The 57,671-nt window shown below is 43.0% G+C and carries 33 protein-coding genes; 12 read left to right on the top strand and 21 right to left on the bottom strand.

The window, feature by feature from the left end:
- Window positions 1-258 precede the first annotated feature (258 nt).
- The 8 genes from AC20OE_RS16035 to AC20OE_RS16000 form a co-directional block, all read right to left on the bottom strand.
- Window positions 259-1,593: an MmgE/PrpD family protein gene (locus AC20OE_RS16035; RefSeq protein WP_487269006.1), complete on the bottom strand. Its 1,335-nt coding sequence runs from the start codon at window positions 1,591-1,593 to the stop codon at window positions 259-261.
- Window positions 1,584-2,741 (bottom strand): amidohydrolase, encoded by a 1,158-nt coding sequence (locus tag AC20OE_RS16030; RefSeq protein WP_059374440.1) that lies wholly within the window; start codon window positions 2,739-2,741, stop codon window positions 1,584-1,586. The genes AC20OE_RS16035 and AC20OE_RS16030 overlap by 10 nt, the downstream gene beginning before the upstream one ends.
- Window positions 2,742-2,774: 33 nt before the next feature.
- Window positions 2,775-3,521: an amino acid ABC transporter ATP-binding protein gene (locus AC20OE_RS16025; RefSeq protein WP_039176505.1), complete on the bottom strand. Its 747-nt coding sequence runs from the start codon at window positions 3,519-3,521 to the stop codon at window positions 2,775-2,777.
- Window positions 3,522-3,533: 12 nt separating this feature from the next.
- On the bottom strand, window positions 3,534-4,208 hold the full coding sequence (locus tag AC20OE_RS16020) for an amino acid ABC transporter permease (RefSeq protein WP_041089072.1): 675 nt from the start codon (window positions 4,206-4,208) through the stop codon (window positions 3,534-3,536).
- Window positions 4,209-4,232: 24 nt separating this feature from the next.
- Window positions 4,233-5,027: an amino acid ABC transporter substrate-binding protein gene (locus AC20OE_RS16015; protein ID WP_024427304.1), complete on the bottom strand. Its 795-nt coding sequence runs from the start codon at window positions 5,025-5,027 to the stop codon at window positions 4,233-4,235.
- A 22-nt stretch (window positions 5,028-5,049) separates the two neighbouring features.
- Entirely contained in the window at window positions 5,050-5,553 is a 504-nt protein-coding gene (locus AC20OE_RS16010) for a GNAT family N-acetyltransferase (RefSeq protein ID WP_059374438.1), read from the bottom strand.
- A gap of 16 nt (window positions 5,554-5,569) precedes the next feature.
- On the bottom strand, window positions 5,570-6,895 hold the full coding sequence (locus AC20OE_RS16005; RefSeq protein WP_059374437.1) for an LLM class flavin-dependent oxidoreductase: 1,326 nt from the start codon (window positions 6,893-6,895) through the stop codon (window positions 5,570-5,572).
- 198 nt (window positions 6,896-7,093) lie between these two features.
- On the bottom strand, window positions 7,094-8,881 hold the full coding sequence (locus tag AC20OE_RS16000; protein WP_099662903.1) for a right-handed parallel beta-helix repeat-containing protein: 1,788 nt from the start codon (window positions 8,879-8,881) through the stop codon (window positions 7,094-7,096).
- Window positions 8,882-9,144: 263 nt separating this feature from the next.
- Between AC20OE_RS16000 and AC20OE_RS15995 the strand changes: the two genes are divergently transcribed.
- Window positions 9,145-10,638 (top strand): peptide MFS transporter, encoded by a 1,494-nt coding sequence (locus AC20OE_RS15995; protein WP_024425520.1) that lies wholly within the window; start codon window positions 9,145-9,147, stop codon window positions 10,636-10,638.
- Window positions 10,639-10,709: 71 nt separating this feature from the next.
- On the opposite strand, the gene uxaC is transcribed toward AC20OE_RS15995, so the two are convergent.
- The 3 genes from uxaC to AC20OE_RS15980 all read right to left on the bottom strand — a co-directional run bounded on the left by uxaC (window position 10,710) and on the right by AC20OE_RS15980 (window position 14,566).
- Window positions 10,710-12,161 carry a glucuronate isomerase gene (gene uxaC, locus AC20OE_RS15990; RefSeq protein ID WP_058837318.1) on the bottom strand — a complete coding sequence of 484 codons (1,452 nt, stop codon included), beginning with the start codon at window positions 12,159-12,161 and terminating at the stop codon, window positions 10,710-10,712.
- Between the two features lie 82 nt (window positions 12,162-12,243).
- Window positions 12,244-13,341 carry a Gfo/Idh/MocA family protein gene (locus tag AC20OE_RS15985; RefSeq protein ID WP_487269005.1) on the bottom strand — a complete coding sequence of 366 codons (1,098 nt, stop codon included), beginning with the start codon at window positions 13,339-13,341 and terminating at the stop codon, window positions 12,244-12,246.
- Between the two features lie 58 nt (window positions 13,342-13,399).
- Window positions 13,400-14,566 (bottom strand): Gfo/Idh/MocA family protein, encoded by a 1,167-nt coding sequence (locus AC20OE_RS15980; protein WP_342503076.1) that lies wholly within the window; start codon window positions 14,564-14,566, stop codon window positions 13,400-13,402.
- A 355-nt stretch (window positions 14,567-14,921) separates the two neighbouring features.
- Here AC20OE_RS15980 and AC20OE_RS15975 point away from each other — a divergent pair, with 355 nt between their 5' ends.
- The 4 genes from AC20OE_RS15975 to AC20OE_RS15960 all read left to right on the top strand — a co-directional run bounded on the left by AC20OE_RS15975 (window position 14,922) and on the right by AC20OE_RS15960 (window position 19,220).
- Complete coding sequence (locus AC20OE_RS15975) at window positions 14,922-15,599, top strand: GntR family transcriptional regulator (protein WP_059374431.1); 678 nt, start codon at window positions 14,922-14,924, stop codon at window positions 15,597-15,599.
- Window positions 15,600-15,636: 37 nt separating this feature from the next.
- Complete coding sequence (uxuA, locus tag AC20OE_RS15970) at window positions 15,637-16,704, top strand: mannonate dehydratase (RefSeq protein ID WP_039176484.1); 1,068 nt, start codon at window positions 15,637-15,639, stop codon at window positions 16,702-16,704.
- Window positions 16,705-16,727: 23 nt separating this feature from the next.
- Window positions 16,728-17,582, top strand: coding sequence for an SDR family oxidoreductase (locus AC20OE_RS15965; protein WP_156417725.1), 855 nt, complete (start codon window positions 16,728-16,730; stop codon window positions 17,580-17,582).
- Between the two features lie 84 nt (window positions 17,583-17,666).
- On the top strand, window positions 17,667-19,220 hold the full coding sequence (locus AC20OE_RS15960) for an MFS transporter (RefSeq protein ID WP_487269004.1): 1,554 nt from the start codon (window positions 17,667-17,669) through the stop codon (window positions 19,218-19,220).
- 104 nt (window positions 19,221-19,324) lie between these two features.
- On the opposite strand, the gene AC20OE_RS15955 is transcribed toward AC20OE_RS15960, so the two are convergent.
- Entirely contained in the window at window positions 19,325-20,758 is a 1,434-nt protein-coding gene (locus tag AC20OE_RS15955) for an amino acid permease (protein WP_432803536.1), read from the bottom strand.
- 314 nt (window positions 20,759-21,072) lie between these two features.
- On the opposite strand from AC20OE_RS15955, the gene tcyA reads away from it, so the two are divergent.
- Genes tcyA through AC20OE_RS15940 form a run of 3 tightly spaced genes read left to right on the top strand, consistent with a single transcriptional unit; the run spans window position 21,073 to window position 23,323 of the window.
- The gene (gene tcyA, locus AC20OE_RS15950; RefSeq protein ID WP_487269003.1) at window positions 21,073-21,888 is read left to right on the top strand and encodes a cystine ABC transporter substrate-binding lipoprotein TcyA; all 816 of its coding nucleotides are present in this window, start codon (window positions 21,073-21,075) and stop codon (window positions 21,886-21,888) included.
- Window positions 21,875-22,567, top strand: coding sequence for an amino acid ABC transporter permease (locus AC20OE_RS15945; protein WP_024424286.1), 693 nt, complete (start codon window positions 21,875-21,877; stop codon window positions 22,565-22,567). The genes tcyA and AC20OE_RS15945 overlap by 14 nt, the downstream gene beginning before the upstream one ends.
- Window positions 22,568-22,579: 12 nt before the next feature.
- Entirely contained in the window at window positions 22,580-23,323 is a 744-nt protein-coding gene (locus tag AC20OE_RS15940) for an amino acid ABC transporter ATP-binding protein (RefSeq protein WP_041089051.1), read from the top strand.
- Between the two features lie 40 nt (window positions 23,324-23,363).
- Here AC20OE_RS15940 and AC20OE_RS15935 read toward each other — a convergent pair whose 3' ends face one another.
- The 3 genes from AC20OE_RS15935 to AC20OE_RS15925 form a co-directional block, all read right to left on the bottom strand.
- A complete protein-coding gene (locus AC20OE_RS15935) occupies window positions 23,364-23,648 on the bottom strand; it encodes an AbrB/MazE/SpoVT family DNA-binding domain-containing protein (RefSeq protein ID WP_039176465.1) in 285 nt (94 codons plus the stop codon).
- Window positions 23,649-23,746: 98 nt separating this feature from the next.
- Window positions 23,747-24,307 (bottom strand): class D sortase, encoded by a 561-nt coding sequence (locus AC20OE_RS15930; protein WP_058837314.1) that lies wholly within the window; start codon window positions 24,305-24,307, stop codon window positions 23,747-23,749.
- A gap of 6 nt (window positions 24,308-24,313) precedes the next feature.
- Window positions 24,314-27,919 carry an isopeptide-forming domain-containing fimbrial protein gene (locus AC20OE_RS15925; RefSeq protein WP_487269002.1) on the bottom strand — a complete coding sequence of 1,202 codons (3,606 nt, stop codon included), beginning with the start codon at window positions 27,917-27,919 and terminating at the stop codon, window positions 24,314-24,316.
- 534 nt (window positions 27,920-28,453) lie between these two features.
- On the opposite strand from AC20OE_RS15925, the gene AC20OE_RS15920 reads away from it, so the two are divergent.
- From AC20OE_RS15920 to AC20OE_RS15910, 3 genes are all read left to right on the top strand, one after another.
- Window positions 28,454-29,098 (top strand): YczE/YyaS/YitT family protein, encoded by a 645-nt coding sequence (locus AC20OE_RS15920; protein WP_099662957.1) that lies wholly within the window; start codon window positions 28,454-28,456, stop codon window positions 29,096-29,098.
- A gap of 84 nt (window positions 29,099-29,182) precedes the next feature.
- On the top strand, window positions 29,183-29,773 hold the full coding sequence (locus AC20OE_RS15915; RefSeq protein WP_099662894.1) for a hypothetical protein: 591 nt from the start codon (window positions 29,183-29,185) through the stop codon (window positions 29,771-29,773).
- A gap of 94 nt (window positions 29,774-29,867) precedes the next feature.
- On the top strand, window positions 29,868-30,560 hold the full coding sequence (locus AC20OE_RS15910; RefSeq protein ID WP_059374422.1) for a 4'-phosphopantetheinyl transferase family protein: 693 nt from the start codon (window positions 29,868-29,870) through the stop codon (window positions 30,558-30,560).
- On the opposite strand, the gene AC20OE_RS15905 is transcribed toward AC20OE_RS15910, so the two are convergent.
- Complete coding sequence (locus tag AC20OE_RS15905; RefSeq protein ID WP_059374420.1) at window positions 30,557-31,894, bottom strand: aminotransferase-like domain-containing protein; 1,338 nt, start codon at window positions 31,892-31,894, stop codon at window positions 30,557-30,559. The two genes, AC20OE_RS15910 and AC20OE_RS15905, sit on opposite strands and share 4 nt — an antisense overlap.
- Window positions 31,895-32,024: 130 nt before the next feature.
- On the opposite strand from AC20OE_RS15905, the gene AC20OE_RS15900 reads away from it, so the two are divergent.
- Window positions 32,025-32,939, top strand: coding sequence for a DMT family transporter (locus tag AC20OE_RS15900; RefSeq protein WP_099662893.1), 915 nt, complete (start codon window positions 32,025-32,027; stop codon window positions 32,937-32,939).
- 37 nt (window positions 32,940-32,976) lie between these two features.
- Here the strand turns inward: AC20OE_RS15900 and AC20OE_RS15895 are convergent, their stop codons facing one another.
- The 5 genes from AC20OE_RS15895 to AC20OE_RS15875 form a co-directional block, all read right to left on the bottom strand.
- Window positions 32,977-33,717, bottom strand: a complete 741-nt coding sequence (locus tag AC20OE_RS15895; RefSeq protein WP_099662892.1) for a thioesterase II family protein — start codon at window positions 33,715-33,717, stop codon at window positions 32,977-32,979.
- Between the two features lie 6 nt (window positions 33,718-33,723).
- Complete coding sequence (locus tag AC20OE_RS15890) at window positions 33,724-41,919, bottom strand: amino acid adenylation domain-containing protein (RefSeq protein ID WP_487269001.1); 8,196 nt, start codon at window positions 41,917-41,919, stop codon at window positions 33,724-33,726.
- Window positions 41,920-41,932: 13 nt separating this feature from the next.
- Entirely contained in the window at window positions 41,933-52,066 is a 10,134-nt protein-coding gene (locus AC20OE_RS15885) for a non-ribosomal peptide synthetase (RefSeq protein ID WP_487269000.1), read from the bottom strand.
- 63 nt (window positions 52,067-52,129) lie between these two features.
- Complete coding sequence (locus AC20OE_RS15880; protein ID WP_487268999.1) at window positions 52,130-55,963, bottom strand: non-ribosomal peptide synthetase; 3,834 nt, start codon at window positions 55,961-55,963, stop codon at window positions 52,130-52,132.
- 46 nt (window positions 55,964-56,009) lie between these two features.
- A partial coding sequence (locus tag AC20OE_RS15875) for a condensation domain-containing protein (protein WP_487268998.1) occupies window positions 56,010-57,671 on the bottom strand: 1,662 nt, incomplete at its 5' end.

The following is a 57,671-nucleotide window of genomic DNA, read 5'->3' as shown; positions in this document are numbered from 1 at the left end:
ATCTTTTATTCATACTTTTTGAAAGAACTAATACTGCGGTGAATCACATGAGTTTTTTTATGATGGAATTGCAGAAGATGGTCAAGATGTTAGTTGAAGTTATAATTCAACATTACTTTACAACATATCAAGATGAGGACAGTGTCATTTATGGTTCTTTAACTCATGAGGAAGTCTCATATATTTAGATAAAGAACTTCCTGACAGTTTATGATAGATCTATTTAAAAAAGCTCATCTCTATTGATGAGCTTTTTTATCATGCCAGCAACTTCAAATACGCAGCGTCGTTTCCCTCTTCAACAGCCTGTAAAATCTGCTGTGCTTGTGATGCGCTTGTGATGCTGCTTAACTTTTGTATGATATCTTCTTTCGATAACGCACAGCCTGGTGCTCCCTGAGGTACATCAACTCGCTTACTGATGTTGGTGCCGTCAAGTAAAGTGAGCTTTACAATCGTAAAGCGTCCTTTTGGAACAGCATCGGGATGAGGCTCTATCATTTGATCATATCCTCTACTCACCCGTTTCATCCATATCCGCATGTCTGATGGAATGCTTTTTTTCGTAAAGGCATCCAGCGTAAGCGTCTGTCCAAACACTGCAAGTGCGATGACATATTCGACACTGAATCGTCCTTCTTCTCCAGTCGAAGGTGTCTGCTCAATAAGCGCTGCATCTCCGCCTGGCGGGAATATGACCTCGACCTGTCTTACCTGCTCCGGCAAAAAAGCCCGCTCTTTCATTAAAGATTGGATCGCATCTGCCGCATGGTGGGCTGCTGAGCAGAATGGATATACTTTGAACCACAGCCCAGGTGAAACGATACGCCATGTAGAACCATAGCCTTCTAGCAAACGGCTTTCCGCACGCTCCTGATCCCCATAGAGTGAAAAGAAACCAAGTGCACCATCAAGAACCGAGTCACTCCCGCCAAAACCTGAACAAGCTAAATCCATAGACCAAACGGCTGTTTTAGCAGCTAAGCCGGCTTGTAATGGTTTCATATCAGAGCCAAATTGCTTTCGCATTCCAGCTGATTGCGCCCCGGCAAAGCCGATTGCTTTCGTCAGTTCTTCTCGTGTGACCTGCTTCAAATAGCCAATCGCACACACTGCCGCAATGGCACCGAGTGTTCCCGTATTATGCCAGCCCCGCTCATAATGCGCCTTGCCGATGGATTCGCCAAGTCTTGCCATCACTTCAACGCCTGTGATGTAGGCTGCTAAAAACCGCTCGCCATACCCTTTGCCGTCTGTCAGCTGTGATAGCAGCGCCGGAATGATGACCGCACTTGGATGTCCTCTCACATCTGAGTGCACATCATCATAATCAAGGGCATGGATGAGGTAGCCGTTCAGCATCGCTGCGGATTGGCGGCTCACCTTCCTCCCTTGTCCCATGACAGGAATCTGAGCGGCTCCGCCTTCCTGTTCAACAAGCGCCATCAGCTTCTGAATCCCTTCATCCTCTTTCGCAGCAAGCGCTGATGCCGCAGCATCTAACAGGCCATTTCTAGCCATTTGAATGGCCCGTTCATCTTGCATCGGATCAGCAGAAAGCACTGCCTCTGCCAGTTGTTTTGTTAATTCCATGATCGAGACTCCAATGCCCGAACGGCAAGCTCAGCAAAGAAAGCAGCAGCAACCGGAAGTGCGTCTTCATTTAAAGTAAACGCAGGGTGATGCCACTCCTTCGTACCACTGGTCCCCATCCATACAAAAAAGCCTGGAATGCGTTCTTGATAAAGGGCAAAATCTTCTCCGCCCGGTGACTGCTCTGCCTGCACAACATGTAAGTCAAGCGAGCCCGCCGTTTCTTCTACTACCTTTGTCAGACCCTCATCATTCATGACAGAAGGCAAATACGGATGCCATCTCACTTCAGCCTCTGCTCCAAATCCCTCTGCAATCCCGCTGACGATTTGTTTCATAAGCTCTGGAATCATCGCTCTTACCTCAGGCTCAAACGTCCGCACCGTTCCTTCCATCTCGACACGGTCGGGTATGACATTCCATGATGTACCGCCCTGAATGCGTGTGATGCTGACAACCGCATGATGCAAGGAGCTGATGCGGCGGCTGACGATTTGCTGAAGGGCACTTGTGATCTGCCCGCTGATGGCAATGGGGTCCACCGTGTGATTTGGAATTCCGGCATGACCTCCCGTTCCTTTAATATCGATTTCAAACCGATCCACACTCGCCATCAATGCTTTTTCTCTAATGCCAATCGTGCCAACTGGCAGGTCAGGTTTGTTGTGCATGCCGAAAATCGCATCGACTCCATCTAAAACGCCTGCCTCTATGACGTGTTTCGCTCCTTGAGCAACTTCCTCAGCCGGTTGGAACAAAATACGGACCGTTCCTTTGATTTCGTGTTTCCGCTCCTTTAATAAAAGTGCCGCCCCAAAAATAGAAGCTGTATGGAAATCATGACCGCATGCATGCATTTTGCCCGGTACCTTTGAAGAAAATGGTTCGCCAGATGCTTCTTCAATCGGAAGTGCGTCAATATCGGCTCTCAGAGCAATCACCGGTCCTTCTTGTTCTCCTTTGATTTCACAGACAACGCCTGTTTGCAGGGCTGGGATATCAAGTACAGTGATCCCTTCCTCTTCTAACCAGCGGCGCAGTTTCTTTGTCGTTTCATATTCTTCAAACGCCAGCTCTGGATGCTCATGAAGCGCTCGGCGAATGTTGATTAAACGTTTGTTTAAAGCTTCATTTCCTATTGATTTCACTATCAATCACCCCTCTAAAGAATAAAAAGCAGCTTATGCTTCTTCAGCCGCTGCTTCTTTTTGGATAAATCGTTTCGTCCGTTCATTCTTCGTTTCATCAAATAACTCAGTTGGCGTCCCCTGCTCAATAATATGACCATCTGCCATGAATATCACATGGTCTGCCACTTCTCTTGCAAACGCCATTTCATGTGTAACGATGATCATCGTTGTTTCTTGAATCGCAATGGATTTAATGACTTGAAGCACACCTGAGACAAGCTCTGGATCAAGCGCTGATGTTGGTTCATCCAGCAAAATCGCATGTGGATCAACCGCTAACGCGCGGGCAATCCCAATCCGCTGCTGCTGCCCGCCAGATAATGTGACTGGATAGCTGTCAGCCTTTTGCTCTAGCCCTACCTGCTTCAGCAGTTTCATACCGATTTCATTCGCCTGCTGCTTTGTCATTTTTTTCGTCACAAGCAATGATTCTGTAATGTTTTGCAGTGCTGTCTTGTTTTTAAATAAATTATAGTTTTGAAACACCATGGCCGTTTGTTGACGCAGGTGATGGGCTTCTTTACGTGAATATTTAGACGCATCGAGCTTCGCATCGCCAATTTCAATCGTGCCTTCATCTGGTGTTTCTAATAAATTTAAGCAGCGCAGCAAGGTGGATTTACCGGAGCCAGAAGGTCCGATAATGGCCACAACCTGCCCTTTTTGCACGTCGAGATTGATTCCGTCTAAGACGACAAGGTCGCCGAATGATTTCTTCAAATTGGTGAGCTTGATCATGTCCACACCTCCTTAATTCCGGTAAGGTTTGCTGATTTTTCGTTCAAACAGGTCTTGCAGGAAGCTATAAATAATCGTCAGCACCCAATATACAATCCCTACAGCTAAATAGGTTTCAAAGTATTTATAGTTCGCCGATGCAATCATCTTCCCTTGTGCAAACATTTCTGCCACACCAATGGTAAAGGCAAGAGATGTTTCTTTTAAAAGACCGATAAAGGTATTTCCCGTCGCTGGAATCGCATTTCTAATGGCCTGCGGGAAAATAATTCTGACGTAAGACTGCCATCTTGTCATGCCGACAGATAAGCATGCCTCAAGCTGCCCTTCATCCACTGAGTTGAGAGCTGCTCTGAAAATTTCTGCTAAGTATGCTGAGTTTTTAATACTTAATCCGATAATGACCGCTGTTAAAGCATCCATTGAGGTCATCGCAGGGAATAGCTGCGGGAGACCAAAATAAATGAGAAAGAGCTGAACCAAGGTTGGAACCGCTCTGAAGAAAGAAATATACAGCTTGGCAAATTGGTATAAAACAGGTATCCGGTTTTTCGTAATAAGAGCGAATACCACACCAATGATAATGGCAAATACCATGGAGACAATCGCCATGAAGATCGTTATCGGCAAGTATTGAAGCAGTGTCGGAAAAACCGTCACCATATACTGCCAATCAATTTTGTTCATGTCTGCTCTTCACCGCCGCTGTTGTTATTTTTTAATTGGCACTGTGACATCGTCTTTGAAATATTTCTCAGACAATTTCTTAAGTGTACCGTCTTCTCTTAATTCTTTGATGGCTTTGTTAAATTCTTCTCTTAGTTTGTCATGCTTTTTATCTTTCGCAAATGGGTAGCCTACTTCTTCATACACAATTGGGTTGCCTACGATTTTCAGCGGCAGACCTGTTTTTTCAATTTGAGCAAGTAATACACTGCGTCCGTTGACATAAGCATCTACGCGGCCATTTGCCACTTCATTTAATACGCCGTCTTGCGTTTCATATGTTTTAATCTTAATTTTCTTATCTGGGTCTTTGCTCTCTAAGTTTTTAGCGTGGTTAGAGCCAAGAACCGCCGCCACTGTTTTTCCTTTTAAATCATCAAGACCTTTGATGTCGTTGTTGTCTTTTTTTACGATGATTTGTGTTCCTGCGTATGCGTACGTATCTGTAAAGTTAAATGTTTGTTTACGCTCGTCTGTAATGGCAACTTGGTTTGACACCGTATCGAGCTTACCAGATGTCAGCTGTCCCATTAGTCCGCTGAATTCGCTCAGCTGCCAGTCTAGTTTGTAACCAAGCTTTTTCGCAATGGCTTCTGTTACTTCAACATCGAATCCGACGAGCTTGCCATTGTCTTTATAAGCAAAAGGATAGCTTTGTCCAGTAGCACCTACTTTTAATACTTTTTCGTCTTTGCCTTCACTCTGATTATTGCCGCCGCAAGCTGCTAAAACTGCTAGCATTGCTGCAAAAAGAACGACTAGCCACTTTTTGTTTTTCATGTTCGAAAACCCTTCTTTCGTCTTATGGTTGTGTGATATCTGATCTTAATTGTTTTTTAAAATAAACCGTGATATGACCTTTGCCTAAATCCTTTTCTCCTGCTCTGACATAGCCTTTGCGCTCATACATTTCTACGAGCCACGGGTGCTTATCAGCTGTACCGAGTGACACGTACGGTACCTTTAGTGTATCCCTTAGTACTTCGGTTTCAACCCATTCCAGCAAGGCAGAGCCTGTCCCTTTTTTGGCGGCTGGTTCTGAGGCAAACCACCAGATGTGAGGGACGCCGAACGGTCCTGGCTGCTCTCCCCAAGGCATACGGAGTGATAAGGTGGATAGAAGCTTTCCGTTCTCTTCCATCACATAGCAAAGATTCTTTTGTACATTATTCTGAACGAGAGCGAAATCGGCATGTGCTGCTTGGAACTGGATGCCGAGCTCACGAATTGGCTCATAGGCTCTTGTTGTTAGTTCAAGCAGCGCCTCTATATCTGCCTCTGTTGCCAGACGAAACGTGTATCCCAACGTTAGTCACCTCACCTTATGTCGTGTAGCGATTTTTTGGCTCTGTTAGTCCGAGATTTTCTCGTAAGGTTTGTCCTGTGTAATCGGTTTTGAATAAGCCTCGTTCCTGAAGGATTGGGACGACGCGGTCTACAAACACATCCAGTCCTTCTGGCAAGAGCGGCGGCATCACATTAAAGCCGTCTGCTGCTTCTTCATTCAGCCATGTTTCCATCACGTCTGCCAGCTGCTTCGGCGTTCCAATGAAAATATTATGACCGCGTGAGCCGGCAACTGATTGATAGAGCTGGCGAATGGTCAGGTTATCCTTTCTCGCCATATTCATCACGAGATCAAAACGGCTTTTCACCGCATTTGACGTGCTCGGATCAATCTCTGGAAGCGGTCCGTCTAACGGATACTGAGACAGATCAATCCCGCCTAAGTAATTTTGCAGAATGCTCAGTCCAATCTCAGGAACAATCAACTCCTGTAATTCTTCATATTTTGCTCGGGCTTCTTCCTCTGTCTCAGCAATGATCGGGAAGATACCCGGCATGATGCTGACGTCCTCTCTAGCACGGCCAGCAGCCTCTACTTTCCCCTTCAAGCTTTGATAAAATTCCTTCGCTTTTTCGAGATCGTTTTGTGCAGTGAAAATGAGCTCTGCTGTTTTTGCTGCAAGCTTTTTACCATCTTCGGAAGATCCTGCTTGAATGATCACGGGCTGCCCTTGCGGCGTGCGTGATACGTTGAGAGGCCCCCTGACTGAGAAGAACTCACCTTTATGCTGGAGCTCATGAAGCTTACTAGATTCGAAGAATTCTCCTGTTTCCTTGTTTCTGATAAGGGCGTCTTCCTCCCAAGAATCCCAGAGACCTTTAACGACTTCAACGAACTCTTCTGCCCGTTCATAACGTTTATGGTGTGCTAAATGCTCTTCTCCGCTAAAATTTTTCGCTGTTTCTTCAATAGAAGAAGTGACCACATTCCATGCCGCTCTTCCGCCTGATAAATGATCAAGGGAGGCAAACTGTCTTGCAATATGGAAAGGCTCACTGTATGTAGTGGAAGCTGTTGCTGCTAAACCAATCGTTGAAGTAGACTCAGCAATCGATGAAAGCAGCGTGAGCGGTTCAAATCTCGTTAATACGTTCGGATGAGAGGTTTGATTAATGGATAAACTGTCAGCTAAAAAGAGCAAATCCAGCTTTCCTTCCTCTGCCTTTTTCGCTAATTGTTTAAAATAATCTAGGTTCATGGCTGCGTCTGGTACTGCATTCGGATGTCTCCAAGAGGCAACGTGATGTCCAGTTCCTGCGATGAATACGCCTAGCTTGAGCTTCCTTTTCGGCTGTGACACTTGTTCTTCATCCTTTCTATATCCTACATGTATCAAACTGAAGTCCTTAGAAGATACATTTTTCTGATTGAATTAATCGGTTTTATTAATAAAAAAAGGGCAAATGTTGCGAAAAATGAAAAATAATTATTACTATATGCCCTTTTTACAGGATTGTCAACCGCCTTCTGAACCTCCAAAATAAGGGATTTCAAACGCTCATGATGGCGTATCAATCTCAATATTTCCGATGAGCCGGTCTGTGGTATGTGTCAACAATTGACTGCGTTCCAGCATGTTGTGAGCGATGACAGAATGAGTGGAATTTGCGGTGCGGACGGCAATCGCTTTTTGAGGAGATAGATTGATGATGTTATTGCGCAGCACACGAGCTGAGGAAGCCTGGTCAATAAAGATCGCTGTCGGCTGTCCGATCGATCGATTTAAATAGAAGCGGTTATCTCCAATTTGTGGTGAACCATTTTTAATATACATCACCACATATAAGGATGTTTCTTCAAAGGAATTGTCTTTAATTTCTAATGCCCCTGTCGTGCTACTGTATACAGCGTAGTTTTGATAGTTTTTAAAGCGATTCTGCCAGATGAAAGCCTTTGCATTTTCGGTGACACTGATCGTATAGGAAGAATCTAGCTCCGGGTGTCCTTCTTGAATAAAGTGGTTGCCGTTGATCCCTGTTTCCCCTTCCTGCACCCAGATTCCTCTGCTGAATTCTTTGAATTGATTGTGCTGAATAAGGATATTCGTTCCTCTCACCACGGCCGCATCGATAACAGAATAGACCGTATTGTTTGAAAAGACGACACTATCCGATTGATAGATACGCAGGGAGGCGCTCCTTTTTCCGGTACTCGTTCCTGATTCAATATGGTTTCCTTCTATTAGAATACGATTCGCCATATAAACGGACACAGCCGCATCTTCAAAAAGACTAATTTTATTACCTGTAATGTGAACACTGTCTCCCCTCACATCAATCCCTTTTTCAAACCCCTCAATCATATTGCCAATAATAATCACATTGTTTTCCGTTTGACCAAGTGAGACGCCTAAGCTCGTAATCCCTGCTTTTGTAACACCTCCTCCCACTGCACGAATCATATTGTTGGCAATGATCGTTTCGGTGGAGAAGCCATAGGAGATACTGCTATCTGTATGGTTGCCTTCAATGATCACACCATAGCCATTAAAGTTATAGATGGAGCTTGCAGCACCTCCTCTGACGATGTTGTTTCGAATCTGAATATTCAGCGGTTCTTCCATATTAACGGCATTTTCTCCATAGCCTTCAATATCAATGCCCATTCTCGGCTCGACCCCATTTACTCCTGCTCTTTCCAAGAGACAGTCCTCCACAATGACCCCATCACAGCCTGTAATCGAAATATTGTTGCGTCTCGAATCGGTGATGGTGCAGCCGGAAATATCAATAGATGCAGCAGGCGAGTACGGTTCCCCCTCTGTCAATAAACCATGGGGACTGACAATAATGCCGTCTCCCGTACAATTTTTTATTTGGACATGATTCACCTCGACATGGGAGGCACCTTCAATGCACACCCCAAAGCCCCATTCATGGGTTTTTCGTTCAGAGGGTAGCGGCTTGTATACATGCTCATGACGATCCCCTTCAATACGTCCGCCTCGGATGGTCACATTCTGAACCTTTCCTATATAAAAGGCTGCATACCCCCATGAATCATTTGGTTTTACCTTTATCACAGCGTCTGAAGCCATCTCAATGCATATATGACTTGGCACCCGTATACCTGCACCTCGGAAAGGAAAAAATGAATCACCTCTGTACACCGCATCTATTAAATATGTGCCGCTCGGCAGCCAGACATGGGAATACCCTTGTGCTTTTGTCCATTCTAAACATTCATTGAGCTTGGCTGTGCAATCCGTTTTCCCGTCAGCAATCACGCCAAAATCTAGTACATTGACAACAGGTTTTTTTAGATCAGCTTCATTCAATTCCCCCAACCTAAATCACTCCTTTTCACACATGTTCTCTCGTCATTCTATGCATGTGGTAAAGGTTTGCTTGTACATTGATTCAAATTTTAAATAAATTCTTCCGGAATAACTTTCCGATAATTTTTACTTCAATGAATTTTTCAATTTTTTGAGTCTTTAAGCCTATTGAACTAACATTTTCCTGTTTTAGAATAGTTTTATATTGACACAAGAACTATACAAGAATATCATTTTTCTCATATCTCTTTTTTTAAGAAAGGATCTATGCCATGTCTACAATTGACCACGATAAAATTGTTAAAAGTGTTCCTCAAAAAGGGTTTTTTGGACATCCTAAAGGACTTTACACACTGTTTTTCACTGAATTTTGGGAGCGTTTCTCCTATTATGGCATGCGTGCACTGCTTATTTATTATATGTACACAGAGGTGACAAAAGGCGGTCTAGGCTTTGACCAGACGACAGCCAATTCGATCATGTCGGTCTACGGTGCGCTTGTCTATATGTCAGGAGTTATTGGCGGATGGCTCGCCGACCGGGTATTTGGTTCGTCCAGTACGGTGTTTTATGGCGGAGTTTTCATTATGCTTGGCCACGTGATTTTGGCTTTGCCAAGCGGAGCAACAGCGCTCTTTATTAGTATGGGACTGATTATTATTGGGACAGGTCTTCTTAAGCCAAACGTTTCAAACATTGTTGGCGACCTGTATACAAAAACAGACCCGCGCAGGGACTCTGGATTTAGTATTTTCTACATGGGGATCAACATGGGTGGCTTTATCTCCCCATTAATTGTCGGAACACTCGGTCAAAAAGTGAATTTCCACCTCGGGTTCTCACTCGCTGCCGTTGGGATGCTTGTTGGACTCATTACATTTGTGGTCACAAAAAAACCGAACCTTGGTCTTGCCGGCACTTATGTGACAAATCCATTATCAGCTGCCGAGCGTAAGAACTTCAAAATTTACGGATCATTGGTTGTGATTTTGCTCGCAGTTTTTGCTGTCATTGGCATTCAAACAGGCGCACTCACAATTAATCTATTCACTTGGTTTGTCAGTGCCCTTGGTGTACTCATTCCGATTGTTTATTTCATTGTCATGTATTTCAGTAAAAAGACGAGTGCAGTGGAGCAATCCAGGGTTCTCGCTTATATTCCATTGTTCCTTGCTGCCGTGATGTTCTGGGCGATTCAAGAACAAGGCTCAAACATTTTAGCGACATATGCAGATCAACGAACAAACTTGAATTTTCTTGGGATGACACTAGCGTCTTCATGGTTCCAATCATTGAACCCAATCTTTATTGTGCTGCTGTCTCCAGTGTTTGCTTGGTTATGGGTCAGACTTGGGAAGAAACAGCCGTCTACCCCGATTAAATTCTCACTCGGCCTTCTGTTTGCGGGGTTATCCTTCATCATCATGATCATTCCTGCATACATGTCCGGTCCGAACACACTTGTGAGCCCATTATGGCTCGTTCTGAGCTTCTTCCTCGTTGTGATCGGAGAGCTCTGCTTATCACCAGTTGGACTGTCAGCGACAACAAAGCTGGCACCTGCTGCCTTCTCAGCGCAAACGATGAGCCTTTGGTTCCTTTCAAATGCGATGGCACAGGCGATCAATGCGCAAGTAGTCAAACTGTTTGATAAAGTGCCAGAAACCGTCTATTTCGGTATCATCGGATTGCTGGCCATCGTTTTATGCGTTGTAATGCTATTACTGACACCAGTGATTAAGAAAGCGATGAAAGGCGTTCATTAATAAAAAACTGGACATGAGTACATCATGTCCAGTTTTTCACTTTATTGATGATCAGTCTTCATATAGAAATTTTATATCTTACTGCATGATTCATTCGTTTTCATTGGTACTGTCTCATTTATTTCGATGTTAAAATAATTCACGGCATTGTGATAACAAATATCTTTGACTATTTTTCCTATAAATTCGTAATCCCTTGGAAGCTCACCATTTTCTATCCAAGTCCCAAATAAATTACATAAAATTCTTCTGAAATATTCATGGCGAGGGAACGATAAAAAGCTTCTGGAGTCTGTAAGCATACCTACGAAAGTGCTAAGCAAACCTATATTAGATAATGTTTTCATTTGATCTAGCATGCCGTCTTTTTGATCATTAAACCACCACCCAGATCCAAATTGAATTTTTGCTCTGGCATCAGAAGATTGAAAATTCCCTATAGTAGAGGCCACAATCGCATTATGAACGGGATTTAAATTATAGATAATGGTTTTAGGTAAAAGGTTATCTTTGTCTAATTCATTCAAAAAACCATTTAAATGTCTTGCTAGGTGGAAGTCAGACATAGAGTCGTACCCACTATCTTTTCCCGTTAACTTGAACATTCGTGTGTTATTATTCCTTAAAGCACCTATGTGTAATTGCATGGTCCAATGAAGAGAATGATATTTTTTACTCAGGTGAAGAAGAGTGTTTGTTTTAAATTTATTGATATCCTCTTGGGATAGTGTTTTTCCTTGCAGCGCACGTACAAATATAGAAGATACTTCTTGTTCAGTAGCTGGTGAAAATGGAAATATTTCAAAACCATGATCAGACATTCTGCATCCATTCGCGTGAAAATAATCAATTCGTGAATGTAATGAAGCGATAAAGTTTTCATATGTTAAAACAACGCCGTTGATTGACTCACCTAATTTTTCTATATAATTCACAAAATTTGATTGTTCAATATTTAAAGCTTGATCCGGTCTAAATGTAGGTAGGACCCTAGTAGTAATTCCTACATCTTTACGTATGATTTGATGAATTTTTAAAGTATCGATTGGATCATCAGTCGTACATACAACTTTTACATTAAATTTTTCTAAAATTCCATTTGTGGACATGTTCCTTTCATTTAATCTCTCATTACAGATATCCCAAACTTTATGTGCATTTTTTTCTGAGAACAACTCATTTATATTGAAATAACGACTTAATTCTAAATGTGACCAATGATAAAGAGGGTTTCCTATTGTATATGGAACCGTTTGGGCCCAAGCTAAGAATTTTTCCTTGTCACTTGCATTCCCCGTGATCAATCTTTCTTCTACACCAAACCACCGCATAGCCCTCCATTTATAGTGGTCTCCATTAAGCCAAATATCAGTCATATTTTCATATTTTTTGTTAGCAGCAATGTCATCAGCCATTAAATGCGTATGAAAATCATAGATTGGCATATTTTTCGCGTAATCATGATAAAGAACTTTTGAACTTTCGTGATTAAGCATCATATCTTCGCTTAGGAATGTAGACAATATAGTCACCTCTATACTTATGTTTAGAAAATCTCAATTAAATGAAATAAGGTGTTATTAACAAAAATAACACCTCACTTTTTTAGATCTTACTTAATTCAATCTCCGTATTTACATAGATTGCGTCTCGTTGTGCAATTAAGCATAGTTCTGCGGCTTTAAAAGTATGCTCTTGAGTCATAGCATTTTCAGTATCGTTTAAACAATCTAAAATAAGTTCACCAAAGTAAGGGAAACCTACTTCTCCATTTAGAGAAAAATGTTGCTCTGTCTGTTGATTTACTAAGTATAAATGGTCTCCTATTTTATCCCTTGCTATGTCTACGTATTTGCGAATTTCAATATACCCGTCTGTTCCAAGAATGAATGTGCGCCCATCCCCCCAAGTGCTAAGGCCATCAGGAGTCAGCCAGTCTACTCTAAAATAGTTTGTAGCCCCATTATCCGCAATTAAAGTAGCATCGCCGAAGTCTTCCAATTCTGGATACTGATGATGTTTGTAATTGCCCACTTTACTATGTACAACTTTTGCATCTTTTGCGCCAGAATAGTAAAGGAATTGTTCAATTTGGTGACTACCAATATCACATAGAATACCTCCATAATACTCCTTTTCAAAAAACCAGCTTGGTCTGTTTTCTACATTACTACGATGTGGGCCAGTTCCAAGAACTTGTACCACTTTTCCAATGGCTCCTTGTTCAATCAGTTGACCAGCAAATACGGCACTTTCCACGTGCAAACGTTCACTATAATAAACAGCCCATTTAAGCCCCGTTTCAGCTGTTTTTTTACGAGCAAGCTCCAATTGTTCCAACGTTGTAAAAGGTGATTTATCCGTAAAGTAATGCTTACCATGATCTAAAACACGCAGCCCTAAATCACAGCGTTTAGATGTAATGGCTGCGCCTGCCACGAGCCTTACATCTGGATCTTCGAGAATTTCTTTCTCACTTTTGGCTGCCTGTACCTCCGGATAAGCCTTACAAAATTCTTGTACTTTTTTCTGATCATGATCATAAACCCATTTTAATGTAGCCCCAGCCTCAGTTAATCCATTGCACATTGCATAGATGTGTCCATGATCAAGACCTATAGCTGCCATTACGAATTGTCCTTCTGTAACGACAGGGGCACTTTTTCCCTTAGGAGCATAATTCATTCCATCACTTTTCTGCATGATTGTTCCTCCTCTAGCAAGCTTCCAGTTTATTTTTAATAACTTAATAACGTTAGACTCATAGTTTCTCGTAATTTCCTCCAACGGTTATCGTATCGTCTGAAAAATTTTCTACACTGCTTTGTTTTTCATAAAAATGCTTAACGTTCGCAAGCATTCCTTCACGTGTATAAAAAGGATCGTCTGCTAAAAGAGGAAGCTTCACATGAACACCTTGGTTTGCAGATTTATAGATGGCTGTAATAAGTTCTAGTGTTTTTCTTCCTTCTGTTCCATCAATTAAAAGCTTCTGGTTACCCTTGATAGCCATTAAAAAATTATTTATTTGTCCTTTATGCCCTTCAAATAGCAATTCCGGATACTGATTAAAAGCTTCCTGAATACGATTTTCTAAATCCTCATCATTTTTCTCTTGAGGAAACCCATTTTCTTTAGCTATATGAGCATTTACTTTCCATGGGACAGATACTCTAGCTTTTTCACCTTGAAAAATCAGTTGTTGTTCTTCTCCATGATGAACAACAGAACTGGTTACTTGTGCTAAGCTGCCATTTCCATAGCGAAGTACCGCAATAGAAAGGTCTTCAACCTCTGCATTATCATGCAAGGTATTACTAGTTGCTGCAAAAATGTCAGTCGGCAATCCTAACATCCATTGCAACATATCAATATGATGGACAGCATGATTAAGTGTACAACCTCCACCTTCTTTTTCCCATGTACCGCGCCACCATAAATCATAGTAACTATGACCACGCCACCAAAAAGAATCAACTTGAGTATGAGCAATTTTTCCAATGAGGTTTTGATCAAGGACATGTTTTAATCTCATAATGGGCGTCATAAACCTGTTTTGAGCAACAACGGATAAAAGCTTTTGGCTTTCAATAGATGCTTTTATCATTTCGTCACATTCTTTTAGAGAAGAAGCCATAGGTTTTTCTACTAAGACATGTTTGCCTGCTTTAAGAAAATCGATGGCAATGGTTGCGTGCATATAAGGAGGTGTACAAATGGAAACGGCATCAATCGTAGGATCATTCAATAACTCTTGGTAGTTAGCGACAACTCGTGCTTCTAGGTTATATTTTGTTGCTGCAGACATTGCTTTTTCAGGATAAATATCAGCTAAAGCTACAATTTTACTGATTTCAGGCATTGCAAGATAAGCCTCGATATGGGCAGTTGCAATTGATCCAGTTCCTATAATTGCGATGTTGGTCATATCAATCTTTCCCTTCTGCAAGAAGATAAATTTTCACTTCTAATAATGAGATAGCGCTTTCAAAAAAATTAATGACTCACCTAACTGATAGATCAGAGTACCGTTCGTTCTATTAATATTCTAGTTATACTAGTATGGTAGCTCAAAAACATTATAACTCAATCTTTTTGAATTTTGTATAGTTTTTTGAATTTTCTTTTTAATATCCCTCACTTTTATGATTGATCATGGCTTACATAGTTAGAATCATCAAGAGTTATAAATGCTCACAGGGTAATATTCAGAAAAATTAAATTAGTGTCTACCATTCTAATGCACTTGTATGGTAGTATGTTAGAGAAAGGAGATTAGAATAATGAATATTGATTTTAAAAACCAAAACCTCTCTACGAGGGAACAAGTTTACAATATGCTAAAAGATCAAATATTAAGCCTGAAGCTTCCACCTGGGACAAATATTTCTGAAAAAGAAATATCCATTCAATTTAATGTTAGTCGAACTCCTGTAAGAGAAAGCTTTTTAAAATTATCTCAAGAAGGATTATTAAGTATCTACCCTCAACGAGGTACATTTGTTTCTTTAATTGATTTGAACCTTGTGGAGGAAGCACGGTTTATGCGAGAACATCTCGAGAAGGCAGTGATTAGACTAGCCTGTCAGGAACCTTCTGAAGAGTTGATTAATGATTTAGATATGAATTTAAGTATGCAAAAAATTTGCGTTAAGAAAAAAGATTATAAAAAAATGTTTGAATTAGATGAGGAGTTTCATAGAACTATTTTCAAACGGTGTAAAAAAGAAAAAACATGGTTAGTTATTCAACAGATGAATGTACACTTTAATAGGAGTCGCATGTTAAGGCTAGTAACAGATTATAATTGGGATAATATTCTTTCTCAACATGTAAATATCTTCAAAGCTATACAAGATCAAGATGCTGATAAAGCTGAAACAATCATGGAAGAGCATTTGAAAATTGCACTTGTTGATAAAGAATTATTGAAGAAAGAATATCCAAATTATTTTAAATAAAAATAGGTTGTTACTTATATTTTAGGGGTGATGGTAGATGAGGATGACATTTAGATGGTTTGGCGAAGGAAACGACACAATCACACTGGAACAAATAAAGCAGATTCCAGGAGTGGAAGGAATTGTTTGGGCACTGCATGATGTGCCCGCAGGAGAAGAGTGGCCATTAGAAAGAATTGTAGAAATGAAAAAATTAGCTGATAAACATAACCTTCATATTGAAGTGGTTGAAAGCGTGAATGTTCATGAAGACATTAAGCTCGGACTTCCAACTAGAGATCGATACATAGAAAATTATAAGAAAACAATTCAGAAGCTAGCAAAGGTCGGTGTTAAAGTCATATGTTATAACTTTATGCCTGTATTTGATTGGATCCGTACAGACTTAAATAAAACACTTCCTGATGGCTCTACAGCTCTATTTTATGAACATAGTCGAATTAAAGATATTGATCCGAAAGACTTAGTAAATAAAATTAGTGAGAACTCCAGTTTAACCATGCCAGGTTGGGAACCAGAGCGGTTAAATCACCTCCACCACCTTTTTGAAGCCTACAGAAATGTAACAGACGATGATTTATGGGACAACTTGAAATATTTTTTAGATCAGGTTATTCCAATTGCAGAACTTCATGATATTAAAATGGCTATTCATCCTGACGATCCACCTTGGCCTGTCTTTGGTCTACCGCGAATAGTAACTAACCAAAAAAACATCAGAAAAATTTTACAACTAAATAATAGCCCACATCATTGTATAACGCTCTGTACAGGATCTTTAGGAGCAAACTTAGAAAATGATTTAGTTTCTATGATTCACGAATTTATTGATAGAATACCATTTACTCATATAAGAAATGTACGTGTATATGATAACGGGGACTTTGTTGAAACATCGCATCGATCAAAAGATGGATCAGTAGATGTTTCAGCTATTATACACGCTTATTATGAAAGCGGATTCAAAGGTTATTGTAGACCCGATCATGGAAGACACATTTGGGATGAACAATGCAGGCCTGGATATGGTCTTTATGATAGAGCACTTGGAATTATGTATTTGTGGGGAGCTTGGGATGCTTTACAAAATAAACATTCTGTATGAAAAGAAGCAAAGGAGGAAGCTACATGGTAAACATACAAGAAAATAAAAATTTAGCTGGTAAAGTAGCTGTCATAACAGGAGGAAGTGGCGTACTTTGCAGCGCCATGGCAAAGGAACTTGCTAGACATGGCGTGTCTGTGGCCATTTTAAATAGAACAGTCGAAAAGGGTGAAAAGGTAGCCGAAGAAATTAACCTTATGGGCGGGAAAGCGATTGCGATTAAATGTGATGTTCTGAATAAAGAGAGTGTTGAACAAGCCGAGAAGATTGTAACAGAGGAATTAGGCAATTGTACAATATTGATAAATGGAGCTGGTGGTAACCACTCCAGTGCAAATACAACCAATGAAATATTTCAAACAGAAGACCTTACTAATCCTAAGGTAAATACTTTTTTTCATTTAAGTACAGATAGTGTACAAAATGTATTTGATTTAAATTTTATGGGGACTTTTATTCCTACACAAATTTTCACTAAAAATATGGTTCATCAAAAGGGAGCAGTTGTCATCAACATGTCATCTATGAGTGCCCCTTCTCCAATGACCAAAGTGCCTGCTTATAGCGCGGCAAAAGCAGCAATTGAAAATTTCACCAAATGGTTAGCTGTTCATATGGCCGAGGCAGGAATTAGAGTAAATGCCATTGCACCGGGCTTCTTTTTAACCTCACAAAATAAAAACCTTCTCCTAACTGAAGAAGGAGATTATACAGAGAGGTCTCATAAGATTATTTCGAACACACCAATGAGAAGGTTTGGTACGCCAGAAGATCTTCTTGGTACTCTATTATGGCTTGTTGATGATCATATGTCAGCATTTGTTACCGGCGTGACCATTCCTGTTGATGGAGGTTTTATGGCGTATTCAGGTGTTTAATATTTTTATTTTTTTCCTTGTCATACATCTTTATTTTATATGTTTTTTTAAATTTATAAGTAGGCTTGGAAAGGAGAAATAAGAATGCAGACTGAGAACAGGAAACTAACACTCAAAAATTATATTGGTTATGGAACAATGGATTTATTTGGAGGGGGAGCATTCGCTATCATAGGCGCATGGATGTTATATTTTTTTATTACATACTGTGGTCTTACCCCTGTTGAAGCAGGATCTATTATTGCAATTGCTCGTATTATTGATGCGATAGCAAGCCCAATTATGGGCCATATCACTGACAATTTTGGTCGTACAAAACTTGGGAAAAAATTTGGACGACGCAGGTTCTTTTTACTAGTTGGAAGCCCTTTGATGGTTATATATTCTCTTCTTTGGATTTCTGATATGAATTACTGGTACTATTTAACGGTTTATATTTTGTTAGAATTCCTTGCAGCAATGGTATTAATTCCATTTGAAACACTTGGAGCTGAAATGACGAATGATTTTAATGCACGGACCAAGCTCTCAACAATAAGATTAATCTATTCAGGACTAGGAACATTTTTAGCTACCTTTATTCCAGGCAGATTATTCGAAATATTCGGAAAAGATTCACCTCAAGTTTTTCTTTACAATGGTATTATCTTCACCTTTATTTTTATGGCTGCATTATTAATTACACATAGAACAACATGGGAACGTAAAATAGAAGAAGACATGATAGAACCTGATGGTGTAGAAAAAGTACCTGCTATAGAATCCATAAAAAAAGTCATCATTGACTTAACATCTACTTTTAGAATTAGAAGTTTCCGTCAGCACCTCACGATGTATATTTGTTCGTTTACTGCCATGGATATTTTAAACGCTGTCTTTGTCTACTTTGTTGTGTTTTCTTTAAATAAAGATGCAGTGCTCGCAGCCGATTTATTATCTATTGGTTCATTACTTCAAATGGTATGTACAATATTGTTTGGTTGGCTCGTGATTAAAATAGGTCCTGCGCCATCTTTGAAAATATCTTATACTGCTATTATTACATGTATCAGTGGTTATATATTTTTATACTTCACACAACCAGCTTATATGATTATAGCGCTGTATGCTTTCTCTGTTATCTTAGGCATCGGAAAGAGTGGATTATATTATATACCATGGAATATTTACACTTTCATTCCTGATGTAGATGAAATGGTCACTCGTAAAAGAAGAGAAGGAATATTTGCAGGTATTATGACTTTTACACGCAAGAGTACTACAGCTTTAGCCACATTCTTGGTAGGAGTTATTTTACAGGAAAGTGGATTCGTTGCAAGTGCGACGACACAGTCTACGACAGCAATAAATGGGATTGTAGGTATTCTGTTTTTCGGAACTGTAGGGCTAGTCGGTATTAGTTTAGTTATTTCATTTAAATTTAAATTATCTAAGAAAACGCATTCCATTATGATTAATGAAATTAATAGGTTAAAGAATAATGGTTCAATGGAACAGGCTGATGATGAAACAAGAAGTGTTTTGAAAGCGCTAACAGGATGGGATTACGAGAAGCTTTGGGGTAATAATAATGTAGGATATCAGAATAAGCGCCAAAATTTTGAACAACAAGATTTAAAACAGCAGGATATGAACTAACTTTTGTTGTTAGTTGAGAACTTCCAGAATCACTTCAAAAAAAAACACCTTCAGATTGATATCAGAGGTGTTTTTAAATTTCTTAAATTTAGTGTTTTTTGGTTTTAAAACCGAATCTCGTCATCTCCATGGATTTGCAGCTTCAGCGGCTCACTTTGTGCCTGATGCTTTTTCACATAGCGATGGTAGACAACATATCCAATGATCATGAGCGGTACGCCGACATATAGCCCGATGCGCTGCTCTTGATCAAAGGCAAGGCTAACCAACACGATGGTATTCAGCGTGATCGCAATGATTGGCAGCACCGGATAAAGAGGCGTTTTAAATTTTAAGTTTTCCAGTTTTCCGCCTGCTTTCAAATATTTTCTACGGAAAAGAAGCTGTGATAATGTAATCGTGATCCAGCCTGTCTGGGCACTCATTCCGGCAATGGACACAATCCAGGCAAATACTGTTTTCTCTGCAAAAAACCCGGATAACAGCGAAATCCCTGTAAACAGGAACGTGAGCAGTAAGGCATTCATCGGTATGCCGCGCTGATTGACGCGTCTAAATGCTTTTCCTGCCATTCCTTCCTTCGATAAGGAATACAGCATTCTCGTCGATGCATACAAGCCAGAGTTCGCAACAGATAATAAAGCAATGATAATGACAAAGTTCATGATGTCTGCCGCAAAAGGAATGCCCGTTCTCTCAAACACAGTAACAAATGGACTTTTCAGCACACTGGCTTCCTTCCAAGGCACCATACCGGCTAAGACGAAAATAGATAAGACGAAAAAGACAAGTGTACGCCATACGGTTTGATGAATCGAACGAGGAACGGTTTTCTCGGGGTTTTCACTTTCTCCTGCCGCAATACCGATCAGCTCTGTTCCCTGAAACGAAAAATTCACCGTAATCATCGTGACCACAACGGCCAGCAGGCCATTTGGAAACAGCCCATCATTCACAAAATGGCTGAAGTAAGGGGCGGGTTCACCGCTCGTTGTATCAATAAACCCAAACATCGCCGCTCCGCCTACGCCAATAAAGAGTAAAATGGCAATAATCTTAATGGTAGAAAAGAAAAACTCCGACTCCCCGAACGCTTTCGCTGACCGGGCATTTAATAAGAAAAGACAGAGTCCGAATATGAGACACCAAATCCACACATCTACTTGCGGCAGCCAGCGCCTCATCAGCTGTCCTGCTGATAAGAACTCAAGGGCGACCGTTGCCGCCCAGCCGAGCCAATAAATCCAGCCGACAGCAAAACCCGCTGCCGGGCTGACAAATTTCGTCGCATACGTATGAAACGACCCCGACACAGGAAGTGCAACCGACAGCTCCCCAAGACACAGCATGGTTAAATACATGATCAATCCGCCCACAATATATGAAAGAACGGCTCCGACTGGCCCTGCTTGTCCAATCGTATAGCCCGTTCCTAAGAAAAAGCCTGTCCCAATGACACCGCCAAGTGAAATCATAAATAAATGGCGGGAGGTCATCGCCCTTTTCAATTGTTCAGGCTGATTTTGTCCAACATCCACAATGATGCCCTCCTTCTTCTAAGATGCTCTGTTATCAAAACATGTCTCCATGTGATTCATTCCATTTTCAAAACAACCTACTAATTATACATCTTTTATAATAAATATGCTTCCTTCTATGGTCACTGTCTCAAAGTCTTTATTTTAGTAATGTTCGCACAAATAAACTGAATGGCTTTTTAGGTTTGAAAGAAATGGGTTGCGGGCATAAAGTTGGTGAGATTCGCTCAAGCTAGTTTCAAATGCTTTACTTTTAGGTTGCTTCTCTGTAAGATCATATGTTGTAAATACCAACAAGAAAAGTGGGGAATAAAATGAAAAAAATGTTCTTTGCCATTATTTTAGGCGCTTGTGTTGCATTGATCACGGCATGTGGATCTGGTGCAAGCGACAACGCGAATAAACAATCTGGGTCTAAGGAATCAGGAGACCTTTGGAAATCCATTCAGGATAAAGGTGTATTAACCATCGGAACTGAGGGTACTTATGCTCCTTTCACTTTCCATGACAAAAAGACAGATAAATTAACTGGCTACGATGTAGAAGTCATCACTGAAGTAGCAAAACGCCTTGACTTAAAACCTGAATTCAAAGAAACACAATGGGACAGTATGTTTGCTGGACTGAATGCAAAACGTTTTGACGTGGTAGCGAACCAAGTTGGGAAAACTGGCCGTGAAAATCAATACGATTTCTCTGATAAATACACGACATCTCAAGCTATTGTTGTGACAAAATCAGATAATAACGACATCAAGAAACTATCTGATGTTAAAGGCAAAAAAGCAGCACAATCGTTAACAAGTAACTACAACAAACTAGCAACAGATGCTGGTGCTAAGATCGAAGGCGTTGAAGGTCTAGCACAATCCATTCAATTGATTCAGCAAGGACGTGCTGATCTGACGTTTAATGACAAATTGGCTGTATTGAATTACTTGAAAACAAGCGGTAACAAAAACCTAAAAGTTGCATTTGAAACAGGAGATCCTCAAAAAACTTATTTCGCATTCAGAAAAGGCAGCGGCGAAGTCGTTGACAAAGTGAATGGCGCATTAAAAGAAATGAAAAAAGACGGTACACTCGCTAAGATTTCTAAGAAATGGTTTGGTGAAGATGTTACAAAATAACATCCTAGGAGTCGTCATTCCTTGGGATCTTCTTCAGCAATCTTTTTGGCCAATGGTGATGCAGGGGATTTATTATACAATTCCCCTCGCCATCATTGCCTTTATTATTGGTATTTTTATCGCGCTTGTGACAGCTCTTGCGAGAATGTCTAAAATTAAAGCCCTCAGATGGATTTTCTCCATCTATGTGTCGGCCGTTCGCGGAACGCCGCTTTTTGTGCAATTGTTTATTATTTTCTATTTCTTTCCGACATTTAATATCACACTGGATCCATATCCAAGTGCCATTATTGCTTTTTCTTTAAACGTAGGTGCGTATGCGTCGGAAATTATCCGTGCATCCGTCCTGTCTGTTCCAAAAGGACAATGGGAAGCAGGTTATTCCATTGGGATGACACATCGCAAAACGCTCGTCCGCGTGATTTTACCGCAGGCTGTGCGTGTATCGATTCCACCGCTGTCTAATTCATTCATTAGCTTGGTGAAGGATACATCCCTTGCCTCCCAGATTCTCGTGGCAGAGATGTTCCGTAAATCACAGGAAATTGCTGCGGCGAACTTGGATCAGATCTTGTTTATTTATATGGAAGCAGCCCTCATCTATTGGGTATTCTGCTTTATTCTATCGCTCGTTCAGCATCAAATTGAAAAACGACTTGATCGATATGTCGCAAGGTAAGGAGGGAACGACATGCTAACAGTCAAAGGTCTCAAGAAATCCTTTGGTGAAAATGAGATTTTAAAGTCGATTGATTTTTCGATCAACAAAGGGCAGGTTGTGGCCATTCTTGGTCCATCTGGATCTGGGAAAACAACGATGCTTCGCTGTTTAAATGCACTTGAAATACCAAATGGCGGCTCCTTTACCTTCGATGATTTCTCGATTGATTTTTCGAAAAAAAATAAATCAGCTGATCTGCTAAAGCTACGCCGGAAATCAGGAATGGTATTTCAGGATTATCACCTGTTTCCTCACCGTACAGTGCTTGAAAATGTCATGGAAGGTCCTGTCCAGGTGCAGCGCCGTCCAAAGGAAATGGTTCGAAAAGAAGCCATTCAGCTCTTGCAAAAGGTCGGTCTTGAGGATAAAAAAGACCTGTATCCATTTCAGCTCTCAGGCGGTCAAAAGCAGCGTGTCGGGATTGCCCGTGCACTTGCCATTCAGCCAGAGCTTATGCTTTTTGATGAACCAACCTCTGCGCTTGACCCTGAGCTTGTCGGGGAAGTTTTAAAGGTCATGAAGGATCTAGCGAAGGAAGGCTGGACCATGGCGGTTGTCACACATGAAATCAAGTTTGCCCAAGAAGTAGCAGACGAAGTGATTTTTATTGATGGCGGCGTCATTGTCGAACAAGGTCCTCCGGAAGAAATCTTCAAACGACCAAAGGAAGAACGAACAAAACAATTCTTAAACCGGATTTTGAATCCAGTATGATGAAAAAAGGCTGTTCTCACGTGGTGAGGACAGCCTTTTTTTATATCTCTTTTTGCAGGCGAAGCGCCAGTAAATCTTGCAGGAGCAGCCTTGCTCCCTCTGGACTGATGACCACACCACCAGATAGCACCTTATTGGAACACGTCACTTGCCCTGTTACGATACAAGGTTTGTCCTGCCAATACGGCTTCATCACAATTTGATCTTCTTCTCTGTAAATCTCCATAAAATCTTGCGGATGAATGTTCAACCGTTTTCTCATCTCTGTCGGAAGAACAATTCTCCCAAATTTATCTATATATTTAACATAATCGTTATTTAACAAATTGCCCCCTCCTGCATCACTAGATATGATATAGACAATTCCCTCTATATGAAGGGATTAAGCGATCAAATCGGTTAATCTGCAGGCTGTTCCAGTGACTAAATACGCTTCCCATATATGATATATCTGTTTGGTGCAGGACCAATATAGGAAAAAGGGTAACATGTGGTGAGGATAAGTTCTTCCTTTTCCTGTTGTAACGTAATAATTGTTTGATCATCTTTCTTCACTATCTTTGTTTTCTCGATTTCATAGACAAAACGTCCATATGAAAGCTCAATAATCAGTTGATCTCCCTTCACAAGTTCTCCTGTTCGTCTAAACACCGTATCACGGTGCCCTGATAAAACGATTTGTCCGTGCTCGTTTGGAAAATAACTCTCGTGAAAGTGACCAACGCCTTTTGCTAAATCATCTGCATCTGTTCCTTCTACAATCGGTAACTCAGCTTTTAGCTTTGGGATGTGCAAAAGCCCAATCGCTTCACCAGTCTGCGGCGCAAAAGGGGAATCTGTTTTCCCCTTTTGCTGAATGGCTGCTTGTGCAGACTGAAATGACTGATCTACTTCTTTTTGTCCATCAACGATATTCAAATATCCTACAATCGCAAGACAAAGCCCTGCTATGATTAATATCGCTGAGATGAATTTTTGAAACATGACCGGTTATCCGTTTCTTTTTCTTCTGTTCCAGACGATAAGAGCTGCACCTATTAATACAAGTGCAAAACCTGCAAGTAAAAGGTTGTACATCGCAGTTGCAGTATTCGGAAGATGATGACCAGGTGTCTCCGTTTCTGAACTAGTAGGCGTATCTGGATTTGCTGGCACCTCTGGCTTATGCGGTGGTTCTACAGTTGTTGAGTTTTCAGGGTTGTCTGGATCGTCTACATTCTCACCACTTACGACTGCGATATTTTGAATGGTTTTCCCTTCAGATCCTTTGGCAACCTTCGCCTCAAATGTGACTGTATGCCAGTCTGTATCTTTGATATCGCCAAATTGACCGGTTACTGTGCCTTTTGTGTATTCTCCGTTATCGTCATCTTTTGCATCTGTCGCGGCTTGTCCATCCACTTTTAGTGAACCTTCGACATATTGAAGACCTTCTGGCAGTTTATCTGCGATGACTAGATCTTTGATGACACTGTCTTCTACACTATTTTTTGTTTTGATGGTGTAAAGGAGCGTGTCGCCTGCCTGTACTTGTTTTTCATCTGTATTGCCTTCTGCTTTTTGAGAGATTTCAGATGTTTTTTCTGATTCAAGCTTTGGATCTCTTGGATCAATTTTTGTTTCGGTTGATGGCTCTTCTGGCGGCGTGTTTTCGCCTGTTACTTTTGCTGTGTTTTGAATACTTTTACCTGATTGGCCTTTTGCGACTTTCGCTTCAAAGGTCACTGTATGCCAGTCCGTATCTTTGATATCGCCAAATTGACCGGTTACTGTGCCTTTTGTGTAGTCTCCGTTATCGTCATCTTTTGCATCTGTCGCGGCTTGTCCATCCACTTTTAGTGAACCTTCGACATATTGAAGACCTTCTGGTAATTCATCAGAAATCACGAGATTGTTGACGATGCTGTCTTCTTCAAGATTCTTTGTTTTGATCGTATAAAGAAGGGTATCGCCGACCTGTGGTATCTTTTTATCTGTGTTGCCCTCTGCCTTTTTCTGAATGCCCGCTGATTTTTCTGATGTTAGTTTTGGGTCACGAGGGTAAATTTTTGTTTCTGTTGATGGCTCTTCTGGCGGTGTGTTTTCGCCTGTGACGCTAGCTGTGTTTTGAATGTCTTGACCAGCCTGTCCCTTTTCAACTGTTACTTCAAACGTCACGTTGTGCCAGTCCGTATCCTTCACATCACCAAAAGATCCTGTAACCTTTCCATCTGTGTAGTCTCCGCTATCATCGTCTTTTACGTCCGTGACGGATTCTCCATCAATTTGCAAGGATCCAGTGACATACTTCAGTCCTTTTGGTAATTGGTCTGAAATGACTAAATCTTTAATCAAACTGTCTTCTATCGTATTCTTTGTTTTAATCGTATAAAGAAGGGTATCGCCTACTTCTGGATGTTTCTCATCTTTGTTACCTTCTGCTTTTTTCTGTAAAACCGCTGATTTTTCTGATTCAAGCTTTGGATCTCGAGGATAGATTTCTGTTTTTGTTGTCGGTTTCTCTGGTGGTGTGTTGCCCCCTGTGACATTGGCTGTATTTTGAATGTCTTTGCCTGATTGTCCTTTTTCAACCGTCACTTCAAACGTCACCGTATGCCAATCTGTATCCTTAATGTCGCCAAATTGTCCTGAAATGGCTCCGTTTGTAAAGTCTCCGTTATCGTCATCCTTTGCGTCTGTGACTGTATCTCCATCCACCTGTAGTGAATTCGGTACATACGCCAATCCTTCCGGCAGTTCATCTGAGATCACTAAGTTTTCAACGAGACTGTCTTCTTTCGTATTCTTTGTTTTAATTGTATAAAGAAGAGTGTCACCAACCTCTGGATGCTTCTCATCTGTGTTACCTTCTGCTTTTTTCTGTAAGACGGCTGATTTTTCTGACGTTAGCTTCGGGTCACGAGGATAGATTTCTGTTTTTGTTGTCGGTTTCTCTGGTGGTGTGTTACCGCCTGTGACACTCGCTGTATTTTGAATGTCTTTGCCTGCCTGACCTTTGTTAACCGTCACTTCGAACGTCACTGTATGCCACTTCGCATCTTTCACTTCTCCGAACGTTCCAGTAACAGTTCCATCTGTTATATCGCCGTTGTCATCATCTTTTGTATCCGTGACTGGATTTCCATCTACCTGAAGTGAATTTGGTACATATGATAACCCTTGAGGTAATTTATCAGAAATGACAAGATCTTCAATGAAGCTATCTTCAACAGCATTACGGGCTTGGATGGTATAAAGCAATGTGTCGCCTACTTCTGGATGCTTCTCATCTGTGTTACCCTCTGCTTTTTTCTGCAAGACCGCTGATTTTTCTGATTCAAGCTTAGGATCTCGAGGATAGATTTCTATGTCTGTTGTTGGATTGCCTGGTGGCGTGTTCTCCCCTTTTACATTGGCAGTATTTTTAATATCCTTGCCTGCCTGACCTTTTCCTACTGTCGCTTCAAATGTCACAGTGTGCCAATCGGTATCTTTCACGTCACCTATTTGTCCTGCAACAGTGCCGTTTGTATAATCACCTTTGTCTTGATCTTTTGCATCTGTGACACTGGCACCATCTACCTTAAGTGAGCCTGCAACATAGCTTAAACTGCTTGGAAGCTGATCTGAAATGATTAGATTTTTAAGAATGCCGTATTGTACTGTATTTTTGGCTCTAATTGTATAAAGAAGGGTATCGCCTACTTCTGGATGCTTCTCATCTGTGTTGCCCTCTGCTTTTTTCTGTAAGACAACTGATTTTTCCGATTCAAGCTCTGGTGGATATGGATCAAATTCTGGTTTTACACGTGAAGCTAGGTCGTAAGATAATGTATCACCTACAGTGCCCATATATGTTGTACTTAATGTTTTCGCATCAAGTGTAAAAAGAGTGGAATGACCAATGGATTCATTTAATCCTGACTGTAATAGCATTTGTCCATTTGGCAAAAAGCTAATTCCCCGAACGCCTCCGTCAATCGTTTTACCATCCGCATTTTTAATTGGAATGACACGAATGACCTCTGCTGTATCAGGGTTCATTTGTGCAATGGCACCACTGCCATTGGATGCGAACCAAAGATAACCGTCCTTATCAACGACAAGGTCTCCGCCAACGCCAGACCCAATCTCATAGCCTACGATTTTTTTGGCCGTTTTTTTACCCGTAACTAAATCGTACGTTCCAAGGAAATACTCACCATTAGAAGCATAAGAATATATATATTTATCTTGATACACAACGGCATTAGTAGCACCTTCAGGTAATTTGGTTACGATCTCTGCCTGCCCTGAGGTCGCATTTATTTTATATAGACTAGGGCTACCGACATTATCTGCAGTTGCATATACAACATTTTCTCGATCACTTACAGCAACACCATTCACTGCACCTACATCGATTCCTTTCACCTGTACACTAGCTTTTACGTTTGTTGGGTTATTTCCATCAAGCTGCTGAAGAACCAGCGGTCTACTCCCAAACATATAGGAATCCGTATTGTTCACAACAACCGTCCCCGCGGCTTTCGTCACTACCGGTGAAACTGTTAATAAATTTCCAGCAATCAGCATTAATATAAGAAATAATTGACTTGTTCTTTTCAATATATTCATTTTTTGACCTCCCCTTTTTCTTGCTTTATATCGTAATGGTATGTACCAGTTCACCTCCCACACTTTGGTAAAGAATATCAGTAACATTTCAAAAGTAACAACATGACTAAATGACTATTTTCGACAAAAATAGTCATTTAGTAACAGGTGCCTCTCAACGTTTGTTTTGCATATGTTTTTTCCAATAAAATGATCTTTTTTTATAGTAAACCTCCGTATTTTTCAACAGGTCTAATGACACAGTTTACATACAATCTCTTCTATCTAAAGATAATTATTCTTTAATTGGTTTAGATTATTTTTTTGTCAAAATATATTGAATTTTTTTCTTTTTCTTTTAAAAGGAGGGAATTAATGGCTTGGTTTGGTAAAAAAAACAATTCGAAAGTCTTGCTGTTTGTTTTGATGTTTTGACCTTTACAAATCAAAAAAATTCTTTTTGGAGTAAGCGATTACAATTGAGCAAAGCCATTTAAAGGGGTGTGAGAGTATGTTACGATGGAAATCGAGTGTTTAAGAAAGAAGGGAATGCTTTTGAAGCGGGAACATCTTTTACGTTGGTTTTTTTATTTTGTTGGATTGATCGTACTAGCTTTTGGACTATCGCTGACAGTGAAAGGGAAGATCCTTGGGATTGGTCCTTGGGACGCTTTCCACTACGGACTGTTTCAGCATTTTGGACTCACAATTGGACAATGGTCCATTATCATTGGTGCACTTATTGTGACACTGACTTCTTTTTTCACGAAATCTTTTCCAAAGATCGGCGCTTTACTGAATATGGTGCTGATTGGTGTGTTTATTGATTTCTTTAATGCGATATTACCTGCACCACATGGGTATTTACCGGCTTTATATGTATTTATTACGGGTGTTGTAGTTTCTGGATACGGTGTTGGCATTTATGTCTCAGCCAATCTTGGCGCTGGGCCAAGGGATTCATTAATGCTGCTCATCTCAGCGAAAACGGGACTGAACGTACAGTGGGTTCGAAATGGCATTGAGTTAACAGTGCTTTTATTTGCATGGATGCTCGGCGGACCGATTGGCATTGGAACGATTTTGACTGCGATCTTCACAGGTCTTGTCCTTCGTTTTTCCTTGCCGCAATCGACACGACTCCTGCAGCTGCTCATTACAAAAACAGCAGAGAAACCTGTTCAAACCCTTACTAGATGAGAACAAGCCATTCTAAGATCAGAATGGCTTTTCTTGTGTTAAAATAAAAAAACAGAATATTCATACATAGGAGTTGGAGATCTCATGCAGCTTTTCCACTATCATTACTGGACACCATTTGTTGAAGAGACAGAACAAGCGTATCGTTCGCTGGGCTTTGAGGTAAAAGGACGTTTCACAAAGGATGGTTCCTTTCATCCCCCGCTCACATGGGATGATTTTAGAGATAAGCAGCCGACCTTTCGAATCATCGAAATGAGAAAAGGTCAGATCAATATCACATTCGGATATAGTAAAAAAGTCTTGTTTGATCACATCGGCTTTCTTGTCTCAAACGAAGAATATGATCAGCTGCTTGCACAAGCTAAAGAGTTAAACTGGCCTGTCCAAGCTGGGGAACGGAGAACGTTTCTTTCGACACCTCTTCGTTTAAGGCTTGAATTACAGCGGCGTACAGATGTCATTGAAACTGGAAACGATGCGCTGCATGCTATGACAATTGCTATTCCTGATTTGTCACAGACACCTAAAGTGGATCAGCTGCTATCACCTTTGAATCAGCCCATTCACTGGCAAAAAGGAGAACGCCTTTCCCTGCTTGATGTGGTCATGACGGATATTGATAAAATGGAGACAATTGATCCGAATGGTGTACACATTATGAAACAGACATAAAAGCAGCGAGGCTCGCTGTCCTTTTTACATTAATGGACCCTTTTGCACGTCACTCTCCAATGGTACAATGAATGTAAAAAATTAGAGGTTCGTTATGAAGATATTTGCTATCCAATTACAACACTTAGATGAAATCAATGCACAACAACAAATAGAGCGTTTGAAGCTCTTTGTGTCATCTGAAAAGCGTGTAGCGGCTGATCGCTTTCGTTTTTTGATCGATGCCAGAAGAACCTTGTTAGGTGAGGTGCTGGTTCGTCAAACGATTCATGATATGTACGATCTGCCTATGGATCAGATCGTTTTTGAAACTGAGGGGAATGGCAAGCCTGTCGTCCGGCAGCTTCCTTCTTTTCATTTTAATCTATCTCATTCTGGCGATTGGGTCGTTTGCGCAGTAGATGATGCACCTGTTGGCATTGATATTGAGGAAATCAAACCTATTGATCTGGCGATTGCCAAGCGATTTTTTTCAGCGGATGAGTATCAGGATTTACTCTCACAACCGGCAGAGCGGCAGGAAGCCTATTTCTTTCATCTATGGTCAATGAAGGAGGCCTTTATCAAACTGACTGGAAAAGGATTATCCTATGGTCTTTCGTCCTTTACAGCCCGTCTTTCAGAGAATGGACAGGCTACGTTGACATTACCCGATCATGAAACGCCTTGCTTTGTTCAAACATATTCAATTGATCCTGCCTACCAAATGGCGGTATGCACACGAAAGCCTGCTGCGGCTGATAGCGTTGAGAGACTCACTTGCAGTGATGTACTGTCCCGCCTTTAATAACGCGTGATTTGCTGAAATACCGTCTTTAATAGATCGACTCCGCGTGTGATCTGCTCTTCTTTCACCTGCCAGATGTTTAGCTGAAAAATCGGATCCTTTTGATAGGCCTTCAGGTAATGGCGGTCAATTGGCTGAATGGAAACAGATGCCTTTTTCAGCTGCTGAATGAGCTGGTTCATGGGAATCGACCGGTCGACACGTACATGTGTATGGGTAGCCGGCTCCTGTTCTCCCAGCTGATAAGCGCCCTGATCATTTTTTAAACTTGCTACGAGCTGCTTAGAGCGATTTCGATAGCTCGCCCGCATTCTGTCTCTATGCCGCTCAAACATCCCGCTTTTTAAATATATTTCTAAAGCTGCCTGGGACAGCATAGAGCTGTCGATATCAATGAGCCGTTTGTGTTCGCTAAAAGGTCTAATCAGTTCTTCAGGTAAGACGACCGCTCCTGTTCGAAGCCCTGGAAAAATGATTTTCGAAAAGCTTTTCAAATAAATAACCTTTCCTGCCTGATCGTATGAATAAATAGGGTCTCTTTTTGTATCAAATTCTAAATCTGCTAAATAATCATCCTCAACAATGTAGACATCATATTTCTCGGCAAGGGCTGCTATCGCTCTTTTTTCTTGCTTTGATAAACTCGTTCCAAGCGGGTTTTGAAATCGTGGCATCGTATAGAAAAAACGAATCTCCTCTTCTCGAAAGATACGCTCTAATTCGATCAGATCGATCCCTTTTTCCGTCCGCTGAATTCCGCGCACAGGCAATTGGTTTTTCTCTAAATATTGGAGATATAAGTGATAACCCGGCTGTTCTACAAGTATAGTTTGTTTTCCATTCGGAAAAGGGATGGTGCTTAAAATGGATAACGCGAGCTGAATACCAGAGGTCATGACGATCTGTTCTGGTTGAGCAAACACTTGATAATCCATTAATCGCTTTGAAATGACTGGCAGCAGGGATGGTAAGCCGTTGGCTGTGCCGTAAATAAATAAATCATTTTGATACAAATCGATCGCTTGGTTGATGCAGTGCTGAAAATCGACATACGGAAACACAACGGGATCAGGTGCAGAGGAAGCAAAATCAATCCATGTGCCGTCCTGCTTACCTGCTGATTGCTTCGTTTTCACGACATAATAGCCGCTTCTTTCTACAGAATACAGCAGATGTTCACGCTCCAATGTGTCTAGCGCTTTGATGACAGTGCTTTTACTCACTGCATATTGAGCCGCTAAGTGGCGAATGGAGGGAATTTTCATTCCAGCGCTGTACTCCCCTGAATTCATTTTTTCTTTTAAACTCATGACAAGCTGATCATATTTCCTCACGCCTTTTCCTCCTTGTACCGGTACAGATATCATGTTCTCTTATTGTACACGTTAGATGATCCGATTACGATAGAAGAACAGAACCGGTCAATTCATTTGAAGCATGCATGCTCATGTAAGGAGTCACGTTATGAATATTTCAAAACAAAAAGCGTATGCTGCCGCGATCGCATACGCCTCTATCATTGGTTTTTCCTTTTTATTTGTCAAAATAGCATTAGAATCAGCAAACCCAATCGATTTATTGGCACACCGCTTTACTGTTTCTTTTGCAGCCGCTCTATTGCTGTATCCATTTTTACGAAAGAAGAATCGCATATCCATTCAATGGCGTGATCTCATTTATATCGTACCGTTTTCTTTGCTTTATCCTGTTTTGTTCTTTGCTTTTCAAGTGTGGGGATTGATGTATACATCTTCTTCAGAGGCTGGCATCATTCAAGCGACGATTCCCATTTTGACGATGCTGCTGGCATCCTGGTTTTTAAAGGAACGTGCGACATGGATACAAGTGCTGTTTACCCTTCTTTCTGTGTGCGGGGTGATGCTTCTCTTTGTCATGAAGGGAATTGATGTCCAGCATTCTCACTTCATCGGCTATGTGCTGATTTTACTTTCAGCCTTGTCATCCAGTGCATATAGTGTGTTTGCTAGAGTGATTACAAAACGATTCCATGTGATCGAACTCACCTTTGTGATGACCTTCTTTGGCTTTGTCTTTTTCAATGCCGCTGCGCTTATCCGGCATTCGATCAATGGCTCATTGCCGGAGTTTTTCAGCCCATTTACAGAAGCGTCCTTTGTATGGTCGATGTTCTTTTTAGGTATTCTTTCCTCGCTTCTCACAGCTTATTTATCAAACTATGCACTCTCTCAGCTTGAAGCGGCAAAGGTCAGCATCTTTAACAATTTATCCGCGTTTATCACAGTCGCCGCCGGGGTTCTCATTTTACACGAAACGATTGATTGGTATCATTTCCTCGGAGGGGTGCTGGTCATTGGCGGGGTGATTGGCGGGAATGTGGTAAAGAAACCGAATTCATAAGAAAAAGCGGCCTCTTTAAAGAGAGCCGCTTTCTTTTTTAATGTCTGATCAATTGCTGCTTGGCTGCAAGTTCAATCACATGTCTCATCTGCTCTGCAAATGGCTCGGGATGTGTGTTGATGTACATGTGGCCTCCATCGAAATCGGTGCGTTCGATGGTTTTTGCCCATTTTAGCCAGCCGCTTGCATCCTTCATGCATTTCTCATCTTGTTTTCCATTGAATAAATAAACAGGTGTGTCGATGATCGATTGATCTGTGTGCTGAAAGGTTTCCAGTGCCCTGTAGTCTGCACGCAAGGATGGTGTAAAGTAATCCATCATTGGTTTGTTTTCTAGTAATTCCTTTGGAATCCCGCCCATTTCGGCAATATGCTGTACAAATGCGTCATTGGATAAATGCGTCAGCATCTGCCGTTTTGTTTGCGGGGGCTGAATGGCTGAGATCACCGCTGCTGCCGGATAAATCCCTTCTTTTTCTAGCAGCTGGGTTAGTCTGTATACCACAAGTCCGCCCATTGAATGTCCGAACAGAATAAATGGACGGTTCAATTTGTTCGTGAGTCCTTCTTTATACAGCTCTGCCAGCCTGTCAATGCTTGATTCAAGCGGCATGAGATTGGTGCCGTGCCCTGGGGGCTCTGCTGCTGTGAATTCGGCCATGTCTTTTAGCTGTTCAAAGAGCGGACGGTATGAGGCGGAATATCCGCCGGCAAAAGGAAAACAAATAAGCTGAATGAGATCTGAATTTTTTTCAAAGGTTTTAAATAACTGATTCATACGTCTTTACTCCTTTATAATCGTTTGAAGAATCCGTGCCAGTTCATCTGCCTGCGGTCTTTTCATCATGGTGACATGGTCGCCTTTGATGTGGTAATACGAGCACGACCCTTTCGTATAAGCCTCCCAGTCTGCGAACTTCTTCTGGAAATCGCTTGCGTGATCACTGCTTTGGACAATATAAAATGGCACAGGGAATGGTTCTTTTTCTAATTCAATGGCTTGTGACATGATCGTATTATGCGTTTGCATTTGCAAATATTTATCTAAATATTGATCATTCATGAATTGATGAACAACTTCATCCTTTTCTGCCTCTTTGAGTATTTTCTGCTTCACTTCTTGGAAGCTCAATCCTTGTAAAGCTTCTGGCTGAATGCCGACCAGATTCCCCATTCCAAGGACAAGTGCGAGCATTTTCACTTCTTCTTCGTTCATATCGGCATGAAGTGCCTGATCTGCCTCATCTCTTAGCACTGGCACCGTATCTAAAATGATGAGTCCTTTCGGTGCTTTTCCTGCATGAGAGAGCCGCTGATTCATTCCGTAGGCAAGATGTCCGCCCATTGAATGCCCTGCAAGATAGTCAATGCCCGGACGGTAGAACGTTTCAATAGCTTCAACAAAAAGGGTCACAAGCTCCGTGTAATGGAGAAATTGCGGCTCTTCATCCTCATATAGGCCAGGAGACTGCAAGGCGTACACAGCACCTTGATGTGTCATGAGCTTAGCAACATCAATATAGCCCATCACCGTTCCACCAGCAGGCGGTGCAAAGAATATTCTTGGTTCGGCTGGATCACCTTTTTTCAGCTCGATCACATAGTCCTTCGGAGACCTTTCGACGTTCTCAGCGGCTTCTGGTACTGCGTCCAAATGTGCGGCTAATTGCGCAGGCGCAGGGTGCATAAAAATCCATTTTGGATCAACACGAACACCTTTTTCTTTTAATTTGGCGACAGCCTGAATACTCATAATGGAATCGCCGCCCAGATCAAAGAAGGAGTCATGCATACCAACTTGCTTCACACCAAGCACTTCCTTGAAAGCTGCGACAATCCGCTCCTCCGTTTCGGTGACCGGTTTGTCGTCATCTTGGGAAAGGGAGATTGTTTCTGTTGGCTCTGGCAGTGCTTTTTGATCAACCTTCCCGTTCGTTGTCACCGGCATTTCATCCAGTACGACAAAGTAACTTGGAATCATATAGCCTGGCAGGCTTTCCTGCAAAAAGGCTTTCCAGCCCGGAACAGGATTGTCTCCGTTTGTCACAAGGTAGGCTGCCAGCCGTTTTGAGCTGCCATACGTTTTGGCGATGACTGTACATTCTTTGACTTGTGGATGCTTGAGCAGTGCTGTCTCAATTTCTCCGCATTCAATTCGGTAGCCTCTAATTTTCACTAGATGATCTTTTCGGCCGAGGTATTCAATGGTGCCATCTGACCGCCATGTACCAAGGTCGCCTGAACGATACAGCTTGTCTCCCTTTAGTTCAGGAAAAGGATTGTCAATAAACCGCTCCTTTGTCCGCTCTGGATCATGAAGGTAGCCTTTAGCAAGGCCAGTTCCACCGATATAAATTTCTCCTTTGACTCCTGCTGGTACTGGGTTGAGCGCATCGTCCAGTATGACAACAGTTGAGTTCGACACCGGCACACCAATTGGAACTGATTTTGCGCCTGCTGGCACATGTGTGACTTGATGTGTGGTGGCTAAGGTCGTGTTTTCTGTTGGACCGTAAGCATTGACGAGCACACCTTCCATATGTGGCAGTGCCTTTCGTGCATGCTCACTAGACATGGCTTCCCCGCCAACGAGTAATGTGCGGTAGCCTGCCACACTTTTTGGATCATGCTCCACCAATCGATTAAATAAAGCGGTTGGCAGACAGTTGGCTGTTACTTGATGGGTTTGGATGAACTGCGTTAATTCGTCCATATTCAGTGCTGCATATTTTGGGAGCAGAATCAGCTGACCGCCATTCAGCAGCATTCCCCATAATTCAAATGTAAAGGCATCAAAAGCATAGTTTGAGAGCTGAAGCATTTTGTCATCTGGACCGAGCTTTATATAATTTGTTTCTCTAACCAAGCGGACAACTCCTGCATGAGGAAGCATTACGCCTTTTGGTGTACCTGTTGAGCCTGATGTGTAATTAACATAGGCTATCTGGTCTTCACCTGTGATCGATGATTCTCTTTGATACACTGCATTTGTTTCTGGTATTGGCTTGTCCATGACGATCTTTGTACATGTAAAGTCTACTAGACGGTCTGCAAAATGAGACTGGGTGATGATCACATCGCTTTGCGTATCACGAACGATGAGACGGATGCGTGCATCAGGATATTCAGGTGACATCGGAACATATGCAGCACCAGATTTGATGATTCCTAGTACCGACACAATCATGTCAAAGGAGCGATCAAAAAGCATCGGGACAAGGGAGCCTGGTCCAATTCCTTTTGACTGCAAGTAAGCAGCAAGCTTTGTCGCCTTCTTATCCAAGGCTTCATACGTCATATGCTCATCCATATAGGACAGGGCAATACGATGCGGATCACGCTGCACCTGTTCTTCAAACAATTCTTGAAGCGTACGCTTTGGATAAGGCGTATCCGTTTGATTTTTCCCTATAATCATGGCCGCCTGTTCCGCTTTGTCCATTAAGCAATAATCAGTAAATGTACGCTCAGGCTGAGCCGTCATGCCGTCTAGCACATGGAGATAATAGTTCATATAACGATGGATGGTCTCTTGATCAAATAAATCCGTATTGTATTCCACATGAATCGACAGCTGCTCTTCCTGTTCAAATACATGCAGGGTGAGATCAAATTTAGATACTGTATGATGGACCATCACATGTTCACTTTTCAGCCCTTTAAGGTTTATATCAAGCGAATTGGTGACATACCCCATGGCCGCCTGAAAAATAGGTGACCGGCTTAAATCTCGATCTAACGAAAGGTCATCGACAAGCTTATCAAATGGATAATGCTGATGTTCAAACGCTTTTAATGTCATCTCTTTCACGTTTTCCAAGAGATCGGCGAACGTCTCTGCTGTTGAGACGTCCTGTCTCAGCGCAAGTGTATTCACAAACATCCCAACGAGCTGCTCTGATTCCTTGGCATCCCGCCCTGCAATAGGCGACCCAACAATGATATCTGTCTGTCCGGACAGCTTGTGAAGCAGGACGTAGTACGCAGACAGCATCGTCATGAACAGTGTCGTGCCCTGCTGCTTGGACAAAGCCTGCAAGCGGCGGATAAGCGGTTCATCCAATACGATTTGCTCTGTAGCACCGTTAAATGTTTGAACCGGCGGACGAGGGCGGTCAAACGGCAGATCCAGCACTGGAAGTTCACCTTGTAACGTATTGAGCCAATAGGTTTTGTCTGCTTGATGATGCTTTAATTGTTCATTTTCCCAATGTACATAATCTGTCCATTCGATTTCTAAGGCTGGGAGCTGCGGCGTTTCATCTGCAAGCAGTGCGTCATATGCCACTTCTAATTCCTGAATGAGCAGGCTGAGTGACCATGCATCTGAAATGATGTGATGCTGCGCGCAAAGGAGATAATACTCCTCCTTCCCCATATCTACTATCGTCCACTGCGCAAGAGGCCCTCTTTCTAAATCATAGACGCGTTCTGCCTCTTGCTGAATGAGCTGCTTCAGTCTTCTCGCTCTTGTTTTTTCATTAAATAACGAGAAATTTGCCACAGTCACAGATGGCGGAAGGTCTTCTCGAATGAGTTGGACCGGCTTGCCCCCAAGTGATTCGAATGTTGCCCGAAGTGCTTCATGCCGCTTTGTTAAAAGGCCAATCGCTTTTGTTAATGCTTGAATGTGTAATGATCCTGTCAGCTTCCAAGCACCTAATATATTGTAATGATGGCTCTTTTCTAATGTGGATAAGAACCAAATGCGCTTCTGGGCATGTGACAGCTCATAGCTTGTTTTCTTTTCAAGCTTTGGAATTTTGGCTTCCTGAACGGCTGGCGCCCCTTTGATGTCATCAATCATTTGCGCCAGATGTGCCAGATGTTTGCTTTCAAATAATATTTTTAAAGGCGCCTTCATTGAAAATTCATGATTGATCCGAGAAATGGTTTGAGTCGCCTTTAGTGAATGTCCGCCAAGGTCGAAGAATTGATCCTCTTTGTACACACGATCTACATCTAAAATATCCTCCCAGATGGTGGCAAGAACCTGCTCTGTCTTCGTTTCTGGCAATTGCTTTTCAAGGCTTAGTACGTTTTTGTCATGATTCAATTTGAGAGCTTCATGATCAATAGATCCATCTTGCTTTTTCGGTATTTCCTGTACTTGCTGAATGTCCCATTTGCCTTCTGCGACGCTCTTGATCTCTTCAACATGCACTTCTTTGCCAGGCTGAACAGTGTAAAAAAGCTTTTTCTCAAAGACCGGTATTGGAGCTGGCTGAAGATACCCGGCGATGTCTGGGTTTGCTCCATCCAATCCGATAAATAGATGCGCTTCATTCAGCCGAACACCTAGACATAATGAATGGAGACCTTGCTTCTTTCCAATCAATTGAAATCCCTTGCGAACGGTGAGAGCTGCTCCTGTATGCCCCTTAGACAAACCGAGATTATCCCACATACTGAAGTTCAAAGAAATCGCTCGTCTTCCTTGTTGAAAGTTGAGAGCGTGGGCGAGTCCATCTAAAAAGCTGTTGGCCGCAGAGTATGCCCCAAATGTCGTGCCGCCAAAAAAGCCATTGACCGATCCAAAAAAGACAAGCGGTACTGTCTGATCATACTTAAAGGCTTCCTGCAGCACCCATGCCCCGTCTGCTTTCCCTGACATTTCTTTGGTGAAATCCTCTTCTGACGTATGAGCCAGTGTATACTTGTCCGCCTGCTGAAAATGCTCAGACACATTGCCAGCACCGGCCAAATGCAGCACACCTCGGATCGATTGTCCAAAATGCTTTTCTGCTTCATAAATCGCCTGTTCGACGTCACATAAGTTGGTCACATCCGCTTGGACATAAATGACGTCACCAAAACCTTTTAACTGTAAGAAGGCTTCTTTCTTTTCCAAGCTGCCTTCCAGAGATGTCCGTCCAATCAAGACGAGCTTTAAGCCAAATTGGAGCATCTGCTTAGACAGCTCAAACCCAATCCCGCCAAGTCCTCCAGTCAATAAATAAAGACCTTCATATTCTAAAAACCCTTCTGTTTGAGATGATTCCATCATGTTGACTTTTTCCAGCTTTGGTACGAATCTGTCCCCATTTCGGTAAGACACTTCTGCTTTTATATGAATCGCAGACAATTCATCCGCAATATGCTTGGCATCCTGTTCTACATTCTCTGCTTCAATATCAAGGTGAGACACCTCTGCTCCTTCCCATTCTTGCGGTATGGTTTTTAGCAGGCCTACAAGCGGCGTTTTCTCCACATGAAGATCGTCTTCAGGTTGCACAAATTGACCACCTTTTGTCACAACGACAAAACGGATAGGCTCTTTATTTGCTTGTCTCAATGCTTGATACAAGTACAAAATGGATTGATTGGTGCTGGCATGCAGCTCTTTGAAATGCGCAGGATCAACGATGTCTTCTTTGTCTGACACATTCCACAGATGGAGCATGCGCCGGGTCTTTAGTTCATCTGCTTCAAGTGCTGCAATGAGCCTGACGTAATCCCCCTTGATTCTCGGGTTTATCTGATACATCCCTTTAGACAGACGCAAAAATTCATGCCCTTTTCTCACAGAAATATATGGCTGATTCTTTTGCTCAAATTGGGCGTAAAGCGATTGATAAAGTCCTTTTTCATCCTCGAAAACGAGTACATGGTCAGCAAAAGGCTGAGCTGGACCGATATTCTCCTTAGCCCAAATGCGTTTAAAAAACCAATCTGGGAGTGTTTGTTCATTTTCAGAAGCAAGATCCAGTGCCTGTTCAATGTCACGGAAGGCTCCATCTTTTAGTGCTGCGCCTAACTGGGCACGCTGGATTTTCCCACTCTCCGTTTTCGGAAATTGATCTTTTTTCACCGGAATGATGTGATCAGGCTCTATGCCGATTTTTCGAATGATGGCCTCTCTAATCTGTTGAATCATCGTGATTTGTTCCTCTATTGAATCCCTTTGTGAGACAAAAAAGACAGCAAGCGTGTCGTTGCTTGATTCGGGATTATAAATGCCGTATGCAGCGGCAAAGGTGACTTCAACCCCGTCCACCTCTTCTACAACCGCTTCAATTTCGTAATTTAAATAGTTTGCGCCGTTGATAACAATGATGTCTTTTTCTCGACCTGTCAGAACGAGACGCCCTTCGTGAATAAAGCCTAAATCCCCCGTGTGAAACCAGCCGTTTTCCGCAAATACTTCTTGATTGGCTTCCTCATTTTGATAGTAGCCCATCATAATTGTTGGGCTCTTCACCTGCAAGCGCCCAACCTGATCTTCTGGCAGCACCTCGTGATGCTCATCTACAATTCGAATCCATACAGACGGAATCGGTGTGCCGACTTCTGTAAACGTCATCTTATTCGGGTGATCGTGCGTCACATATTCGATCTCACTTGTTAATGAATTTTGATCAATCGTCAGCTGCCCATCCTGTTCCCCGTTCCGCATAAATTTCTTTGACTGAACAATGGCTGAGGATGTTTCTGACATGCCGTAAGCAGGTACCATCGCATGACGGCTTAATCCGTGCTGATCCATGATGTGCATGAAGCGCTGTGTGACTTTCGGGACAACTGCTTCAGCTGCATTCATGATATAAGTCAGAGTAGACAGGTCCCAGCTCCCTTTACGAATGTCCTCCTCATATTCATTCATCATGGCAAAAGCAAAGTTTGGCGCCCATGTTCTTGTCACACCGTATGTTTCTATCCAATCCAGCCACACCATCGGCCGCTCGATAAATTGATCGATGGATGGACTAATCTGCTGGCAGCCAAGGTAGATGTCATGTACATGAAACATGACAATTCCACCAACATGATCAAGCGGCATCCAGTTAAGCGACACATCCTCATGTGTAAAGCCGTTTACCTGCTCAAAAGCAATAATTCTAGATAAAATGCTTTGATGATGATGACGGATACACTTTGGCACACCCGTACTTCCTGAAGACAGCAGCTGCAGCACAGGCTCATCCGGCTCCGGCTCATAATGCTGTTCATCTGGTTCATACGCCAGCAATGCTTCAATTGTTAAGATAGGCATGTTCTTTGCTTCAAATGTCTCACGCAGCCCAGCAATGTCCTCAGCACTTGCTTCATTCGTAATAATGAAAGGTTCATTTTGCAGCTGAAACACGCCCTTCAGCTTATTTACACCTTGATTCATTTCATCATAAACAGGCGGCACGGAGACCGGGGTCGGAATGATTCCTCCGAGAATACAGCCCCAGAACACCGTGATAAAATCTTGATGATCTTTCAATTGAAGTAACACTTGATCACCGTTTGTCAGTCCTGCTGCCCTTAAACCGGACAGAACCCGTTCAGCGCTTGTTAGTAATTCAGGATAGGTTTGAGTCAACGTACGCCCGTCTTCTTTCAAATAAGTCACCCCGCGGTCTGGTGACATAAAAGCTGCTCGAATCAGCACCTCTGTCAGTGTGACAGGTGTGCCTGGCTTTTTGATCACATCTCCGCCATACACAAGTGCGGGCGGCTTCTCATGTACAGATGATTGCTTTGTCTCGCTCGCTTCCTTCTTCGAAAGCGATCCGTTCCCTTGAGTACGCTGTCGATTAGGAAACAGGTCATCTAAGTGATAGGGTGTTTGTTTTTCTGACTGACTTTCAATGAAAGCGGCCGCTTCCTCTACTCCATCTATAGCTTTGGTGCGCTCTTCTATCGTTCTTAATTCCTCTTGATCTATGATTTCAATCGAAAGCAGTGCCTCTGTGTCGACTGCTCCACTTTCTGTCTTTGGCAAAGAAGGTAATAAGATGAGAGCAGCTGGTACTTCATGAGGGTGAAGTGGACCTTTCATCAGATCCTCCCTTGTCAGCGAAGGGTCCTTCGCCTGTGCAAATAGCACAAGCGATAGACTGCCTTCTTGATTTTTCTTCGGAATGATGGCACATTCCTTAAGCGGAAAATGAAGCATAATGACTTGCTCTAATGCTTTGAGATCCATCCGTTTTCCGTTGATTCTGACGATATGATTTGCTGCATGTCCTTTTCGTCTACTCACTAACATCGTTCTTCTCCTCCTACATCCAATCCAAAATCTGAATCTTATTTTTTTCAGTCCAAACGCCGACATCCCCTGTCGGATAGAGGTATTCGCCAGTTTGATGTTTGAATGGATGCGGAATTTTATGCGTCTCCATCCAATCAGCAAGCTCCCCGCAAAGTGCTTTGATATCCTTTTCGCCGATAAAAATATCTCCAGGGAATCCTATCGGCATGAGCTGATGCTCTTCGCTCAGGACATATATTTCCGTCTCACAGGAAGGATCATGCACACCTGAATAGACCTCTTCTTGATCTGGGTACAGCACACTGACTTGTGCGTTTTTCGCCCAATCGGTGATCATCCGCTCTTTTTCTTCATTTGTCACGATCGTGAAGGAAGAGAGGGGTGTCTCCATTTGTTCTGTCATCGCTTCAAGTGTGTGGATCAGCTGCTGCATCAACGATTGTATTTGCTTTTCTGTATATTGATTGAGGCGATATGTGACCCGAAGCTCCAGCGTATCTCCCGGAACTGCCACAAGGGTCAGGTCATAGTTCGTTTCTTCATGACTCGCAATGTCTACAATACGCACTCCGTATGGCTCGATAGATTCAATCGGATAGTTTTCAAACACGACAATGCTGTTAAACAATGAATCTCCATTCGGGATGTGGGTCAGCTGCTGAATATCTGGCAGTACGGTATATTCGAATTCCCGCATCTGAAAAACTGTTTCCTGCGTATGTGCCAGCAGCTTGGAAATGGTCCACTCTGATGTGATCGGCAAACGGAGCGGCAATGTGTTAATAAAGAGCCCTGTCATGCTTTCAACCTGTGGTAAATCCGCCGGCCGTCCTGATACTGTCACTCCGAACACGACATCATCAGATCCTGAATGAAGATGCAAAAGCAGCCCCCATGCTGTTTGAATCAGGGTGCTCATTGTCACCTTCTGCTTGCCTGTCATCTTTTCGAGTTTCTCCTGCATCTCGGGCGTTAGTTTGATACTTAGCTGATCAACACCTGCATCTTCATCCGAAGCATGCCCATCGTCTCCTGGAAGTGGCGTGGCCTCCTCTACTCCTGACATATAATGTTTCCAGAACGCTAGCGCCTTCTCTTGATCCTGCTTTTGCAGCCACTCGATAAAATCTTTATATGGACGGACAGCAGGAAGATCCACCTCCCGTTCATCCACAAGAGAGCGGTACAAAGAAAAGGATTCTTCAATAAAGCTGAACAAGCTCCAGCCATCGATTAAAATATGATGAAAGCTAAAAACAAACGTGCATGTGTTTTCATTACGATGGAATAAGGCAATACGAATCAAAGGTTCATCCGTATCTTCTAGTTTGAAATCCTTTAAACGATCTGTTTGCAAATATTGCTCGATGGCTTCCTTCTGATCCGTTTCACTCAGGTGGCGCACATCGTGCTGAGTGAGGTGAATGCTTCCTTCTGATTGAATCAACTGAACAGGCTCCTTTAGCCCTTCCCAAGCAAATGTTGTCCGCAAAATCGAATGACGTTCCATAAGCAGATTCCAGGCTTTTTCATAGGCTGCACCGTCCGTTAAGCCTTCGAGCGTCATATGCACTTGACCAAAATACGCCTGTGACGCTTGATCTAATAAAGCATGAAACAGCATCCCTTGCTGCATTGGAGATAGTGGATACACATCCACTACATTGTCTGGGAGATCATCGATTTGCTTTTGCGTCAGCTGAACCATTGGAAAATCAGATGGCGTAAAACCGCCTTTTGTTTCTACACAATGCGTCAGAATATCCTCCATTTTTTCTTTGAATCGTTCAGGTAACAGGCGCACCTCTTCATACTGAAGCAGTTCACGATTGATCATAAAATTCATCTGAAGCTGACCGTTCACAACATATCCGTACACATCGATCAAATGCTGTCTTTCTGCTTTTGGATCATGTACATGTCCATTTCGTTCATCAGCTATATAAAGGTGTGTCTCACCGTCTATTTGATCTAACTGTCCAAGGTAATTAAAGCTCATCTGCGGCGCTGCCTTTTTGAGTAAACGAGATGCTGTCATGTATTGAAGTAAGCCATAGCCGATTCCCTTTTGCGGCACAGCTCTTAAGGTTTCTTTGACATCTTTGATTTGTCTCTCAACATCGGTTTGAATAAAAGGAATAAAAATAGGATAAGAGCTTGTAAACCATCCGACTGTTCGTGACAAATCCATCTGTTCAAATAAATCCTCGCGTCCGTGCCCTTCTAACGTAATAAGCAGCGGCTTTCCAACGGCTTGCGTGAGTCCTGATAAAAGTAAATCGTTTACCTCTGTTCGATACGCTTGAGATGCCTGTCTTAGTAAAATATCTGTTTGATCCTTCGTTAATTGAATAGACAGGATCTCTGCATGTTCTTCTATATTGAAAAGCGCAGGTGTTTGAAAAGGAGAACCCTCTTCCTCTTGACTGATGATATTTTGCCAAAAAGGAACCTGCTCTTGTAATTGATCGGTTTGTGCATATTCATAAAGAGCCTCTGCCCACTGCTGATAGGACGCAGTTTTCTTTGCAAGCGCGATTTCCTGCCCTGCCGCAAGCTGCTTCAGTCCATTTAATAGGTCTTCCTGTATGATGCGCCATGAGATTCCATCCATCACAAGATGATGGGCAGCGATAAAGAGTTCAGACATACCATCACTTGTGTGAAAAAGAACGGCTTTGATGACTTCCCCTCGCTCTAATGACAACGTTCCTTGACAAGCGGCGGTCTCCATGCGGATTTGTTCCAGCGCTTCCTCCTGAGAAACACTCGTCAGATCAAAGAAGGTGACACAAGGGGTGATGCCGGGCGCACGAGTGGTTTGAATCCACGAGCCATCTGCTGCTTTTGTATAAATCGCTCTCAGCATATCGTGATGATCGACAATTTTTGAGAGAACCTGTGTCAGCTGCTTGAGCTGTATGGATTGCTTGAATTCCATATGCGCAGATAAATTCCAGTAATCTTGGTTTATCAATGATTGCTCAAAGAACCATGATTGGATCGGAAGTAGACGAACTGCTCCTGTGACAGGCGACTGATCATAGAACGCAGCAGCATCTGACTTTTTCATAGCAAGTGCCAGTTGTGAAATCGTCTGTTTTTCAAATACATCTCTCGGCTGAATGACGTAGCCTTCCTGTGCTAAGCGCGCCACCATTTGTATGACAATAATCGAATCTCCGCCAAGCTCAAAGTAGTTATCATGTACGCCAATCGAAGGAGCGCCGAGCAGCTGAGTCCACACTTTTTCCAGTACACGTTCTTCCTCACTGAGTGCCTTGTCAGCCGGTTTGTCCACTTCTTCCTGTCTCCACTCTGGCGGCGGGAGACGTTTTTGGTCTACCTTGCCATTTGCCGTGAGCGGGAGTTCCTCCAGCTCTATTAATAGGCTTGGCACCATATAATCTGGCAGTATTTCTTTTAATTGATGGCGAATGTCTTGCGTGGTCACGCTGCCCTTTTGGACAAAATAACCGATCAATCGCTTGTGGCCACTCTCATGCTGATGCGGAATGACTGCACATTCTATGATGTCTTCAAAGCGCAGCATAGCGGCTTCAATTTCCCCGCATTCGACGCGGTGTCCGCGAATTTTCACCTGATGATCGATTCTTCCTAGGCAGTCGATGATGCCGTTTGGCAGCCAGCGGCCCATATCGCCTGTTTTATATAAACGCGCTCCTTCTTGGAAAGGATGCGGGATAAATGATTGTGATGTTTTTTCTTCATCTCCAAGGTAACCGAGTGCAAGCCCTGTACCGCCTACATAGATCTCTCCAATGACACCTTGCGGAACCGGCTGCAGCTGGTCGTCTAGTACATAAGCTTGTGAATACGCAATTGGCTGACCGATAGGAACCGCCACCTGCCCCTCATCCACTGCCCGAATGTGATGCACACAGGAGAACGTCGTATTCTCAGTTGGTCCATAGCCGTTTAAAAGGCCTTCAGGTAAATACGGCAGCGCTTTACGGATATGAGCAGCTGACAAAGCATCACCACCGACCAATAAGGCATTGAATCCAGATAAAGCTTCTGGATGTTCCTCTGTTAATCGGTTAAACAGCGGCACTGTCAGAAATCCTGTTGTGATCTTGTAAGATGTCAGCGTGTCAGCCAGCGTATCCATTGATAAAATCGTATTTCGATCGGTCAGTATCAGCCTTCCTCCGTTGAGCAGGGCTCCCCATATTTCATACGTAAAGGCATCAAAGGAAAAGCTAGCGATTTGTAAAATACGCGTATGTTCATCAAGGGTGACATAATCTGTTTCACATACAAGCCGGATGACCGCTTGATGCGGAATCAAAACCCCTTTTGGCTGACCGGTTGATCCTGATGTGTAATTGATATAAGCGAGTCCATCAGGTTTGAGGGCAGCAGGTTGGAGTTCTCCCTCCGATAAAAACTCTTCATATCCCTGATCAAGACAAATGAGCTCGGTTTGACTGATCGAGACTTGTTTCAGCCATTCATTTTTTGTTAGTAACAGCTGAATACCTGTATCCCTCAGCATATAATCAATTCGTGCATCTGGATATTCAGGATCAATTGGGACATAGGCCCCGCCTGCTTTCACAATCGCCAGCACCCCAAAAATCATTTCAGGCGACCTGTCGATCAGCAGCCCTACTGGTTCATGCGGCTTCACTCCTCGCTGCTGCAGATAAGCGGCAAGCCGATTGACTTTCTCTTGTAACTCCTGATACGTCCACTGGTCTTCCCCAGATTCGAGGGCAATCGCATGAGGTGTCTTTTTCACCTGTGCTTCAAACCTTTCTGTGATGAGAAGCGGGCCTGCTGGTTGTTCTGTTTTGCCGCTCCATTCATAGAGCAGCTTCTGCTTCTCTTTCTCTGGCAGATAATTCATTTGTCTGATCGGCTGTGCTGGATTTTCACAAATACACGCAAGCAGCTGTTCGTAGTAACGAAGCAACCGTTCCATCGTGTCGTCAGAAAATAAGTCTGCATCATACTCTAGTTTTAATTGAAGACCTTCCGCCCCTTCAAAAACAAACAGGGATAGATCAAACTTGGCCGTATCGTTATCTTCAATGGCTAAAACGGATGTCGCCTCACCCATCGGTGATGCTTCAAGAGGCAGGTTTTGCAGAACGAACATGACCTGAAACAGCGGCTGCTTCCCAGCCTCACGTACAATATTCAGTTCATCTACGACCATCTCAAACGGCACATCTTGATGTGCATAGGCACCCATTGTTGTTTCCTTCACTCGCTCTAATAGCTCTGTGAAAGCCGGATTCCCGCTATGATCGATCCGAAGTGCCAGCGTATTCACGAAAAATCCGATGAGCTGCTCCATCTCCGTCCGATTTCTCCCGGCAATGACGGATCCAATGACAAACTCATCCTGTGAAGACAATCGATGCAGCAAGGTAGAGAAAGCCGAAAGTAATGTCATATAAAGGGTGCTATCTGTTTTCTTAGAAAGAACCGCCAGCTGTTCTGATAACGGCTTCGACAAGCGGTATTTTTTCGTTTTTCCCCTATAGGATTGAACGGCCGGACGCGTGTAGTCATACGGCAGCATCAACTCTTCCACAGGTACCGCAAATTGCTCCTTCCAATAGGAAAGCTGCTTCTGAAGTGTTTCTCCCGTCAAATACTCCTTCTGCCATAGTGCGTAATCTGCATATTGAATCGGCAGTGATGAGAGATCAGGCTCCCTCCCCTCGATCATCGCTGTATACCATTCGGATAGCTCCCTTGCGGCAATGCCAATCGACCAGCCATCTGACACGATGTGGTGAATGGACATCAGCAGCAAATGATCTGTTTCTGACAGCCGAATTAATTTCGCGCGAAAAAGTACATCTTGCTCTAAGCGGAAAGGTGTGCCCGCTTCTTTTTTCGCCCAATCAGCCGCTTTTTGTTCTTTTTCTTCCTGTGATGCCAGTTCTGATACATCTACCACCTCAAGCGCTGGAAGAGTCATATGCTCATGTATGATCTGTACCGGTTCATCGCCGTTCATCGCAAAGGATGTTCTGAGCGATTCATGCCTTTGCATCATTTGCTGCAGGCTGCGCTGAAGCACCTTCACATCTAAAGGTCCATTCATCCGAAAGGAAATTGTATTATTGTATAATGGCAGATCGGGCTGTAATTGATAGAGAAACCACTGTCTTTGCTGAGCATAGGACATCGGAAGCTCCTGCCCCTTTTCTATTTTCCGTATCGGAATCGCTTCATCGGCTTCGGCATATGAATCAATCCAGTCCGCTAACTCTCCAAGCCTCGAATGCTCAAAAAGAACGGCGAGCGGCACGTCAAATCCCGTTTTCTGCCTAACAGCTGACAGCATTTGCGTTGCCTTGAGTGAATGACCTCCGAGTAGAAAGAAATGATCACCACAGCTGATGTTTGAAACATCAAGCAGTTCGGACCAAATGTGTGCCAAAAGTTTTTCCGTCTCAGTTTGAGGTGCTCTGTCCTCTGAACCCTGTCCATTTTCCTCTATTAATTCATTGAAATGCACTTCGTCCGGCATCCCATCCTCTGTTTCTTTCCAGTATTCTTCAGGATATAGATGTACGGAACATTCCGCAGATAGACGAGACTGTATACACGTATAAATGGACTGATACAGCCTTTCTTCAATAGCCTTTGTTTGATCGGTCTTAAAAAAGACATATACGGCCTGCTCAGTTTGTATCTCCCCCTGTATCATTTCTTGAATTTCCTGCTTCGACCGATCCAACCCGATATAAATGAGAGGAGCATCTGTCATCAAGCATGCAAGCATTGTTTGAATGCCTTCCCGCTTTGGAATCGGGAGGTAGCCTCTTTCTTTTAGCATGCCTTTAATCATTGAGCCTTCACTCATTCCGGTCTCATCCCACATACTAAAGCTAAAGCAATACGGCTTTACTGTAGAGGTCAGCCTCTGATAATGAGCAAATTGTTCAACGAACTCATTTGCCGCGCAATAAGCGCCAACGGTCATCCCGCCCTTTAACGTTCGAGCTGAGGAGCTAGAAAGGAATAAGACATTCTGCCGCTTAGAAGCTGCTTCATGTAGCGCAATCGTGCCATATACCTTCGCTTCGTACATCGCATGTAATGACACAGACGTCATGTCACGAAGCAGCTCTTCTTGAATGATGCCAGCGAAATGAATAACGCCATGCAGCCTTTTGCCTAAAGCCGCCTCCTGTTTTGAGATCAAGGCTTCAATGGCTTTTGCGTCAGTGATGTCCACCTTTTCATAAAGAACTGTACCGCCGCGCTTTTCCGCTAGTTTCTCAAGTGAAATTAATACGTCTTGCTGCTCCACAGATAAAGCCTCTCTCTCCTTTCTTCCAACCAGCACAAGATGCGCTTGATAGGATGTCAGCAGGTGCTCACTCAGCAACCGCCCAATGCCGCCAAGTCCGCCTGTTATCACGTAAAGCCCGGATGATTCAAACGGCGGCTTCTTCCTCCTTTGTTCTTTTTCCAGATGAAGCGGCGTTAAAAGAGGAGTATAACGAACACCTTCGCGATAAGCGGCGATATGATGGCTTGTGTCATGTGTAAGCTCTGTCATGATCGATGATGCATGAGAACGGCCTGCATCTGATTCTGCCAGAGAAAAATCAAGACACCGCACCTTGATAAACGGCCATTCATGCTGAACAGCTGTCAGCAATCCTGCTGTCGTTGCTTTCTCCACATCATGTGTTTGATCTTCCGGCAAATTCATCGCATGAGCAGAGACAAAGGTGATCTCTACTGGCTCCTCATAGACAGCGATCGCTTTTGTTACATATAATGCACTCATGCTGCCAGTTTTCTGCGCTTCTTTTGCCAACGCTGCATGAAGTGTGTCTTCTTGAGTTGTGTAGTTCCAAAGGTGAATGATTTGTTTCACCGAAACGCCATACGAACGGAGCGTCTCAAAGAGTTGTTCGTAGTCAGACGGCCGATTCGGGTGGATGATGAATTGTGTATGTGTGAGTTGTGTGAATGCTTGACCCGGTTCAACCGTAATAAAGGTTTGTTCATTGCTTGAAAGGGATCTCAATTGATCTGCCAACCCTAAAGTATCTGCAAAGATCACCGTGTTCCCTAATGTTTGTTTTTCAGCTTCATGGAGCGGAGCAGGGATCCACTTCTTTTGTAAACTCCAATCAGGCAAGGTGTGTTCATTTTCAAGTCTGATGTCCAGCTCCTTGATGATTTCATCGAATTCGCCTTCCTGCCATCGCTTCTTGAGCTGTGCCCTCTCTATTTTTCCAGAGCTTGTTTTCGGAAAGGCATGCTTCTGGACAGGGATCACGCGCGATGCAGATAGCCCCATTTTTGTTGCAATATGGGATTTAATATTTTGACTTGCCCTCATGATATAAGAAGGTTCATACAGCTTCGGTGTAAAAAAGAGAATCAGCTCGTCGGATGCAGATGCTTCCATCCGAGCGGAACAAGCGGCTACAAAGCTCGTTTCGACGCCGGGTACTTCCTCTGCAATGACTTCAATTTCATAGTTGTGATAATTTTTCCCGTTGATGATGATCATGTCTTTTTCTCTACCGGTTAATGTCAGCCTTCCTTCGTGCAGGAAGCCTAAATCCCCCGTGTGGAACCAGCCGTCTGTTTGAAAAACTTCTTGATTCGCTTCGTCATTCTTGTAATAGCCCTTCATTGTCGTCGGCCCTTTAATTTGCACACTGCCAATATGATCTTCGGGAAGAAGCTCATGCTGATGGTTAACGATACGAATTGTAATACCCGGAATTGGTCTTCCCAGCTCTGTAAAGCTGACGGTTCCTGTCTCCCGTGCCTCCGCTGGTCTTAGCTGCTCTGTGAGTGATGTTTCCTCAAAGGTTAGAACCCCGCTGCTTTCATCTCCCCGCTCTATCGCAAAAGAGAAGACAACGGCTGAAGAGATTTCAGACATGCCGAATGCTGGTCTAATGACGTCTCCCTTTAAGCCGTGCGGAGCCAGCAAGTGTAAAAATCGGTGAATCGTCTTCGGTACGACCGCTTCTGCCCCATTGATCATACAGGTCATAGCAGAAAGATCCCAAGATCCTGACGAGATGTCTTTCTCATAATCATTAATCATCGCAAATGCGAAGTTAGGCGCCCATGTCTTCGTTGCACGGTAGCGGTCCATCCAGTCAAGCCAGCGCAGCGGCTGAGCGATAAAATCATCTGTTCTTGCCCGAACCTGCTCACAGCCCGTGTACACATTGACAAGGTGAAACATCACAATACCGCCAATATGATCTAAGGGCATCCAGTCTAACGACACATCCTCTTGTGTAAACCCATTGGCTGCCACTGTTCCTTTGACATTCGCCAGCACGCTTCGATGAGAATGCTCTACGCATTTGGGCATCCCTGTACTTCCAGACGTTAAGATAAAAAAGACTGAATCATCCGGTGACGCTGGATAAGCTTCTCTATCTCTTTCTAAAGAAAGCATCGGCTCAACGGCTGCGACACTTAACTTATCTGTATGCCACAATAAAGCTAATCCTTGCACCTCATCAATCAGCGAGTCATCTGTTAAAATGAGCGGATGCTCCAGCAGGTTCCACGCATGATGAAGCTTCTTCACGGAGGCATTCATTTCCCGATAGGTCGGTGCAGCGGACACTAGTGTTGGAACAAATCCGCCTAACACACACGCCCAAAAGGCTGTTACCATCGCATGATTGGATGAAAACTGAAAGAATACAGGATCACCCGGTTCAAGTCCTAACGCCCTCAAACCTGTCAGAACCCGCTCGGCATCCTCCTTTAACTGCGCGTAGGATTGTGTGAGTTCATTTTCACTATTGACGATATAAGTCAGCCCATTTTTTGTTTTTGCCGCCTCTGTTAAGGCGTCCTGCAAGGTTTGGGCTCCTGCCTTAACATCTAGATCCCCTCCATAGGAAAGGGCGGGCGGCATGTCCGCTAAAGCAGGGGAAGCCATTTGCATCTGTATCGATTCAGCTGCGGCCTCCTGCTCCATGTGATTGTCGAGAAATAAATGAGAGAGGTGATATGGCCGCGGTCGAATGGTTTTTTCATGAGAAAAAACAGCGAAGCGTTCGATTTCGTTGGTTTGTAAAATCGTTCTCTGTACATCTTGTAAAATCGTATCCATTGATTCATGTACATTTGATTTATTTATAATTGATGGTTTCATATGAGTTCCTTTCCTTTTTTGACAGGCAAGGATGCCAATATGCACCCCTGCCTGAACTAAAGTTTACAAAACGGCTTCTCTATTTTTTTGATTCACGATCTTTTGGATCAGCTGGGCATTTTGGGCTGCACATTCTTTGTTTTTGAACATGTCAGCGTGTTGACCGTAGCCTTGATAATAGCGATAAGCACCGGTCGTCGCCTTTTCCCAATGATCCATCCAGTCTGGAATCTCAATTTGCTCTTCTGATTGGATGAAATCAATATCTGCTTGTATCTTTCCTTGATTCACCCCCTTAACAAATGTTTCATAATAAGCCCGCGTTTTTTGAGCAAGCGCTTCTTGAACGAGCTCTTCTTGGGCAAGTTCACTTTGCTTTGATTGATGAACAATCGCTTCGATATCGTCCTCGATGGATCGTCCTTCTAAATCACTTTCTCCAATTTTCTTATAGGAATCGATCATGATGACCTTTTCCACCGTCCGTCCTGCTTGTTCAAGCGATTGAACGAGATCAAAGGCCAGATAGCACCCGCCAGAGTAGCCCATCAAAGTCAGCGGCCCTTCAGGCTGAAGGTGCTGAATATGCTGAACGTATTGCGTCATGCGGTGATCATCTTCAATAAAATCAAAGGCGATCAAACGAAGACTATCGAGCGTTTTGGCGGCTTCCTGATAGATAAAGCCATAGCCCGGTAATGGCGGAAGAGCAAAGACTGTTGGCGTTTGAGATTCATTGAATACAAGATAGCCGGCAGCTTCATGATCCTGCTGTTGAATATAACGGCTGATGGCTTCAATTGTAGGCGTCTCAAACAGCAAGTGAATAGGCACCTGAACATCGAATTCCTTCGACACCTTTGATAAAAGCGACATCGCTTTTAAAGAATGACCTCCAAGCTCAAAGAAATGGTCATCTGTACTGATATCATCTCGTTCAAGCACTTCACGCCACATGACAAGCAGCTTTTGTTCTACCTCATTTGCCGGAAGCTTCACATGGCGGTTTCCTTGAGGCGCTTCTGGCTTTGGCAGCTGACGTTTATCAACTTTTCCATTTGGTGTCAGCGGCATTTTCTCAAGTCTGATCAGCTCATGAGGCTGCATGTAAGCCGGAAGTTTCTCCTTCAGCCCTGACTTGATCACATCAACTTTGTCCTTCCACTCCTCCTCACATGTCATATAGGCAAGCAGTCTTGTATGCTGCGAGCCATGCTGATCCGTTATAAGGGCAGCTTGCTTTACGCCTGGATGCATGAGAAGGTGGGCTTCAATTTCTGTCAGCTCAATTCGGTGGCCGCGAATTTTCACCTGATCGTCCACTCTGCCTGCATACTCAATCAGACCATCTGCTCGAAAATAAGCCAAATCTCCCGTACGATACAGCCTTTCTCCCGCAGCAAATGGATGTGTCATAAAGGCTTCTTTTGTCAGATCAGGACGATTCAAATACCCCTTCGCAAGCCCTTTGCCGCTGAGACAAAGTTCTCCGACCATTCCAATCGGCTGAAGCTGTCCTTGCTGGCTCAATATATAAGCACCCGTTTGGTTAATCGGCTTTCCGATTGGAATAGAATGCGCTTCTATCGGCGGAGCTTCATCTACAGGATAATAGGTGGCAAAAACGGTTGATTCGGTTGGGCCGTAGACATTGATTAGTCTGCCTTTTCCCATGACATCAAAGGCTTTTCTCACATGCTGTACAGATGCACGCTCCCCTCCGAATAACACCTTGCGCACACTGTGCATCCAATCGGTTTCTTCATCAACGAGAAGATTAAATAAAGCAGTTGGAACAAACATGACAGAAATGCTTTCTCTTTTAATGAGCTCCGTCAGCTCATGCATATCTAAAATGGTGTCTTTTTTCGGCAGGACAAGCTTTGCCCCATTTAAAAGCGCACCATATACATCAAAGGTAAAGCCATCAAATACGCTGTTGGATAGCGACAGCAGTGTGTCTGTTTCTGAAATGGTTAAGTAGTTCGTATTTTTGACCACCCGGGCAATATTGGAATGGGTTGTCATGATGCCTTTTGGCTGACCCGTTGTACCTGATGTATACATGATATATGCCGTATCGTGTAAACCTGCTTCTAGCGGCAGATTCTCTGAGCTCATAAGTGAAATTTCCTGATCATCTGCAAACAGATACGTACCAGTAAACCCGAGTCCCTTCGCCTGACCAATAAAGGATGAGTGAGTCAGGAGATGCGTCGCTCCGCTGTCTTTAAGCATGTATTGAATGCGGCTTTCTGGATAATCAGGATCAATTGGCACATAGGCTGCGCCTGCTTTTAAAACAGCAAGCAGACTGACAATGAGTTCAGGTGTTCGATCGGCTAAAATGGCGATGACCGTTCGATGTTCAGCCCCATTTTTTTGCAAATGCCTTGCCAATCGATTGGCCTGTTCATTCAGCTCGGCATATGTCATCGTTTGCTCTTCTGCTGATAGTGCCACTGCATTTGGCTGTTTGCCCACATTATGCTCAAACCATTTCGATAAATATAATTGGTCATGCTCAAGCTCAGGTGCATTCCATTCCTCAAGAATCTGCTGTTTTTCCTGCTTCGTGACGAGCGGGAGTGTATGAACCGATTGATCGGGATGCTTGACCGCCTCATTTATCAATAGACTGAGCTGTTCCTTTAACTTGTGAACAAATTGAGGATCAAACGCTCTTTTGTTAAAGGCCAGCTTCAATAGCAATTCTTCTCCAGGCGATGCGAGCAGATTGAGATCATAGTTTGATTTTTCATAGACATTCATGTTCTCCACCGTGAACCCTAACCGTGCCTCTTGCTCGTCCTTCTTTGCGGCTGGGACATTTTCAAACACGACAATATGATCAATGAGCTGCTGCTGACCTGTCTTTGCCTGAATATCATAAATGGGAATATATTGGTGCGGCTCGGCTGCCAGAGACTGCTGCTGTGTTTCTGACAGGAGTGCACGAAATGTCATGTGCTCTGTCAGCTGAATTCTTCTTGGTATGACATTGATGAACAATCCAACCATCCTGTCAACGCCAGCCAAGTCTGCCGGGCGTCCTGACACAACTGTTCCAAACAGCACATCATTTGACCGCTGATACCTGCTCAGCAGAACCGACCAAACGGATTGAAGCGCACTGCTTAACGTCGCATTTTGCTGCAACGCTAACTCTGACAAAGCAGCCGTTTCTTCTTTGCTCATGGACCATTCAATTTCGCCTAATTCATGTTCATTCGTTTGTTTTCGCTGTTCTTTAAAGGTTGATTGTCCATCAAACCCTGCTAATGATTGCTGCCAATATTGAAGTGATGCTTGTTTATCTTGTTTTTCCAGCCACTTTATATATTCTTTATATGGTTTGACCGGTTCTAGCTTATAAGGAACGTTATGTAAAAGTGCATGGTAAATCGCAAACAACTCCTGCACCACAAGTCCAAAGCACCAGCCATCCAGAAGGATATGATGATAGCTCCATATCCAGCGATAGCTGGCAGAACCCGTTTGGAAAACAGATGCCCGCATGAGAGAATCCTTCGAGAGGTCAAATCCTCTCAACTGATCCTGTTGTTTGAATTTCTCGATACGTTCAAGCTGTTCGTCTTCAGAAAGATCTTGCAAGTCCACAACATCAAGTGTAAAAGGACGCTCCTTTAGCACAACTTGGACAGGGCGCTTTACTTTTTCGTGGAGAAACACGGTACGAAAAATATCGTACCGCTCCACGATGATATTCATGCTTTTCTCAAGTAAGTCATGATGCAGTGTGCCCTTAACGTTCATATCCATTTGCTCTACATAGAAGCCCTTTTCTTGATGATGGAGGGTATGAAACAGCATTCCTTCTTGCATCGGTGACAGATAATACATGTCTTGAACTTGATCCCTTTTAAATTGACTCATCTATTTCATCCTCCCTTCCTATTTTTATGACTGATCTCGTGTGTTGTTAAGTCAATTTCTCCTCAAGCATGTCAAAAATGTCGTCCATTTCATCCATTTCAAGGTCAGCCGCAGAGAAGTCACTTGGCGTAAATTCCCGTTCGTGCTGCGCTAAGCAATGGGTGATGATGGATTGGATTTTTTCCTTCAACAATGCCATGAACTGCTGTATCGTCTGTTCTTCATATTCACTTGCACAATAGGAGCAAGACAAAATGAATCGATTGTGTTGAACAAGACCACTAAGGTTCAGCTTATAAACAGCTTCCGAATCTGGGCTTGCTTGTCGTCCCATATCATGGATGGACGGCCCAAAGAGTTCTGTCGTCACTTCCTGATCAATCTGTCCAAGATAGTTCAAGCTGATTTCAGGATGTACATGGTGCCCTGACGGTTCAGTGGCTGTCATGTATTTTAAAATCCCATAGCCAATCCCTTTATTTGGCACACGGCGCAGCATTTCTTTCGTTCCTTTAATAGCATCAGCTATGGTCTGATCCGGCTTCGCTTCAAGAACAACTGGATACATACTCGTAAACCAGCCAATTGTGCGAGAGACATCCAGCCCTGATAAAATATCCTCTCTTCCATGACCTTCAAGCTGCACATGTACATGGGACTCACCTGTCCACTCTTGAACAGCAAGACCAAGAGCACATAAAAGAATATCGTTCATTTCCGTTGTGTACGGCAGATGAATATCGGTCAAAAGATGCTCAGTTTCTGTTTCTGTCAGCTGCATTTGAACCGATTTGGTTTCGGCAACTCTTCTTTTCGTCACTTCATGATCAACAGGTAATGCGGTTAATGGTTTGCTTTCAATTTCTGCCCAATACTCCCGCTGACTTTTTAATGGCTGTGACTGTGCATAACGTTCAATGGCCTCTGCCCATTCTTTAAAGGAATGAGTTTTCAGCGGCAGGACAAGGGCTTGTCCCTGAGATGCCTGCTGATATAGAGACATAAAGTCCTCTAGTAAAATTCGGCATGAGACACCGTCAATAACTAAATGGTGTGTCACGATGAGTAAATGATCGCCATCTTCCGCATGGAAACAAATCACTTTCATCAATGGACCTGTTTCGAGGTTCAGCTGACGCTGATACTCATTGGCAAATGTGGAAATTGCCTTTTTCACATCGTGCTCTTTTGAGACATCATGAGAAATAATCGCTATCGGTTCCGGTAGCTCCCGCTGGTTGTATTGCAGGATGCCGCTATGTTCCTGCTTGTATACCATACGCAGTGCATCATGATGTGAAAGTAGTTTTTGCATGACTTGTTCTGTAATGGAAAGGTCAAATCCATTTGGCGCATGAAGCATCATCGAGAGATTCCAATGGTGCTGATCGCTGAATGCTCGTTCAAAGAACCAGCGCTGAATCGGTGTTAAAATGACTTCTCCTTCGACAGATGATTGGTCGGCTGTGAGAAGATCGGCTTCCTCGATATATGGGCGCAGCTCCGCAATCGTCGGGTACTGGAATAGAAGTTTCATATCGAGCTTCCAGCCTGCTTGCGTGAGTCTGCTTGCCATTTGGATACCTTTAATCGAATCTCCGCCAAGGAAGAAGAAGTGATCGTGAATACCGACTTGGCTGACGCCAAGGACATCTTCCCAAATGCCGCAAAGCAGTGTTTCAACTTCGTCTCTTGGTGCTTCGTATAT

The organism is Bacillus sp. SRI_025, from assembly GCF_057592095.1.
The sequence above is the reverse complement of the archived record's forward strand: the minus strand, read 5'-3'. Positions and strand labels throughout refer to the sequence as shown.

Bases quoted from the DNA above. Each gene is read 5' to 3' on its own strand.
- AC20OE_RS15915 (WP_099662894.1), top strand. From the start codon at position 29,183: ATGCAGCTTTTCCACTATCATTACTGGACACCATTTGTTGAAGAGACA.
- AC20OE_RS15945 (WP_024424286.1), top strand. From the start codon at position 21,875: ATGTTACAAAATAACATCCTAGGAGTCGTCATTCCTTGGGATCTTCTT.
- AC20OE_RS15980 (WP_342503076.1), bottom strand. From the start codon at position 14,566: ATGACCAACATCGCAATTATAGGAACTGGATCAATTGCAACTGCCCAT.
- AC20OE_RS15895 (WP_099662892.1), bottom strand. From the start codon at position 33,717: ATGAATCAGTTATTTAAAACCTTTGAAAAAAATTCAGATCTCATTCAG.
- AC20OE_RS15940 (WP_041089051.1), top strand. From the start codon at position 22,580: ATGCTAACAGTCAAAGGTCTCAAGAAATCCTTTGGTGAAAATGAGATT.
- tcyA (WP_487269003.1), top strand. From the start codon at position 21,073: ATGAAAAAAATGTTCTTTGCCATTATTTTAGGCGCTTGTGTTGCATTG.
- AC20OE_RS15985 (WP_487269005.1), bottom strand. From the start codon at position 13,341: ATGCAGAAAAGTGATGGAATGAATTATGCTCCTAAGGGAAAAAGTGCC.
- AC20OE_RS15965 (WP_156417725.1), top strand. From the start codon at position 16,728: ATGGTAAACATACAAGAAAATAAAAATTTAGCTGGTAAAGTAGCTGTC.
- AC20OE_RS16020 (WP_041089072.1), bottom strand. From the start codon at position 4,208: ATGAACAAAATTGATTGGCAGTATATGGTGACGGTTTTTCCGACACTG.
- AC20OE_RS15975 (WP_059374431.1), top strand. From the start codon at position 14,922: ATGAATATTGATTTTAAAAACCAAAACCTCTCTACGAGGGAACAAGTT.
- AC20OE_RS15880 (WP_487268999.1), bottom strand. From the start codon at position 55,963: ATGAGTCAATTTAAAAGGGATCAAGTTCAAGACATGTATTATCTGTCA.
- AC20OE_RS15925 (WP_487269002.1), bottom strand. From the start codon at position 27,919: ATGAATATATTGAAAAGAACAAGTCAATTATTTCTTATATTAATGCTG.
- AC20OE_RS15890 (WP_487269001.1), bottom strand. From the start codon at position 41,919: ATGTTAGTGAGTAGACGAAAAGGACATGCAGCAAATCATATCGTCAGA.
- AC20OE_RS16015 (WP_024427304.1), bottom strand. From the start codon at position 5,027: ATGAAAAACAAAAAGTGGCTAGTCGTTCTTTTTGCAGCAATGCTAGCA.
- AC20OE_RS15960 (WP_487269004.1), top strand. From the start codon at position 17,667: ATGCAGACTGAGAACAGGAAACTAACACTCAAAAATTATATTGGTTAT.
- AC20OE_RS16025 (WP_039176505.1), bottom strand. From the start codon at position 3,521: ATGATCAAGCTCACCAATTTGAAGAAATCATTCGGCGACCTTGTCGTC.
- AC20OE_RS15885 (WP_487269000.1), bottom strand. From the start codon at position 52,066: ATGAAACCATCAATTATAAATAAATCAAATGTACATGAATCAATGGAT.
- uxuA (WP_039176484.1), top strand. From the start codon at position 15,637: ATGAGGATGACATTTAGATGGTTTGGCGAAGGAAACGACACAATCACA.
- AC20OE_RS15930 (WP_058837314.1), bottom strand. From the start codon at position 24,307: ATGTTTCAAAAATTCATCTCAGCGATATTAATCATAGCAGGGCTTTGT.
- AC20OE_RS16035 (WP_487269006.1), bottom strand. From the start codon at position 1,593: ATGGAATTAACAAAACAACTGGCAGAGGCAGTGCTTTCTGCTGATCCG.
- AC20OE_RS15995 (WP_024425520.1), top strand. From the start codon at position 9,145: ATGTCTACAATTGACCACGATAAAATTGTTAAAAGTGTTCCTCAAAAA.
- AC20OE_RS15900 (WP_099662893.1), top strand. From the start codon at position 32,025: ATGAATATTTCAAAACAAAAAGCGTATGCTGCCGCGATCGCATACGCC.
- AC20OE_RS15910 (WP_059374422.1), top strand. From the start codon at position 29,868: ATGAAGATATTTGCTATCCAATTACAACACTTAGATGAAATCAATGCA.